At 73.7% G+C, this 55,971-nt stretch carries 48 protein-coding genes and 6 pseudogenes (1 of these 54 running past the window's edge); 25 read left to right on the forward strand and 29 right to left on the reverse strand.

Features of this window, described 5'->3' with window-relative positions; translation table 11 throughout:
* The coding region (locus IE257_RS37875; RefSeq protein ID WP_229920135.1) for a D-alanyl-D-alanine carboxypeptidase at window positions 1-2,359 on the forward strand (2,359 nt) is incomplete at its 5' end.
* A gap of 54 nt (window positions 2,360-2,413) precedes the next feature.
* On the opposite strand, the gene IE257_RS05235 is transcribed toward IE257_RS37875, so the two are convergent.
* Together IE257_RS05235 and IE257_RS05240 are read right to left on the reverse strand one after the other, a co-directional pair.
* Complete coding sequence (locus tag IE257_RS05235) at window positions 2,414-3,211, reverse strand: hypothetical protein (protein ID WP_189965178.1); 798 nt, start codon at window positions 3,209-3,211, stop codon at window positions 2,414-2,416.
* Window positions 3,211-4,488 (reverse strand): VWA domain-containing protein, encoded by a 1,278-nt coding sequence (locus tag IE257_RS05240; protein ID WP_189965180.1) that lies wholly within the window; start codon window positions 4,486-4,488, stop codon window positions 3,211-3,213. Before IE257_RS05240 ends, IE257_RS05235 begins: the two co-directional genes overlap by 1 nt.
* A gap of 250 nt (window positions 4,489-4,738) precedes the next feature.
* Between IE257_RS05240 and IE257_RS05245 the strand changes: the two genes are divergently transcribed.
* A complete protein-coding gene (locus IE257_RS05245; RefSeq protein ID WP_189965181.1) occupies window positions 4,739-5,095 on the forward strand; it encodes a DUF6204 family protein in 357 nt (118 codons plus the stop codon).
* A gap of 4 nt (window positions 5,096-5,099) precedes the next feature.
* Here the strand turns inward: IE257_RS05245 and IE257_RS05250 are convergent, their stop codons facing one another.
* Together IE257_RS05250 and IE257_RS05255 are read right to left on the reverse strand one after the other, a co-directional pair.
* Window positions 5,100-6,770 (reverse strand): FAD-dependent monooxygenase, encoded by a 1,671-nt coding sequence (locus tag IE257_RS05250; protein WP_189965183.1) that lies wholly within the window; start codon window positions 6,768-6,770, stop codon window positions 5,100-5,102.
* Window positions 6,771-6,845: 75 nt separating this feature from the next.
* Complete coding sequence (locus IE257_RS05255; RefSeq protein WP_189965185.1) at window positions 6,846-7,256, reverse strand: organic hydroperoxide resistance protein; 411 nt, start codon at window positions 7,254-7,256, stop codon at window positions 6,846-6,848.
* A 128-nt stretch (window positions 7,257-7,384) separates the two neighbouring features.
* On the opposite strand from IE257_RS05255, the gene IE257_RS05260 reads away from it, so the two are divergent.
* On the forward strand, window positions 7,385-7,870 hold the full coding sequence (locus IE257_RS05260; RefSeq protein WP_194517283.1) for a MarR family winged helix-turn-helix transcriptional regulator: 486 nt from the start codon (window positions 7,385-7,387) through the stop codon (window positions 7,868-7,870).
* Window positions 7,871-7,929: 59 nt separating this feature from the next.
* Window positions 7,930-8,964 (forward strand): PHP domain-containing protein, encoded by a 1,035-nt coding sequence (locus IE257_RS05265; RefSeq protein WP_189965187.1) that lies wholly within the window; start codon window positions 7,930-7,932, stop codon window positions 8,962-8,964.
* A gap of 30 nt (window positions 8,965-8,994) precedes the next feature.
* Here the strand turns inward: IE257_RS05265 and IE257_RS05270 are convergent, their stop codons facing one another.
* Window positions 8,995-9,891 (reverse strand): UbiA family prenyltransferase, encoded by an 897-nt coding sequence (locus tag IE257_RS05270; protein ID WP_229920136.1) that lies wholly within the window; start codon window positions 9,889-9,891, stop codon window positions 8,995-8,997.
* Window positions 9,892-9,967: 76 nt separating this feature from the next.
* Between IE257_RS05270 and IE257_RS05275 the strand changes: the two genes are divergently transcribed.
* The 3 genes from IE257_RS05275 to IE257_RS05285 are packed head-to-tail and all read left to right on the forward strand — an operon-like array spanning window position 9,968 to window position 12,632.
* Window positions 9,968-11,029 (forward strand): type III polyketide synthase, encoded by a 1,062-nt coding sequence (locus tag IE257_RS05275; protein ID WP_189965189.1) that lies wholly within the window; start codon window positions 9,968-9,970, stop codon window positions 11,027-11,029.
* 14 nt (window positions 11,030-11,043) lie between these two features.
* Window positions 11,044-11,598 (forward strand): isoprenylcysteine carboxyl methyltransferase family protein, encoded by a 555-nt coding sequence (locus IE257_RS05280; protein ID WP_189966166.1) that lies wholly within the window; start codon window positions 11,044-11,046, stop codon window positions 11,596-11,598.
* The gene (locus tag IE257_RS05285) at window positions 11,595-12,632 is read left to right on the forward strand and encodes an NAD(P)/FAD-dependent oxidoreductase (RefSeq protein WP_189965191.1); all 1,038 of its coding nucleotides are present in this window, start codon (window positions 11,595-11,597) and stop codon (window positions 12,630-12,632) included. Before IE257_RS05280 ends, IE257_RS05285 begins: the two co-directional genes overlap by 4 nt.
* Before the next feature lie 76 nt (window positions 12,633-12,708).
* Here IE257_RS05285 and IE257_RS05290 read toward each other — a convergent pair whose 3' ends face one another.
* Window positions 12,709-13,665 carry a hypothetical protein gene (locus IE257_RS05290; RefSeq protein WP_189965193.1) on the reverse strand — a complete coding sequence of 319 codons (957 nt, stop codon included), beginning with the start codon at window positions 13,663-13,665 and terminating at the stop codon, window positions 12,709-12,711.
* Window positions 13,666-13,832: 167 nt separating this feature from the next.
* On the opposite strand from IE257_RS05290, the gene IE257_RS05295 reads away from it, so the two are divergent.
* Window positions 13,833-15,443 carry a carboxylesterase/lipase family protein gene (locus tag IE257_RS05295; RefSeq protein ID WP_229920137.1) on the forward strand — a complete coding sequence of 537 codons (1,611 nt, stop codon included), beginning with the start codon at window positions 13,833-13,835 and terminating at the stop codon, window positions 15,441-15,443.
* Here the strand turns inward: IE257_RS05295 and IE257_RS05300 are convergent.
* Complete coding sequence (locus tag IE257_RS05300; RefSeq protein ID WP_189965196.1) at window positions 15,427-16,104, reverse strand: hypothetical protein; 678 nt, start codon at window positions 16,102-16,104, stop codon at window positions 15,427-15,429. The two genes, IE257_RS05295 and IE257_RS05300, sit on opposite strands and share 17 nt — an antisense overlap.
* A 68-nt stretch (window positions 16,105-16,172) precedes the next feature.
* The gene (locus IE257_RS37880) at window positions 16,173-16,385 is read right to left on the reverse strand and encodes a hypothetical protein (RefSeq protein ID WP_229920138.1); all 213 of its coding nucleotides are present in this window, start codon (window positions 16,383-16,385) and stop codon (window positions 16,173-16,175) included.
* A gap of 85 nt (window positions 16,386-16,470) precedes the next feature.
* Here IE257_RS37880 and IE257_RS05310 point away from each other — a divergent pair, with 85 nt between their 5' ends.
* Complete coding sequence (locus tag IE257_RS05310; protein ID WP_189965198.1) at window positions 16,471-16,947, forward strand: HAD domain-containing protein; 477 nt, start codon at window positions 16,471-16,473, stop codon at window positions 16,945-16,947.
* A gap of 119 nt (window positions 16,948-17,066) precedes the next feature.
* Here the strand turns inward: IE257_RS05310 and IE257_RS05315 are convergent, their stop codons facing one another.
* From IE257_RS05315 to IE257_RS05335, 5 genes are all read right to left on the reverse strand, one after another.
* Window positions 17,067-18,962 (reverse strand): SWIM zinc finger family protein, encoded by a 1,896-nt coding sequence (locus tag IE257_RS05315; RefSeq protein ID WP_189965200.1) that lies wholly within the window; start codon window positions 18,960-18,962, stop codon window positions 17,067-17,069.
* On the reverse strand, window positions 18,959-22,786 hold the full coding sequence (locus IE257_RS05320) for a vWA domain-containing protein (protein ID WP_189965203.1): 3,828 nt from the start codon (window positions 22,784-22,786) through the stop codon (window positions 18,959-18,961). Before IE257_RS05320 ends, IE257_RS05315 begins: the two co-directional genes overlap by 4 nt.
* Window positions 22,783-23,940 (reverse strand): ATP-binding protein, encoded by a 1,158-nt coding sequence (locus tag IE257_RS05325; protein WP_189965205.1) that lies wholly within the window; start codon window positions 23,938-23,940, stop codon window positions 22,783-22,785. The genes IE257_RS05320 and IE257_RS05325 overlap by 4 nt, the downstream gene beginning before the upstream one ends.
* Before the next feature lie 132 nt (window positions 23,941-24,072).
* On the reverse strand, window positions 24,073-28,971 hold the full coding sequence (locus IE257_RS05330) for an ATP-binding protein (protein WP_189966168.1): 4,899 nt from the start codon (window positions 28,969-28,971) through the stop codon (window positions 24,073-24,075).
* A gap of 23 nt (window positions 28,972-28,994) precedes the next feature.
* A complete protein-coding gene (locus tag IE257_RS05335; protein WP_189965207.1) occupies window positions 28,995-29,861 on the reverse strand; it encodes a DUF4132 domain-containing protein in 867 nt (288 codons plus the stop codon).
* A 220-nt stretch (window positions 29,862-30,081) separates the two neighbouring features.
* Between IE257_RS05335 and IE257_RS05340 the strand changes: the two genes are divergently transcribed.
* Together IE257_RS05340 and IE257_RS05345 are read left to right on the forward strand one after the other, a co-directional pair.
* Window positions 30,082-30,810 carry an HNH endonuclease family protein gene (locus IE257_RS05340; protein WP_229920139.1) on the forward strand — a complete coding sequence of 243 codons (729 nt, stop codon included), beginning with the start codon at window positions 30,082-30,084 and terminating at the stop codon, window positions 30,808-30,810.
* A complete protein-coding gene (locus IE257_RS05345; protein WP_189965209.1) occupies window positions 30,807-31,076 on the forward strand; it encodes a hypothetical protein in 270 nt (89 codons plus the stop codon). Before IE257_RS05340 ends, IE257_RS05345 begins: the two co-directional genes overlap by 4 nt.
* Window positions 31,077-31,249: 173 nt before the next feature.
* Here the strand turns inward: IE257_RS05345 and IE257_RS37885 are convergent, their stop codons facing one another.
* The gene (locus IE257_RS37885) at window positions 31,250-32,194 is read right to left on the reverse strand and encodes a YncE family protein (RefSeq protein WP_229920140.1); all 945 of its coding nucleotides are present in this window, start codon (window positions 32,192-32,194) and stop codon (window positions 31,250-31,252) included.
* A 164-nt stretch (window positions 32,195-32,358) separates the two neighbouring features.
* Entirely contained in the window at window positions 32,359-32,892 is a 534-nt protein-coding gene (locus IE257_RS05355) for a GNAT family N-acetyltransferase (protein ID WP_189965211.1), read from the reverse strand.
* A 149-nt stretch (window positions 32,893-33,041) separates the two neighbouring features.
* Here IE257_RS05355 and IE257_RS05360 point away from each other — a divergent pair, with 149 nt between their 5' ends.
* Complete coding sequence (locus tag IE257_RS05360; protein WP_189965213.1) at window positions 33,042-34,340, forward strand: sulfite oxidase; 1,299 nt, start codon at window positions 33,042-33,044, stop codon at window positions 34,338-34,340.
* Window positions 34,341-34,427: 87 nt separating this feature from the next.
* On the opposite strand, the gene IE257_RS05365 is transcribed toward IE257_RS05360, so the two are convergent.
* Together IE257_RS05365 and IE257_RS05370 are read right to left on the reverse strand one after the other, a co-directional pair.
* A complete protein-coding gene (locus IE257_RS05365) occupies window positions 34,428-35,606 on the reverse strand; it encodes an alpha/beta hydrolase family protein (protein WP_189965215.1) in 1,179 nt (392 codons plus the stop codon).
* Window positions 35,607-35,696: 90 nt separating this feature from the next.
* The gene (locus IE257_RS05370) at window positions 35,697-36,674 is read right to left on the reverse strand and encodes an isopenicillin N synthase family dioxygenase (protein WP_189965217.1); all 978 of its coding nucleotides are present in this window, start codon (window positions 36,672-36,674) and stop codon (window positions 35,697-35,699) included.
* 243 nt (window positions 36,675-36,917) lie between these two features.
* Between IE257_RS05370 and IE257_RS05375 the strand changes: the two genes are divergently transcribed.
* Both IE257_RS05375 and IE257_RS05380 read left to right on the forward strand, forming a co-directional pair.
* Window positions 36,918-37,664 (forward strand): VOC family protein, encoded by a 747-nt coding sequence (locus IE257_RS05375; RefSeq protein WP_189966172.1) that lies wholly within the window; start codon window positions 36,918-36,920, stop codon window positions 37,662-37,664.
* Window positions 37,665-37,786: 122 nt separating this feature from the next.
* On the forward strand, window positions 37,787-37,975 hold the full coding sequence (locus IE257_RS05380; RefSeq protein WP_189965219.1) for a DUF6381 family protein: 189 nt from the start codon (window positions 37,787-37,789) through the stop codon (window positions 37,973-37,975).
* Between the two features lie 123 nt (window positions 37,976-38,098).
* Here the strand turns inward: IE257_RS05380 and IE257_RS05385 are convergent, their stop codons facing one another.
* On the reverse strand, window positions 38,099-39,463 hold the full coding sequence (locus tag IE257_RS05385; RefSeq protein ID WP_189965221.1) for a M64 family metallopeptidase: 1,365 nt from the start codon (window positions 39,461-39,463) through the stop codon (window positions 38,099-38,101).
* A 138-nt stretch (window positions 39,464-39,601) separates the two neighbouring features.
* Between IE257_RS05385 and IE257_RS05390 the strand changes: the two genes are divergently transcribed.
* Window positions 39,602-40,981, forward strand: a complete 1,380-nt coding sequence (locus tag IE257_RS05390) for a helix-turn-helix transcriptional regulator (protein ID WP_189965224.1) — start codon at window positions 39,602-39,604, stop codon at window positions 40,979-40,981.
* On the opposite strand, the gene IE257_RS05395 is transcribed toward IE257_RS05390, so the two are convergent.
* Window positions 40,944-42,491 (reverse strand): MFS transporter, encoded by a 1,548-nt coding sequence (locus tag IE257_RS05395; RefSeq protein ID WP_229920141.1) that lies wholly within the window; start codon window positions 42,489-42,491, stop codon window positions 40,944-40,946. The genes IE257_RS05390 and IE257_RS05395 overlap by 38 nt on opposite strands.
* A gap of 23 nt (window positions 42,492-42,514) precedes the next feature.
* Entirely contained in the window at window positions 42,515-43,096 is a 582-nt protein-coding gene (locus IE257_RS05400) for a TetR/AcrR family transcriptional regulator (RefSeq protein ID WP_189965226.1), read from the reverse strand.
* Window positions 43,097-43,217: 121 nt separating this feature from the next.
* Between IE257_RS05400 and rpmG the strand changes: the two genes are divergently transcribed.
* The 3 genes and pseudogenes from rpmG (at window position 43,218) to IE257_RS05415 (ending at window position 44,691) form a co-directional block, all read left to right on the forward strand.
* Window positions 43,218-43,382 (forward strand): 50S ribosomal protein L33, encoded by a 165-nt coding sequence (gene rpmG, locus IE257_RS05405; RefSeq protein WP_189965228.1) that lies wholly within the window; start codon window positions 43,218-43,220, stop codon window positions 43,380-43,382.
* Window positions 43,383-43,426: 44 nt separating this feature from the next.
* Complete coding sequence (locus IE257_RS05410; RefSeq protein ID WP_189965230.1) at window positions 43,427-43,675, forward strand: type B 50S ribosomal protein L31; 249 nt, start codon at window positions 43,427-43,429, stop codon at window positions 43,673-43,675.
* Window positions 43,672-44,691: pseudogene (locus tag IE257_RS05415) on the forward strand (CobW family GTP-binding protein). The gene IE257_RS05410 and the pseudogene IE257_RS05415 overlap by 4 nt, the downstream one beginning before the upstream one ends.
* A 64-nt stretch (window positions 44,692-44,755) precedes the next feature.
* Here the strand turns inward: IE257_RS05415 and IE257_RS05420 are convergent.
* A complete protein-coding gene (locus tag IE257_RS05420; protein WP_189965232.1) occupies window positions 44,756-45,001 on the reverse strand; it encodes a DUF6158 family protein in 246 nt (81 codons plus the stop codon).
* A 117-nt stretch (window positions 45,002-45,118) separates the two neighbouring features.
* Here IE257_RS05420 and IE257_RS05425 point away from each other — a divergent pair, with 117 nt between their 5' ends.
* Together IE257_RS05425 and IE257_RS05430 are read left to right on the forward strand one after the other, a co-directional pair.
* Window positions 45,119-45,724, forward strand: coding sequence for a TetR/AcrR family transcriptional regulator (locus tag IE257_RS05425; RefSeq protein ID WP_189965234.1), 606 nt, complete (start codon window positions 45,119-45,121; stop codon window positions 45,722-45,724).
* Window positions 45,721-47,004: pseudogene (locus IE257_RS05430) on the forward strand (MFS transporter); the annotation flags it as partial. The gene IE257_RS05425 and the pseudogene IE257_RS05430, both read left to right, overlap by 4 nt.
* Here IE257_RS05430 and IE257_RS05435 read toward each other — a convergent pair.
* On the reverse strand, window positions 46,987-47,895 hold the full coding sequence (locus IE257_RS05435; protein ID WP_189965236.1) for a LysR family transcriptional regulator: 909 nt from the start codon (window positions 47,893-47,895) through the stop codon (window positions 46,987-46,989). The pseudogene IE257_RS05430 and the gene IE257_RS05435 sit on opposite strands and share 18 nt — an antisense overlap.
* Before the next feature lie 245 nt (window positions 47,896-48,140).
* Between IE257_RS05435 and IE257_RS05440 the strand changes: the two genes are divergently transcribed.
* Window positions 48,141-48,671 carry a DUF6817 domain-containing protein gene (locus tag IE257_RS05440; protein ID WP_189965238.1) on the forward strand — a complete coding sequence of 177 codons (531 nt, stop codon included), beginning with the start codon at window positions 48,141-48,143 and terminating at the stop codon, window positions 48,669-48,671.
* A 12-nt stretch (window positions 48,672-48,683) separates the two neighbouring features.
* On the opposite strand, the gene IE257_RS05445 is transcribed toward IE257_RS05440, so the two are convergent.
* Complete coding sequence (locus IE257_RS05445; protein WP_189965240.1) at window positions 48,684-51,563, reverse strand: TIM-barrel domain-containing protein; 2,880 nt, start codon at window positions 51,561-51,563, stop codon at window positions 48,684-48,686.
* A 435-nt stretch (window positions 51,564-51,998) separates the two neighbouring features.
* Between IE257_RS05445 and IE257_RS39305 the strand changes: the two are divergent.
* A pseudogene (locus IE257_RS39305) lies at window positions 51,999-52,148 on the forward strand (transposase); the annotation flags it as partial.
* The gene (locus IE257_RS05455; protein WP_189966264.1) at window positions 52,145-52,285 is read left to right on the forward strand and encodes a hypothetical protein; all 141 of its coding nucleotides are present in this window, start codon (window positions 52,145-52,147) and stop codon (window positions 52,283-52,285) included. The pseudogene IE257_RS39305 and the gene IE257_RS05455, both read left to right, overlap by 4 nt.
* Window positions 52,286-52,341: 56 nt before the next feature.
* Here the strand turns inward: IE257_RS05455 and IE257_RS05460 are convergent, their stop codons facing one another.
* On the reverse strand, window positions 52,342-52,752 hold the full coding sequence (locus tag IE257_RS05460; protein ID WP_189965242.1) for a RidA family protein: 411 nt from the start codon (window positions 52,750-52,752) through the stop codon (window positions 52,342-52,344).
* A 195-nt stretch (window positions 52,753-52,947) separates the two neighbouring features.
* Between IE257_RS05460 and IE257_RS39310 the strand changes: the two genes are divergently transcribed.
* On the forward strand, window positions 52,948-53,400 hold the full coding sequence (locus IE257_RS39310) for a transposase (RefSeq protein WP_372452963.1): 453 nt from the start codon (window positions 52,948-52,950) through the stop codon (window positions 53,398-53,400).
* Here IE257_RS39310 and IE257_RS05470 read toward each other — a convergent pair.
* The 5 genes and pseudogenes from IE257_RS05470 to IE257_RS05485 all read right to left on the reverse strand — a co-directional run.
* Window positions 53,378-53,548: pseudogene (locus IE257_RS05470) on the reverse strand (IS5/IS1182 family transposase); the annotation flags it as partial. The gene IE257_RS39310 and the pseudogene IE257_RS05470 sit on opposite strands and share 23 nt — an antisense overlap.
* Window positions 53,476-53,735: pseudogene (locus IE257_RS37895) on the reverse strand (transposase); the annotation flags it as partial. The pseudogenes IE257_RS37895 and IE257_RS05470, both read right to left, overlap by 73 nt.
* Window positions 53,736-53,782: 47 nt before the next feature.
* A complete protein-coding gene (locus tag IE257_RS05475) occupies window positions 53,783-54,097 on the reverse strand; it encodes a hypothetical protein (RefSeq protein ID WP_189965244.1) in 315 nt (104 codons plus the stop codon).
* Between the two features lie 321 nt (window positions 54,098-54,418).
* Window positions 54,419-55,168 (reverse strand): annotated as a pseudogene (locus IE257_RS05480) (transposase).
* 159 nt (window positions 55,169-55,327) lie between these two features.
* On the reverse strand, window positions 55,328-55,789 hold the full coding sequence (locus IE257_RS05485; RefSeq protein WP_189965246.1) for a DUF8243 domain-containing protein: 462 nt from the start codon (window positions 55,787-55,789) through the stop codon (window positions 55,328-55,330).
* Between the two features lie 107 nt (window positions 55,790-55,896).
* On the opposite strand from IE257_RS05485, the gene IE257_RS05490 reads away from it, so the two are divergent.
* Window positions 55,897-55,971, forward strand: partial view of a hypothetical protein gene (locus IE257_RS05490; protein ID WP_189965248.1) — the 5' portion only. Its footprint extends 381 nt past the window's final position; 75 of the gene's 456 nt are visible here — the first part of the coding sequence; its start codon is at window positions 55,897-55,899; the stop codon falls past the right edge of the window.

Raw genomic sequence — 55,971 nt, forward strand, 5'->3', positions numbered from 1 at the left:
GGAGGCCGCTCCCACCGCGCCGAAGCCCAAGGCCGACCCCCGAGCCGCGGCCGTGCACGAGGCGAAGGCCGGAATCGGGGCCGGTCGACCCCGGGCCGAGCCCGAGGCGGAGACCGGCCCGGACGCCGAGCCGGAGGCACAGCCCGCGGTCCGAGCCGGCGTTGAGCGCGCACGCGAAACCGAGCCGGAACCCCGCGGCGAAGCCGAGCTTCAGAGCGAGGCAGGCCCCGACGCCGAGGCGCAGTCCGCTCCCGGCGCCGGGACGACGGCCCACGCCCGCCCGCGACCCGACGTCGAGCAGGAGGCAGGGGCCGGCGGCGAAGCACGCCCCCAGGCCAACGGCCGCCCCGGGGCGAAGGCCGGGGATGAGGCCCGGCCCGGAGCCGAAAAGCGGCCCGGGGGCAAGGCCGCGCACGCGAACGGGCCCGCGGACGAAGCGCGCTCCGGCGCCGAGGTGGAGGCCGCTCCCACCGCGCCGAAGCCCAAGGCCGACCCCCGAGCCGCGGCCGTGCACGAGGCGAAGGCCGGAATCGGGGCCGGTCGACCCAAGGCCGAGCCCGAGGCAGAGACCGAGGCAGAGACCCACCCCGACGCCGACGTCCCGAAGGCCCGCCCGGAGCCCCGACCCGACGCCGGGCCGAAGGCCCAGACCCCCGCCGGGGCCACGGACACGCGCGAGCCGAAGGCCGGTCGGCCCGAGGCGGACACAGGTCCCGACGCCGGGCCGAAAGCCCAGAACCCGTCCGGGGCCGGGGCCACGGACACGCAGGCGAAGGCCGGTCGGCCCGAGGCGGACACAGGTCCCGACGCCGGGTCGAAGGCCGAGCAGCACGGGCAGGGCGGCGGGGACGAGACGCAGGTCATCCCTCGGCCCGGGGCCGCTCCGCGGACCGGGCCGTCCTGGGCGCGGGACGTGGAGCCCGACGCCGAGCGGACGAGCCAGTTCGTCGCGCTCAAGGACCTCGACACGCCCGCACCCGCACCCGTCGCGGCCCGCCCGGCCCCGCCCGCGGCCACGGCCACGGCCAATCCGCAGCCGCAGCCGCAACCGCAGCCGCCGCTGGACCTGCTGGCCGACCTCACCAACACCCCTCCCCCGGCGGAGACCCCGCGCCGGACCGCGGTGCGCCGCGTCAAGATATGGACGCCGATCCTGCTCCTCCTCGTGGGTGCGGGCGCCGGAGCCCAGTTGCTGCGCCCGCTGCCCGCCCCGCAGCTCGTCGCCGCCGAGACCGACCGCTCCGTCGCCGGGCAGTTCTCCGTCCCCTGGCCCGCCAAGGGCCAGGGCGCCGTCCGTGTCTCCGGCTCGGGCGACATCGGCACCTTCGGCGAGCAGAGGCCGGTCCCGACGGCCAGCGTGGCCAAGGTGATGACGGCCTACGTGATCCTCAAGGGCCACCCGCTGCGCAAGACCGAGCCGGGTCCCGACATCACGGTCGACGCGAAGACCGTCGCGGACGGCAACTCCGCTCACGAGTCCCGCATCTCCGGGCTGGCCGCCGGGACGAAGTTCAGCCAGCAGGACATGCTGAAGATGCTCATGATCCCCTCGGGGAACAACGTCGCCCGACTGCTGGCGCGCTGGGACTCCGGCACCGACTCCGAGGCCCCGTTCGTCGAGAAGATGAACGCCGCAGCCAAGGAGCTCGGGATGACCAACACCACGTACACGGACCCCAGCGGTCTGGACGCGAGCACCGTCAGCACCGCCGCCGATCAGCTGAAGCTCGCCGAAGCCGTCATGAAGGACGATTCGTTCCGTGCGATCGTCGCGATGCCGAACGCCACCATCAAGGGGTTGTCCCAGCGGCTCGACAACAACAACGAACTGCTCACCGCCCAGGGTCTCAGCATCCGGGGCATCAAGACGGGTTCCAGCACACCCGCCGGCGGGACCCTGATGTGGGCGGCGTACAAGTCGGTCGGTGACGAGACACCGTTGATCCTCGGCACGTTGATGGACCAGCACGTGGACGGGCCGGACGAGGACGGCGCGAACAGCCTGAAGCTGGTGCTGGCGAACAGCAAGACGATCATCGAGGCGGTACGGACGGCACTCGCGTCGGCCCCGGTGGTCCGCAAGGGCGACGTCGTCGGTCACGTGGACGACGGGCTCGGCGGCCGTACGCCGCTGGTGGCGACCAAGGACCTGAACGTGATCGGCGTACCGGGCCAGCGGTTGAAGCTGTCCCTCGCCCCCACCGCCGGTGCCGGACCGCTGCCGCACACCGCGAAGGACGGCTCCGAGGTGGCCGTGCTGACGGTCGGCAGCGGGGAGGGCGCCAAGAGCGTGCCCGTCGCGGTCAAGGGGGCGCTGGCCGAGCCCTCGTTCGGGACCCGGCTGACCCGCGGCCGCTGATCGGCGGACGGATGAGGGGAGGTCACGGCCCGCGGGCCGCGACCTCCCCTTCGTTCAGGCCCGGGACGGACGACCGGAGCCGCGCGTCAGCGAGTACCCGAAGACGCCCGCGAGGGCCGCGAGCACGCCGCCGGCGGCGGTCCAGACCCAGCGGTCCGACCACCAGCCACCGGACCAGCCGTCCTCCGGCTCGCGCAGGGTGGCCGTCACGGTGCCCGCGACCAGCGGGGTGGAGAGGGTGCCGTCCACGGCCTGGATGCCGCCGGTCTCCTTCACCTCGGCCTCGACGGCCGCGCGTACCGGGAGGCCCAGGTCCTCCTCCGGCAGGTCGACGACCGTCAGGCGCACGTAGTAGCTGCCCGGTAGCGGGTCGTTGGCCCACTGGTCGGCGCCTGCGCGTACGGTGCGCAGGGTGCAGGACAGTTCGACCGTGGCGGCGTCCTTGGCCGCGGCCGCGGTCTGCGTGCCGTAGGTGCACGCCTGCCGGCGGCGCAGCCCGTCGTACACGTCGAGCTGCCAGGTCGAGGCACCGTGGCGGGCCTTCGCCTCGGGCAGCGTGACGGCGGCCTTCACCGTGGCGCGCTGCTGCGCGTCGATCGGCAGCACCCAGTAGAGGTAGTCGCCGCTGGACGCGCCGGCCGTGGCCTTCTGGCCGGGGCGGAACGCCGCGGCGGTACGGAAGCTGGTGCCCGCCTCGGTCGGGGCGGACTCGGCGGCCTTGGCCCCGCCCGGGCTCGCGGTGGCGCTCGGCGAGGGCGTGTCCGCGACGGCCGTGCCCACGGCCGTGCCCGCCACCGTGAGTGCGGCGGCCGCGGCCAGCAGGGACGCGGTCAGTGTGCCTACTCTACGCATCAGTTGGTCCTCCAGACGGAGATGCGCCAGCGGGAGATCCATCCCCACACCAGACCGGCCAGCAGCCCGGCGAGCGCCAGCACGGCCAGCAGCCACCAACCCCGCCCGAGGCCGAAGGCCGCGACGTCGGAGGCCTCGTCGGGTCCGTCCACCAGGTCGATGGTCAGCTCGACGGGCATGCCCGGGGTCGTCTTGACGGAGGCGGGAGCGGAGAAGGAGTTGCTGACCTGGAGGCAGACGGTCTCGGGCACGGGCTTGTCGTCCGAGTCCACGTCGTCGATCTCGGCCTTCGGGTAGCGCAGGCCGGTGGAGAGGACGTCGGTACGCCCGTCACCCGCCTCCGAGCCGCGTACGATCTCGCGCCCGTGGGCGGTGGTGGCGCGCAGCAGGACGCCGTAGTCGTTGTTGACGGCGCGGTCGGCGCCGATGCTGACCGAGGCGCGCAGTTCCTGGCCGGGCAGGACGTCGACCCGGTACCAGCGGTGTTCGCCGAAGGTCTCGCGGTCGCTGTAGAGGCCGGCCTTCAGCTGCGGGGCGCCCTCGCACTGCTTGGCGCCCTCGGTGGCCATCGGGTTGACGACCGGGTCCGCGGCCCGGTCGACGAGTTGGCGGACCCTGCTGGACAGTTCCGCCTTGTGCTGCACCGAGGTGTAGGTACCGCCGGTGGCCTCGGCGATGCAGGTCAGCTGGGCCCGGGTCTTTGCGTCCGGGACCAGGCCGAGGGTGTCGATGACCAGGTGGATGCCCTTGGCGGCGATGTCGCGTGCCACTTCGCACGGGTCGAGCGGGGCGCAGGTGTCCTCGCCGTCCGTGATGAGCACGATCCGTTTGGTGGCGTTGCCGCCCTCGAGGTCCTGGGCCGCGCCGAGCAGGGCCGGTCCGATGGGTGTCCAACCGGTGGGGGCCAGGGTCGCCACGGCCGTCTTCGCCTCGGTCCGGTCGAGCGGTCCGACCGGATAGAGCTGCTTGGTGTCCTTGCAGCCGAGCGCCCTGTCCTCGCCCGGGTAGGTCGCGCCCAGGGTCCGTATACCGAGGCGTACCTCGGCGGGGACCGCGTCGATGACCTCGTTGAAGGCCTGCTTGGCCGCGGCCATGCGTGACTGTCCGTCGATGTCGTTGGCCCGCATGGAGCCGCTGACGTCGAGGACGAGGTCGACCTTGGGGGGTTCCTTCGCCGTCGGTCCGTCGGCGGCGGTGGCGCTCGCCGGGAAGAGCCCGACGGCCAGGGCGGCGAGCAGGCCGCACGCCCCGACCGCAAGCCGTTTTCTAGTGATCATCGCCGGATCGTATTGAGGATCGTCCGGCAATCCAAAACGGGCTGCCGGGGCGGTCTTTCGGGGTGTGCGTCCTGAGTGATCGGCTCTGTACCGGGCGGCTGCGGGGTGCCGAGGAAGTGGCCGGACCGCCGGACCGGGGTCGGACGCGGGCGGACGCGGGCGGACGTGGGCGGACGACGTGGGCGGACGACGTGGGCGGACCGGCGGATATCCGGGTGCATGGGGCGGGCACCCGATCTAGGCTCCGGGGATGAGTTCTACCCGTACCTTCCGTATCACCGTCCGCGGCTCCTTCGACGGTCTGACCGACGACCAGCGCGCCGAGCTGCTCGCCGCCGCGCCCGAGCACGACATGCTGCGCGCGGAGTTCACCGCCGAGGGGCATCTCACGTACGACGTGGCGGCCCGCCCCTTCTTCACCTTCCGTTTCCTGGACTCGGGTGAGGCCGAGGAGGACATCCTCGATGCGACGGCCCGCGCGGAGCTGGCGGCGGAGAGCTGGCTGACCGAGCGCGGGTACGGCTTCAAGCAGCTGAAGTCCCAGGCCCAGGACATGTCACTGGCTCCGCTGGGCAAGCGGCAGCGCCGGGAGGCCGCCCGCGGCTGACGGATCAGTCCCCGGAGCCGGTGGCGAAGACGGCCGCGAGGTGGGCCGCCAGCGCCTGGGGGTCGGGCGGGGAGAGCCGGGCTCCGAGGTATCCGTCCGGGCGGATCACGAAGGCCGTCGGCTCCCCGGCCCCGTACAGGCGGGCGAACTCGCCGCGGCTGTCGACGTACACCGGGAGCATTGTCCCGTCGGCCTCCGTACCGGCGTCCGCGCCCGCCTCCGCGTCGGCATCGGGCGCGAGCACCACGCAGACCTCCAGTCGGCTGCCGGAGGATTCTCGTGCCGTCCGGACGAGTCGGTCGAGGCCGGCTCCGGCTCCGGCTCCGTAGAGCAGCAGTACGTGTTCCCGCTCGCGCAGGACGTCGTACAGGCGCAGCGGATAGCCGGCGATGGGCCCGGTGAGGCCTTCGCAGTCGGGTGCCCGGTCGCCCGGCCGCGGGCCGCGGCCCTCGCCGGCCGGGTCGACGATCGGGCTTCCCCGGTAGCCGACGAGGAGCTGGGCCTCGCGCAGCATCAGCGTCGCCGGGTCGTCCGGGTCGTTCTCCATCCCCTCGACGGCGTGCCGTACGGTGCGGCCGACGACCTCCTCGCCGACGGGCCGCCGCTCGGCGTCGTAGCTGGCGAGCAGGCCCGGGTGCGCGGCGCCGTCCTCGACCGCGAGGGCGATCTTCCAAGCCAGGTTCCAGGCGTCCTGGATACCGGTGTTCATGCCTTGGGCGCCGGTCGGCGGGTGGATGTGGGCCGCGTCCCCGGCGACGAAGACCCGTCCGTCGCCGTAGCGGTCCACGATCCGGTGACTGATACGGAACACCGAGGTCCAGCGGATGCCGAAGGCGGTGGTGGGTTTCGGTGAGAGCCGGTCCAGGACGGCCTGGATGTCGGCCTGTTCGGGGCCCCGGCCGCTCTGCAGGCCGTGGGCGACACCGTCGGAGGCGGCCTCGGTCCGTCCTGCCGTGGAGAGTTCGGGCGGCACCATCATCGACATGCGGTACCGGCCCCGGCCGGGCAGGGGAATGCAGACCAGTACGTCGTCCACCGCACCGGCACTGTCCGTGTGCATGGCGCGCATGGCGTACCCGGGCGGCAGGTCCCAGTCGACGCGCACGTCGGCGAGCATGTACTCCTCGGCGAAGGCACCGCCCTCGAAGGTGAGGCCGAGTCCCTTGCGCACGATGCTGTGGGCGCCGTCGCAGCCCATCAGGAAGCGGGTCCGTACCTCTTCCTCCGCCCCGGAAGGGTTGCGCAGCCGGCAGGTCACGCCGTCGGCGTCCTGGCTGAACGACACCAGCTCGGTGCCTCGTTCGACCGCGGTGCCGAAGCGGCCCAGGTGCTCGTCGAGGATGCGCTCGGTCTCGTACTGCGGCAGCGCCGCGAATCCGTAGGGCACTTCGGGTGGCACGGAGAGGTCGATGCGGGGCTGCTCGGCGCCGTTGACGTAGAGGTACTGGCCCCGCATCGGGACGGCCGCCTCCATTGCGGCGCGGGCCAGCCCCATGCGGTCCCAGACCTCCAGGGTGCGCGGCTGGATGCCCACGGCCTTCGCGAACGGCAGCCTGGCGGGCAGCCGGTCGACGATCCGGCAGGAGACGCCCCGTCGGCGCAGTTCGGCCGCGGCCGTCAGCCCGACCGGGCCCGCGCCGGCCACCAGTACGTCTGTTGCGTAGGTGTGCGCCACTGGCGCCTCCTGGCGTGCGGCCCCCGGGGAGTGGATGCCCCTTCATGGTGGCCGCCCGCCGGGCGTCCGGCATCTTTACTCGATGACGAGGTCCACGTCGATGTTGCCGCGGGTGGCGCGGGAGTACGGGCAGACCTCGTGGGCCTGCTTGACCAGCAGCGCGCCCGTCTCACCGGCCAGGGACTCCGGGAGCTCGACGCGCAGGGTGACGGCGAGGCCGAAACCGGCGCCGTCCTTGCCGATGGAGACCTCGGCGGTGACCGAGGCCTCGCTGGTGTCGGCCTTGGCCTGGCGGCCGACGAGGCCGAGAGCGCTGGCGAAGCAGGCCGCGTAGCCGGCCGCGAAGAGCTGCTCCGGGTTGGTGCCCTGCCCGTTGCCGCCGAGCGCCGGGGGCATCGCGAGGGCGAGGTCGATCTGACCGTCGGAGCTGACGGTGCGGCCCTCGCGGCCGTTGGCGGTGGCGACAGCGGTGTAGAGCGCGTCCATGAGAGGTCCTCTCGCAGAAATGAACCGTGGTGGCGGCCGGTGGTCGACCGCGCTCCACTACTAGAACACACAATTCAGTTGTGCACAATTCAATGCCCTGCAAGTCCGCCCCGGGTACACTGGACGCCATGACCGAGCAGCCCACCGTGACCCACCCCGACCAGGACTTCCTGCGCCTCGACGGCCAGATCTGCTTCGCGCTGAACGCCGCGAGCCGCGCTTTCGGAGGGCTCTACCGGGTCGTCCTCAAGGACCTGGGGCTCACCTACCCCCAGTACCTGGTGATGCTGGTGCTGTGGGAGCACGGCGAGATGCCCGTCAAGGAGATCGGCCGGCACCTGCGGCTGGACTCCGGAACGCTGTCGCCGCTGCTCAAGCGGCTGGAGGCGGCCGGCCTGATCCACCGCGAGCGCAGCGCCGAGGACGAGCGGTCCGTACGCGCCCGGCTGACGGAGGAGGGTGCCGCACTGCGCGCCCGCGCGGTGGAGGTGCCCCGCCGGATCGCGGCCGCGACCGGCTTCGAGCTCACCGAGGTCCTCGACCTCCAGGCCCGGCTGAACCGCCTCACCGCCGCCCTCGACGCCGCCGTGCCCCGGGAGGCCGAAGAGGCGTAGCCGCCTCCCGCACCGGACACTGGGTCCGGTACGCAGGAGTGCAGGGCAGGAGGTGCGCGATGGACCCGGTTGCGGCGCTGGACCGGATCGCCTTCCTGCTGGAGCGCGCACAGGCCCCCACCTACCGCGTCCGGGCCTTCCGGTCCGCGGCGGCCGCGGTCACGCGGATGGGCGAGCGCGAGGTGGCCGAGCGGAACGCGGCAGGCTCCCTGGAGGCCGTGAAGGGCCTCGGCCCGAAGACGGCCCAGGTCGTACGGGAAGCGCTCGGCGGGGCCGTCCCGGCCTACCTGCAGGCGCTGGAGGACGAGATCGCCGCGCTCCCCGAGGGCCCGCCCGCCACGCCCGCCGCCACCGCCCTGCGGGCGGCGCTCCGCGGGGACTGCCACGTGCACTCGGACTGGTCCGACGGCGGCAGCCCGATCGAGGCGATGGGCCGGGCGGCGGCGTCGCTGGGCCACGAGTGGGCGGTACTGACCGACCACTCACCGCGACTGACCGTCGCCCGCGGGCTCTCCCCGGAGCGGCTGCGGGAGCAGCTGCGGGTGGTGGACGGGCTCAACGCCACCTGGGCGCCCTTCCGGCTGCTCACCGGAATCGAGTGCGACATCCTCGACGACGGGTCCCTCGACCAGGAGCCGGAGCTGCTGGAACGGCTCGACCTGGTCGTCGGCTCGGTGCACTCGAAGCTGCGGATGGACGCGCCCGCGATGACGCGGCGGCTGCTGGCGGCCGTGGGCAACCCGCTGATGGACGTACTCGGCCACTGCACGGGGCGGCTGGTGACCGGCCGGACCCGGCCGGAGTCGCAGTTCGACGCCGAGGCGGTCTTCGCGGCCTGCGCCGAGAGCGGTACCGCCGTGGAGATCAACAGCCGGCCCGAACGGCTGGACCCGCCCCGGCGGCTGCTGCGCCTGGCCGTGGCCGCCGGGACCTTCTTCGCGATCGACACGGACGCGCACGCGCCGGGCCAGCTGGACTGGCAGATCGTCGGCTGCGAACGGGCCGTGGAGTGCGAGGTCCCCACCGGGCGCGTCATCAACACCTGGCCGGCGGACCGGCTCCTGACCTGGACCCGCACCCGGGAAGCGGCTTAGGCCCAACCGTGCGGGCCTCGCTCCGGCGGTTCAGGGGCGCAGTTCGACGACCAGCAGGATCACGTCGGCTCCGGCCACCGCCATCGTGGTCAGGAACGGGAGCCGTCCGGTGGGTCGGCGGGCCGCGAGGAGCAGCGCCGCCGTGGTCATGACCAGCAGCAGCCGGCCGTACGCCGTCACCGGCCCCGGTGGCCCCACGACGAGCGTGGCGGTCGAGCCGAGGACGAGCAGTCCGGCCGCTGCCGCGGAGGCCCGTGCGCCGAGCCGCTGCGGCAGCCCCACCACCCCGGTGGCCAGGTCGTCCTCGATGTCGGGCAGTACGTTGGCGAAGTGCGCGCCCGCGCCGAGGAGAGCCGCGGCCGCCGTGAGCCACGGGGGCGGCCAGGAGGTGCCGGGCAGGCCGAGGGTGACGAAGGCGGGCAGCAGGCCGAAGGCGAGGGCGTACGGGAGCCAGGAGGCGGCCGTGCGCTTGAGCCGGAGGTTGTAGGCCCAGGCGGCCGCCACTCCGAGGAGGTGCACGCTGCCGGCGAGCAGCCCGCAGGCCAGCGAGAGCGGGACGCAGATCAGCAGCGCCAGACCGGCCGCCCACGTCACGGCCACGGCCGACGCCGTACCGGCGACCAGTGGTTTGTCCCGTCGGCCCGCTGCCAGGTCGCGTCGCAGATCGGCCCGGTCGTTGCACCAGCCCACCGACAGCTGCCCGGCGGCCACCGCGCCCACGGTGACGGCCGTGCCTGCCGGGCCGTGGCCGGCGGCGGCCGTCAGGGCGGCGGCGAAGAGGGTCACGGCCGCGGCGGGCAGCGGGTGGCATGCCGCCACCAGAGCGCCTGCGACGGCGACGGCACCGGGCACCGCCGTACTCCCGACGATCGGAGAACTCTCGTGGGCTTGCGCGGTCTGCGTGGTCTGCGTGGTTCGTGCGGGCACGACGCCACGCTATGCGGCGCCGCGCCCGGTTCGCCTGATTCATAGCGATGTGTCAGTTGTTTTCTATGGTGAACGAATGACACGTGTTCTGGCAGTGCGCAGCGTGTTCCCGCCCCATCGTCACGCCCAGTCCGAGATCACGGAGGCGCTCGCCCGCTTCCTGCCGCCGGGCTCCGACACCGCCCTGCTGCACCGCGTCCACCGGTCGGTGCGCGTGGACAGCCGGCATCTGGCGCTCCCGCTGGAGCGGTACGGTCCGGCGAACGACTTCGGTGCGACGAACGCCCTCTTCATCGAAACGGCCCTGGAGCTCGGCGCCCGGGCCCTCGAACTCGCCCTCGCCGATGCCGCTCTGACGGCCCCGGAGCTCGACCTGGTCATGTCGACCACGGTGACCGGGCTCGCGACGCCCTCGCTGGAGGCCCGCCTCGCCACCCGTACGGGTCTGCGCCCCGACGTGCGTCGGGTGCCGCTCTTCGGCCTGGGCTGCGCGGCCGGCGCCGCCGGAGTGGGCCACGTCCACGACCATCTGACGGGCCACTCCGGGCACGCGGCCCTCCTGCTGTCCACCGAGCTCTGCTCGCTCACCCTCCAGTCGACGGACGCCTCGATGGCGAACCTGGTGGCCGGGGCCCTGTTCGGCGACGGCGCGGGCGCTCTGGTGGCGGTGGGCCGCGACCATCCCCTGCACGCCACCGGGGCCGGACCCGAGGTGGTGGCCGCCCGCAGCCGCCTGTACCCGGGCACCGAGCACCTGCTGGGCTGGGACATCGGCCACTGGGGGATGCGCATGGTGCTCGGCCGCGAACTCCCCGACCTGGTCAGGCTGCACGTGGCCGAGGAGGTGGAATCCTTCCTCGCCGCGCACGACCTCAAGCCGGCGGACGTCGGCGCGTGGATCTGCCATCCCGGCGGACCGAAGATCCTCGACGCGCTCTCGGACGCGCTCGGGCTGCCTGAGTCGGCCTTCGCCGCGAGCCGGCGTTCGCTCGCGGCCGTCGGAAACCTCTCCTCCGCCTCGGTCCTGCACATCCTGGACGGCGTTCAGAGCGCGGGACCGCCCCCGCCCGGATCGGTCGGGCTGATGCTCGCCTTCGGTCCGGGCTTCGCCTCCGAACTCGCCCTCCTGCGCTGGTGACCCCGATGACCTCCATGACCCTTTACCTGCTGCTCATCGGCCTCGTCGCCGCCGAACGGCTCGCCGAGCTGATCACGGCCCGCCGCCACACCGCCTGGAGCCTGGCCCGCGGCGGCCGCGAGTACGGGCGCGGCCACTACCCGGTGATGGTCGCCCTGCACACCGCGTTGCTGGTGGGCTGTGCGGTGGAACCCTGGGCGGCCGGGCGGCCGTTCGTCCCGCTGCTCGGCTGGTCCGCCCTCGCCGTCGTCGTGGCCGCCCAGGGCCTGCGCTGGTGGTGCATCGCCACGCTGGGGCCGCGCTGGAACACCCGGGTGCTCGTCGTTCCCGGATTGCCGCTGGTGGCGGCGGGACCGTACCGGCTGCTGCGCCACCCCAACTACGTGGCGGTGGTCGCGGAGGGCGTCGCGCTGCCGCTGGTGCACAGTGCCTGGCTGACCGCGCTCGGCTTCACCGTGCTCAACCTGATGCTGCTGCGCGTACGGATCGGCTGCGAGGACGCCGCCCTGACCGACGGCGGCCGGCTGCGGGCACCGACCTCCGTCCACTCGGCCGGCGCCGCCTCGTGATCGACCTGCTGATCGCGGGCGGCGGTCCGGCCGGACTGGCCACCGCCATCCACGGCGCGCTCGCCGGCCTGGAGGTGGTCGTCGTCGAGCCGCGGCCCACTCCCATCGACAAGGCCTGCGGGGAGGGCCTGATGCCGGGGGGCGTACGCCATCTCCGCGACCTCGGGGTCCCCGTGGCCGGGCAGCCGTTCCGCGGCATCCGCTACGTCGACGGGGAGACCGGCCGCCACGCGGAGGGGCTCTTCCGCTCCGGCCCGGGCCTCGGCGCCCGGCGTACGGAGCTGCAGGCCGCGCTGGCCGAACGCGCCTCCCGGCTCGGCGTACGGGTGCTCCCGGGGCGCGTCGACCAGGTACGCCAGGACGGCGACCGGGTCACGGCCGCCGGGCTCACCGCCCGCTACCTCGTCGCGGCGGACGGGCTGCACTCCCCCGTCCGGCGCGGACTCGGCCTGTCGGCACCGCTCGCGCCCCGCCGCCGGGCCCGCTACGGGCTGCGCCGCCACTACGCCGTCGAGCCGTGGAGCGACCTCGTCGAGGTGCACTGGTCGGCGCGGTGCGAGGCCTATGTCACCCCGCTGGCGCCCGACCGGATCGGCGTGGCCGTACTGACCTGCGACCAGGCGCCCTTCGACGTGCAACTGGCCCGCTTCCCGCTGCTGTCGGCGCGTCTGGCCGCGGCGGGGACGACGGGCGCGCCGGCCGCGGTGCGCGGCGCCGGGCCGCTGCGCCAGGGGGCCCGCGTACGGGTGGCGGGGCGCGTGCTGTTCGTGGGGGACGCGGCCGGGTACGTGGACGCGCTGACCGGTGAGGGACTCACCCTCGCCGTGACGGCCGCGGGCGAGCTGGTGCGCTGCGTACGGGCAGGGCGTCCTCAGGCCTACGAGCAGGCCTGGCGGGACCTGACGCGCAGCTACCGCACCCTCACCGCGTCGCTCCTGTGGGCCCGTCACCAGCCGCGGCTCGCACCACGGATCGTCCCGGCGGCCGCCCGGCTCCCCCGCCTGTTCACGGGGGCGGTGAACCTGCTCGCGTGAGCACGGGTGAGCGCGCACGCGACGGCACCCCGCGCGCGGGGCGCGGGGTGCCGCTCGGGTGGGGCCGGACGGTCGGTCAGGCCGAGCTCTCCCGGTGGTTCCTCAGGGCCAGGCCCGCGAGCACCGCGCCGCCCGCCGCGCACAGCATGACGGTGACACCCGCCCAGGCGAGGGTGCCGCCCAGCGCACCCGCCAGCGGGTCGTACTGCAGCGATCCGCCGAGCACGTGCAGGGCGACGACGCCGAGCGCCGTGGCCGCGCCCGCCCGCCACACCGCGGCGGTGTCCCGGAGTGCGACCAGTGCACCGCTCACCAGGCAGAGCACGGTGACGAGGAGGGGCAGGTAGTCCAGGGGCACCGCGGACTGCAGGGCCGTCAGGTCGTTCGGCAGGTGCAGCGCGCCGCTCACCAGCAGGGCGACCGCCACGGGCCAGCGCAGGACGTGCCGCAGCGCCCGGTCGCGGGAGGGGGCAGCGGCGGGCGGGTCGACTGCGGCGGTGCGCCGGGGAGGCTCCTGGTACGGGGCGTCGTACAGCACCGCGTACGGGGGCACGTACGGCTCCTCGCGGGGCTCCTCGGGCGGCTCGGGGTTCCCGGCGGCGTGCCGGGCGACCGGACCGGCGGGCTCGGCGACCCGCTGCCGTTCGGCCGGGGCCTCGTCCTCCTTGCCGAGGATCGTCACGAGCAGGGCGACGTCCTCGATGGACCGCCCGACGGCGGCGGCTCGCAGCGTGAGGTCCGCCTCGGCCACCTCCTGCGGCGATTCGCCCAGCAGGGCGACCATGCGTCGTACGTCCTGTACGGGCCGGGTCACCGCGGCCGCGCGCAGGGCGTCGTGCCCGGCGTCGGGCAGCGGGCCGCCCTCCTTGAGGAGGCTCACGAGTGCGGTGACCTCCTCGACCGGACGACAGGTGGCCGCCGTCTCCAGCAGGGTCCGCATCGGCGGCGTGGTCGGCTCGTCCGGGACTATGGGGTCGGGGGTCCCCCGGCGGTCGTCTTCGTGTTTCGCCGCGAGGGTGATGGGGTCATTCATGGAAAGCTCCGTTCGCCGACGCGCGGGTCTACGCAATCGCGCGCCGGTCATCGTGCGTCATGGGAAGCGCACGCTTTGTTACATTGAGTGCCAATTCCGTTCACTGCGCCATTCGGGGCGGGCAAACGGGGGTCGCCGCCCGTGCCCCAGGGGAAAGGGCGTCGGCCGTGCCCGACTTTCGCCAGGTCCGCCGCCGCTGCGCGCTCCTGCTGCCCGTGGTGTTGCTGCTGCTGGGCGCCGCGCCCGGGCCTGCCGGGCCGGTCGTGGACACCGACCGCGGTCCGGTACGGGGCCTCGCGCACGGCGCGTACGACACCTTCGAGGGCATCCCCTTCGCCGCTCCCCCGACCGGCCCGCTGCGGTGGCGGCTGCCGGAGCCGGCGGCCCGGTGGGAGGGCGTGCGCGACGCCGGAGCCGCCGGTGCGCGCTGCGTGCAGCTGCCCGCGGTGGGGCCGGGCGGGCCGACCGGCTCCGAGGACTGCCTGTACCTCAACGTCACCGCTCCGGCGGGCCGCGCCGCCGGAGGCCGGCAGCGGCCCGTCATGGTCTGGTTCCACGGCGGCGGCTTCTTCAGCGGCGCGGGCGACGCCTACCGGCCCGACCGGCTCGCCGTGCGGGGTGACGCCGTGGTCGTCACGGTGAACTACCGGCTGGGCGTCTTCGGCCTCTTCGGCCATCCGGAGCTCGGCGGCGCCCCCGGCTTCGCCCTGGCGGACCAGCGGGCGGCGCTGCGCTGGGTCCGCGCGAACGCGCGGAGCTTCGGCGCGGACCCGGGCAACGTGACCGTCTTCGGAGAATCGGCCGGCGCCCTCAGCGTGTGCGCGCACCTCACCTCACCGGCCTCGGCGGGCCTGTTCCAACGGGCGATCGTGCAGAGCGGATCGTGCTCCACCACGACACCCCCGCGGGCCCTGCTCCCCGGCCTCGGCAGGTACGAGCCCTTCGTGCCGCAGGCGCGCACCGTGGCGGACGGCGCCCTGGCGGCGGCCCGGCTCGGCTGCGACCGGCCGGGCGGGGCCCTGGACTGCCTGCGCCGGCTGGACACGGGCACGCTGGCCACCGCCGAGCTGATGCAGCGCTTCTCGCTGGTCTCCTACGGCAACGACGTGCTGCCGATGGAGCCGCGGCGGGCGCTGGAGGCGGGCCGGTTCCACCGGGTGCCGGTGATCCAGGGGACCACCCGGGACGAGGTGCGCCTCTTCCTCGCGCAGACCCTGGCGGCGTATCCGATTCCCGACCGGGCCGCCTACCGGGCCCGGACGGAGCAGTCCTTCGACGCGCCGACCGCCCGCGCGGTGGAGGCGGCCTATCCGGTGTCGGCCTTCCCGACCCCGGCGGTGGCGTGGGCCGCCGTACTGACCGACGCGTCGTTCATCTGCCCCACGTTGCGGGACGGCGCCGCACTCGGGCAGTACGTGCCGGTGTACACGTACCGGTTCAGCGACCGGGGCGCGCCCGACTTCACCGGGCAGCCGGAGCCGCCCGACCTGCCGTTCGGTGCGGCCCACGGCTTCGAACTGCCCTATCTGTTCACGATCGCGGCACTGACCGAGCCGCAGCTCCGGCTCGCGGACCGGATGACGGGCTACTGGACCTCCTTCGCCCGCACCGGTGTTCCGCAGGCGCCGGGAGCCCCCGTGTGGCCGCGCGACCCGAGCTCCGCGTCGGCGCTCTCGCTGGCGCCTGGGGCGGACGGGATCCGGACGGTGGACGCACGGGCCGAGCACCACTGCGCGCTCTGGGACGCTCGGTGGCCCGGGGTCACCAGGACTCGGTGATGATCACCCCGTCGTCCGGCATCTGGAGCGTCACCGTGCCCGTGTCCCCGTAGACCTCGTGCCGCCAGGCGGTGAACACCGCGGCGATCCGGCGGGCGGCATCGCCGCGGCCCTTGCCCACTTCTCGGGTGGTGAAGGTGATCCGCGCCTCGCCGACCGTGCGCACCTTGCGGACGCGGGCCTCCTTGACCACCTCGGAGGGCGCGTACCCGCTCTCGGACTTCTTGCGATGCCGCAGGTAGTACGCGGTGAAGTCCCGGGTCATGTCGAACCAGTCCGCCGGACCGCAGGGGCCTCCGCCGTTGGCCATCTCGCCGTCGGTCGGCGGGCCCACGTAGGCACCGGTGTCCTCGTCGGTGGGCGGCCCTGCGTACCCGCCCGTCTCCTCGTCGGTCGGCGGACCCGCGTACCCGCCCGTCTCCTCATCGGTGGGTGGCCCCGCGTACCCGCCCGTCTCCTGGTCCGTCGGCGGCCCGGCGTTCCCGCCCGTGCCCTCGTCCGTCGGCACGTCGCGACCGCAGTCGGCCGGGGCGACGGCGGGCAGGCCCGCGGGCGGCGCGGCCAGCCGGGCCGCCTGGGTGGTCCCGCACGCCGCCAGGGCGGCGCACAGGAGCCCCGCCACCGTCACCCGCCCGGTCAGGGACCTTGCTGTCTTCATCATGTACGTCCCCCTCGACCATCAAGAGGCGATGACGGCGTCCGGGGTTCCACCTCCCGGCCGGTCGGACCTCAGGCGAGTCGCAGGACGTCCCCGACCCGGGCGGTACCCGGTGTGACGATCCCGGCGAGCACGTCGAGCCGGTTGTCGTGGGCCGTGGCGATGGCCCTCAGGGAGCGCCGGGTGTTCTTGCCGGAGCCGAGTTTGCCGTCCGCGTCGCGCACGGGGTACAGCCGGTCACCCACGAGGCCTCGCTCGTCGACCTCCACGGCGCAGCCGTTCACCGCCGGTCGACTTGATCGGGTACCGCCAGAGCCGCTCTATCGCACCAAGATCTTTCTCCATTCCTTGGAGGACTACGGTGGCCTCATGACCGGTTCCCGCCCTCTGCCCCTGCTCTACCTCGATGTCGACGGTCCGCTGATCCCCTTCGGCGCCGGGCCGTATCCCTGTGGCGACGACGCCAATCCCCTGCTCGCCCGGATCGATCCCGCCCTCGGACCCCTGCTGGCGGCGCTGCCGTGCGAGCCGGTGTGGGCCACGACGTGGATGGCGGAGGCCAACGAGTGCGTGGCGCCCCGGCTCGGTCTGCCGGAGCTGCCCGTGGTGGCCTGGCCGGAACCGTCCGACGAGGACGGGCGGGGCGGCATTCACTGGAAGACCCCCGCCCTCGTCGACCACGCGGCCGGGCGGCCCTTCGTCTGGGTCGACGACGAGATCACCGGTGCCGACCGGGCCTGGGTGGCCGACCGGCACCCGGGCCGGGCGCTCCTGCACCGCGTCGATCCCGGACGGGGGCTGACCGGGGCCGATCTCGATGTACTGCGGGCGTGGCTCCGGGTGTGACTCCGCTCGGGGCGGCCCCCACCGGGTTCACCGCCTCGTGTGCGACCGGCGTGCGCAGCACACCCGGTGGCGCCCGGCCGTCGGGCCCCGCGGTCGCCGCCCGCCGACCGGGCCTGGGCTCAACGGGCCGCGGGCGTCGCCGCGCTCGGATCGGCCGCCCAGGACGCGGCGATCAGGGAACGTTCCGCCGCCGCCAGGTGGGTGGCCGCGGCCAGCCAGGCCCAGGCGTAACCGTCCGGCGAGGGATCGGCCAGGCGGCCGAACACGTCACGGGGACGGCGGTCGGCCTCGGTCGCCAGGGCGGCGGCCAGGTCCGCCGCCGCCGTGAGTCCGGCCCGGCGCAGCGGGCCGTACGAGGCGGCCGCCAGGGACGACGTGCCCCGTGCGGTCTCGGCGAGGGCGCGGCGGCCCCCCGCCACCCCGGTCTCCAGGAGGCGGCGCACCCGCCACAGCGGGGAGTCGGCCAGCGGGTCCGGGACCTCGGCCACCGGGAGCGGTACGGAGGCGGCAGCTCCCGCCGGGAAGTGCATGCCCTGGAGGCGGTCGTAGCCGAGGTCGGCCCGGCCCAGCCATTCCTCGGGCAGCCGCAGCGTGTACTCCGCTCCCGGCACCGGGCCGACCGCCAGGGGGCGGAGCGTCGCGGTGCGGTCCAGGTCGGGACGGCCCAGGACGCGCAGCTGGACTCCGGGGTGGGCGGCGATGCGGCGCAGGTTCTCCGTGTGCGCGAGCTCCGGGTGCGGATGTGCGGGCAGCAGCCGCAGCAGCGGCCCGTCCGGGCGCGCCTCGCGGACCAGAAGGTGCTCGCCGGCCGCGCCGACCACCGTGACGTCGCAACCGAGCAGCGCGGTCTCGGCTCCTTCCGGGTCGGCCGACAGCTCGGCGACGGCCTCGGCCGCAAGACGGCCGAAGAGTGCCGCTGCGGGCGGCTCGGTCCAGGCGATACCGGGCAGCGGGGTCGCCCTGACGCCCCGTCCGGCACCGAGTCTGCCCTCGGCGGAGACCGTCGCACCGACGATGCGCAGGCCCCCGCGGGCGAGGCCGGCATGGTCGAGGGTGGCACCGCCGAGGGCGACGGAGGCGGAACCGGCGCCGCGGGCGCGGGCCAGGCCGCCGGGGCGGACGTCCGAGACCGAGTAGCGGGTGCCGTCCGGGGCCAGCAGGTGGGTGACCACGCCGCCGTACCCGGTGGCGGAGAGCACCGGTTCCCGGCACAGGCCGTGCACCTGGAGGCTGCCGCCCGGCGCGTAGGCGCGGCGGGCGGTCCCGGTCAGCGCGGGGTCGGTCGAGCCGGAAGCCAGCATCCCGGCGGTGTAAAGAAGTTCGCGGAAGGCTCCGGTGAGCTCGCCGAGCCGCTGGCCGGCCCGGCGTTCGCGGGCGGCGCGCAGGCCGCGTACGACCCGTAGGGCGGCCGCTTCGGCGCGCTGGAGCCCGGCGAGGCGGGCGGTGTGCGCGGCACGCAGCAGCTCGGCCTGGACGACCGCTCCCCCGGCGGTGACTCCGGCGGCGAGGGCTTCGGCGGCCACCTGCCAGAGGGCGCCGGCAGCGCGCAGCTGGGCCGCGGTGAGGGCCGGAGCGGGCTCGACGGGAGCCGCGGCCTCGACGGGTCCGGCCGGCTGCGCGGACCCGCTGGATCCGGTGGGCCCGCCGGATCCACTGGGTCCGGCGGGCTCGCCGGGCCCGGCCGCCGCGACCGGCTCCGGCGGGGCGTCCGCGAGCGGGGCCGCGCCCAGCGCTGCGGCCCGGTGCAGGCATCGCGGGGCCAGCAGGCAGCTGCATGTGGCCTGTTCGGCCGTAGTGATCGTGCCCGCCGGGCCGGGGTTCAGGGTGACCAGCGCGTCCTCGCCGAAGCGGAGGGTGACGGTGCCGTCGGCCGCGAGGGTGGCTCCCGCCGCGCAGCCCTCGGTGGCGGCGTCGAGCTTCTTGCGCAGGCGGGGGGTGAGGTTCTCGACGGCTTCGGCGAGCACCTCGGGGGCGACGGGCGGCAGTTCGGTGCTCTCGGTGCTCTCGGTACTCAACGGGACTCTCCACGGAGGCGGTCGCCCACCCAGCGGGCGAGGGCGAGGGGACTGAGGGCGGCCACGGGCATGCCGGCCGCCACGAGTTGCCGCGCGACCGGGACCGAGTACCGGGGCGTCCCCTCGTCGTCGAGCGCGGCACAGCCCAGCAGGTGGGCGCCGGATGCGGCCAGCGCGCGGACCTCGCCGAGGAGCCCGCCGATCGGCGCGCCCTCCTCGAAGTCGCTGACCACGACGACCAGGGTGCGGCTCGGGACGGTGATCAGGGAACGGGCGTGCGCGAGGCCGGCGGCGATGTGCGTGCCGCCGCCGACGCGGACCTCCAGCAGCAGGGAGAGCGGGTCCTCGACCCGGTCGGTGAGGTCCACGACCTGGGTGGAGAAGGCGAGGAAGTGGGTGGACAGGGTCGGTACGCCGCCCAACACGGCCGCGGTCAGGGCCGACCAGATGACGGAGGCCTCCATGGAACCGGAGACGTCGACGACCAGGATCAGCCGCCAGTCGGCCTCGCGGCTCGCCCGGGTGCTGAAGACGGGCCGCTCCGGGACCACGACCACGGTGCCGTCGGCCCGGCGCCGGGTGTGCGCGAGGTTGGCGCGCAGGGTGCGGGCCAGGTCGAGCCTGCCGCCGGGGCGGCGGGTGGGGCGCGGGGTGGCGAGTCCGGACAGGGCCGGTCGCAGCCGGGTGGCGAGTTCCTTGGCGAGTTCGTCCACGAGCCTGCGCACCAGGGGACGCAGACGGGCGAGTTGGGCCTCCGGCATGCCGCCGGCCAGGGAGAGGACGGAGCTCAGCAGTTCCACCGAGGGCCGTACGGCCGCCGGATCGAGCTGGGTGAGCACGTCGGTACGGCCCGCTTCGGCCGCTCCCGCCAGCACCTCCTCCCGTACGTCCGCGCCGAACAGCGCCTCGAGCTCCTGCGACCACTCCCGGGCAGTGGGGAAGGAGGCCTCCTGGCCGCCGCCCTGGCCCCCGCCCCGGCCGAGGTCGGAGGCGCCTTCGCCGCGCCCGGCGCCGTACAGCTCGTCCAGTGCGTGGGCGTAGCGGCGGGCGCCCGCGGGGAGCCGGTCGCGTTCGCGGCCGAGCAGCAGGCGCCAGCGGTCGGCCGGGGCGAGCCGCGGGCCGTCGGCCCGGGGAGCCCGCCCGTTCGGGACGGTGGGTGCTTCCGGGGCCTCGGCCGGGGTAGCGGCCCGGACCGGGACCGCGGTCGCGGTCCGGGTCGGCGTGTCCGGCCCGGGCGGGCTCCCCGGCAGCGGGAGGGCCTTGAGGGCGTTGAGCCCGGCGGCGTCGGCGGCGGCCCAGAGGGCGAGCAGGGCCGGTGACGCGTCGAGCGCGAGGTCGACGGGGTCGCCGAGCCGTTCGGTGACGGTGTCCAGCAGCCGGTCGCGGGCGGCGGGCGAGAGGGCGTCGAAGCCCCCGCGCAGAGCGGGGAGCCGGTCGAGGAAGTCCTGGTCGGCGAGGTGCTCGACGCGGTCGAGCAGCAGGGTGAGAGCGGCCGGGGAGGACTGCAGGAGGGGGCCGGCGGCGGTCAGGAGTCCCCCGAGCCGCCGGGTCAGGGTGCGCCGGCTGTCGGCGGTGCCCGCACTGTCGATCCATCCGGCGGCGCGGCCACCGAGCTCGGCTGCCGGGTCGAGGTCGAGCAAAACCCGGACGGCCAGGGCCGCGCCCTGCATCATCGGGGACGCGGTGGCGGCCAGGTCGGCGAGGGCGTCGTCGGTGCGCAGGCCCAGGTGGTGGGCGGCGGCCCGGTCGGCGAGGGCCACGAGGGCGGCCGCGTCGGCGGGGTCCTCGCTCCCGGCGAGACCGGGCAGGCAGCGCACGGCCGCTTCGAGGAGGTCGCCGGCGAGGGCGGCGGCGGCCGCCCGGGACGCGGCGGAGGTGCCGGGCAGGTGGCCGCGGTGGAGGGCCTCCAGGAGGTCGAGGGCGTCGAGCAGTTCGGGCAGGGTCGCCGTCTGCGGCAGGGCGGTGGCCGCCTCGTGGAGGCGTACGTCGACCAGCTCGGGCAGATCGCACCGCGCGGCGGCGGCCAGCCCGGCGAGGATCTGCGCCGGGGTCGGCCCGCCCTCGGCGGCGGCCCGGCGGGCGGTCTCGCGCAGCGTTCCGGCGGCCGCCTGCGCGGCGGTGACTCCGCGCACCCCGGCGAGATCCAGCCGGGCCGGGACGGAGGGCGTCCAGGACAGCCGCCACTTGGTGCCGAGGGCGGTGCCGTCGCCGGTGGCAGCCACGGTGAGGGGCTCGCCGTAGGAGGCGCCGCACACGAGGAGCCGTTGCAGCACGACCTCGCGGCGGCCGTCGAGGGCGGAGCGGAGCGGGTCGAGGCGGATCTCGCGGGGCGCGGGATCCTCGGGGGACGGCAGCCGCAGCGCGGCGAGTTCGGCCTCTACGGAGGGGCCGAGGCCTGAGCGGGGGGCGTGCGGGGTGATCCGCCCGCGGGCGGTGCCGACGAGCACGGCCTCGAGGGCGCGGGCCAGCGCCCGGCCCCGGCCGAGCGGTTCGCCCTGGCCGAGGACGGTGGTGACGGCTTCGAGGAGTTCACCGCGGCCGGGCGCGGGCAGCTCCCGCAGGGCGGCGAGGTCGCAGGCGAGCCGCAGGGTCTCGGCGGCCTCGCCGGTGCCCGCGGTGTGCCCGGCGCGGCGCAGCTCCCGGCAGACTCCGGTGACGGCCACGGAGGCGGCCTCACGCACCCGGCCGGGGTCGCCGCCGGCTTCGAGGACGGCCTGCTGCCAGCGGGGATCGCGAATACCGGCGGGATATCCGGAGCGGGAGTCGAGCAGGTCGAAGGAGTACGGCACGAAGGAGGTGACGGCCGGCGCCACATCCCCGGTGGTACCCCCGGACCCGCCCTTCTCGCCGTCCCGCGGCCCCGGCACGCTCCTCGGCGCGACGGCGTCCGGCCCGACGGACACGCCTGACCGGGAGCCGGAGTCGGAGCCGGAGCCGAGGTCGAGGGAGGGGGCGGGGCCGGACCCGAGGCCGCAGCCAGCGTCCGGGCCGGACCGATGGCCGGAGTCGTCGGCGGCAGGAGAAGTGCCGGCATGGCTGCCCGGGAGGACCGGGGCGTGGAACGCGCCGATCACCGCGGCCACACGGTGACCGGCGGTGACCGCGCCTGCGATCACGCTCCTCATGTGCGCCTCGCGGGCCAGGTCCGTCGCCGGGACGGCGCTCGTGTCCGCGCGCAGCGCCCAGCCGACGCCGAGCGCCGCGCGCCGTACGGCTTCCGGTGAGCACCCCGGTGCCAGGACCTCGACGGCCCGGTCCCAGAGGTCGTCGCCGTCCCGGCCCGTGCCGGCGGCGGTGAGTGCGTCCGCGAAGGACCCGCCGGGCCGCGGCCCGGTGAACGGCCCACCAGCAGGATCCGTAGCGGCCTGCGGGTCCGAGGCCCGGGTCGGGGACGCCGCGCCGTCCGGGGGCTGCGCAGCGGCATGCCCCTGGGGCGGCGTTGCGGTCGGCTCGGTCCAGCCGCGGTCCGCCAGGGGGAGGTCGCAGCAGATGACGGACGCGCCGGACCGGCGGGCCCAGCGGATCGCGGCAAGCTCCGGGGAGAAGTCCGCGAACGGGTAGAACGCGAGGCGGCCGTCCTCCCCGGTGCCCGCGAGGGCCACCGGGGCCTGCGTCTCCGGGTCGGCGAGGTGCTCCAGCCAGGGCTGGAACTCCGCCGGGAGCTCGACGCACACCACGTCGGCGCCCGAGGCGTCCAGCAGATCCGGTACCACCGCGGCCAGCGCGGGGCTGTGGTGGCGCACGCCGATGAGGTATGGCTCGCGGGTCGCGGCGAGGAGGTCGACCGCAGCGCGCGGGTCGGTGTGCGGCTCGGTGTGCGTCAACGCAGGCTCCCGCGCAGGTCCCAGAGGCGGCGCCACATCGCCGAACCGTCCTCGGCGCGGCGCCGGACCGGGCCGTCCCAGTACCCCAGCAGCCGTCCGTGGTCGGCCGGGTCGTCCTTGCGCACGACGCCCAGCAGGTGCCCCGGCAGCAGGTCCAGTACGTCCCCGCCCGGCAGGTACGCGGCGGCGACCCCGAGCGAGGCCGCCACCTGAACGGCTTCGGCCGTGGACATGACCGTACCGGGGCGCTCCACGTCCCAGCCCTCGGCGGAACGTCCGGAGCGCAGGTCGCGGAAGACGGTGACGAGGGCGTCGAGCACGGCGTCGTCCACCCCGAAGGCGGCTCCGGCCCGCTGGACGGCGGCGACCGCCTGGCGGCGGATCAGCGTGGCCTCGGCGTCCGCGTCGGCGATCGGGGCGACCGTCTCGAAGTTGAAGCGCCGCTTGAGGGCGGCGGACATCTCGGAAACGCCGCGGTCGCGCAGGTTGGCGGTGGCGATGACGGTGAAACCGGGGGCCGCGGCGACCACCGCGTCCTCGGTGGCGGTCAGTTCGGGCACGCTGATCCGGCGGTCGGACAGGATCGACACGAGCGCGTCCTGCACCTCGGGGAGGCAGCGGGTGATCTCCTCGACACGGACGACGCGTCCGGTGCGCATGGCGGAGAGCACCGGGGAGTCGACCAGGGCCTGCGAGGTGGGCCCCTGGGCGAGCAGCAGCGCGTAGTTCCAGCCGTAGCGGAAGGCATCCTCGGTGGTCCCGGCCGTGCCCTGAACCGTGAGGGCGCTGGTACCGCTGACGGCGGCCGCCAGCAGCTCGGACAGCATCGACTTGGCGGTACCGGGCTCGCCGGTGAGGAGCAGGCCGCGCTCGCCGGCCAGGGTGACGACGCAGCGCTCCACGAGGGCGCGTTCACCGACGAACTTGGGGGCGATGGCCAGCTTGGTCGGGAGTCCGGCGCGGCGCTTGGGCAGGGCCAGCTCGGCCCCGTCGCTGCCGCAGACGAAGGTGACGACGGCGCGCGGGGTCAGCGCCCAGCCGGGCGGGCGGGGGCCGGGGTCCTGGGCGGCGAGGAAGGCGAGCTCGGCGGCGTGGCGTTCCTCTGCGGGCAGTACCTGCCGGGCGGCGGGAGCGGTTTCTTCGGTGACGGTCATCGGGGTCGTCCTCTGGAACGTGTACGGAAGGTCGGTCGGGGGGTACGGGGCTGGTACAGGAGGTCGGTCCGGCGGGGCGCGGCGCACCTGCGGGCAGGTGCGCCGCGCCCTTCGAACGTGCCGGGGCCGCTCTCAGCGGCGGCGGCCGCGGGTGCGCTTCACCTTGAGTTCCTCGAAGCGCGGCAGGTCGCCCTCCCGGACGCGCTGCCAGGCCCGGCGGAAGAGCTCCGCAGCCGGTTCGGCCGGGACCAGCACGCCCAGCGACGGCCGGTCACCGGCGCCCAGGCCGTACAGGGGGAGCTTCCACTGCTCCACCGGCAGCGTCGGGGAGGGCATGTCCGCCCAGCCGCCCGGCAGGAACAGCGAGCGCCCGGCCCGGCTGCGGCCGGCCGTGACCACCAGGTCGGTGGCGGCCAGTTCGGCGCGGGCGGCCTTGAGGCGGGCCGGCTTCCAGCCCGTCCACCGCGCGGTGTTGCGGTCGGTGGGGTCGGGCATGGCGAGCAGCGTCAGGTACAGGGTGGCCGCGTCGGCGCCCAGGCCGTGCCGCTCGCTCACCTCCTCCACCAGGTCGGGGACGGAGCGGCTCGGGTCTTGCGGCCACCAGGTGCCGTCCGCGCCCGCCGACCCGGCCGCCGGGGCGCCCGGGTCGGCGAGCAGCGCGGCGAAGCGCGGGTCGTGGGCGGTGCGCAGTGCGGTCTCGGCGGCGGAGGGCCGCTGGTCGTCCCCGCGCAGCGCCGGCAGGTACGGGTCGGAGCCGGTGGAGTCGAGCAGGGCCGGGCGCAGGGCGGGCTTGGGCTGGTCGTCGTGGGTGGCCATGACGACGGCTCCGTACCGCTCGTAGCCCTCGCCGGTCTCGGTCGGCGTGCCGGCCGCAGAGCGGAAGGCGGGCAGGCTGGTGTAGTGCCCGATCTCCAGGAGCAGTTCGGGCGCGGCCAGCCGCTGCCGTACTGCGGTCAGTACGGGCGGCAGGGCCGCTCGTACGGCATCGCCCGCGGGCAGCCGGTGGGCCAGCCAGGCCGCCATGGCCAGGGTTCCGGTCAGGACGGACGCGGTGAACGGGCTGGTGGCCGGTTCGGCGGGCTCCACGTGGTCGCCCTTCACGGTCCAGGCCACGTCGACGGACAGCTCGCGGGAGGCGGCCGGGTCGAGCAGTGCGGCCAGGGCGCGGTGCGCGGGCCAGCTGCCGCCCACGGCGCGCGCGGCTTCCGTGGCCAGCCAGTCGGGCACGGGGGTGCGCCGGCCCACGCGCCGGTTCCAGACCTCCGCGGCGGCAGCGACGTCGGGTCCCTCGCTCCACAGCTTCGCCGGATCGGCGGGGAGCAGGGCTCCGACGACGGCGCGCCGCAGCTCGGCGTCGAGGGTCTTGAGCTCGTCGCGGGCGTGGGCGGCGTCGGCGGCCTTGACCCCGAGGGCGGTGCGCAGTTCGGGTTCCAGGAAGTTGCGTTCGTAGCTGTCGACGGCCGGGAGTCCGGCGAGCACCAGGCGGGCGAGGGCGCCGGAGACTCCGGTGAGCCGGGAGAACTCCTCCGCCGCTTCGGGACGGAAGGGCGCGGGGCCGTGCTCGGCGGCCGCGCCGAGGAAGGCGGTCAGCCAGCCGGCGCCGCGTTCGCGGTCGCCGAGCGGGGCGTCGCCGCGCACGGAGTAGGGGCCGGGGACGGTGAAGCGGCCGGTCGGGTCGTACAGCAGGGCGCCGAACTCGTGGCCCTCGGGCACGGATTCGCTGTGCTCGGTCAGCGCGAGGACGGCTCCGCCGCCCAGCGGCAGCAGGCTGCGGTGGTGGACGTTGCGTTCGCCGTCCGGGGTGAGCAGGTGCTGCCGGTCGAGGCGGAGCAGGACCCGGCGCCAGTGGTCGGCGGAGCCTTCGGCCGAGGCCAGGCCGAGGGCGTCGACGGTGCCGAGCAGGGTGAGCAGTCCCTCCCGTTGCTCGTCGGTAGGCGCGACGGTGACGGCGCGGTAGGCGACGGCCGCGGGCTGGTCCAGCAGCGGCGTCCACGTGAAGGACCAGTACGGCAGTGCGGGGGTGTCGAAGTGCAGCAGCCCGGGCACCGGGGCGGCTTCGGTCCGCGTGCGGGCCGCGCCGATTTCGGTCAGCGTGTAGTGGGCCGCGTCGCTCTCGCCGTTCCAGCGGTAGTAGCCGGGGCCGATGAGGCCGCTGAGCCCGTCGGCGATCAGCCGGTCGCCGGGGCCCTGCTCGCGCTCCTCGGCGGGGGTGGTGTCCGGGTGGAGCCGGGCGGCGATCGCGTCCAGGGACTTCTGCTGGGTGAGGGTGAAGCGCAGGACCTCGACGATCCCCCCGATGATCTCGGGGGCGGTGATCCGCGGCAGGGCGGCGCTCACCAGGTCGGGCAGGTCGGCGGCCTTCTCTGCCGCGGCGGCGGACTTGAGCAGGGCGGCCACGGTCTCCCGGTCGGCGGCGCGCAGGGCGGTCGAGCCCTCGGTGTCACGGGGCCGCAGGGCGTACCAGTGCGACAGCGGCGGAAGGTCCACGCTGCCCGTGCCGAAGACGGAACGGCGGCGGTGGCCGTCGCGCGACCGGGCGGTGACCACGCCGTCCGGGTCGGTGATGCTCAGCTCCTGCCAGTGCTGGGACAGGACTCGGGGCCGGTCGTCGCCGGGGAGGACGAGGGCGGCGACGGGCATGTCGCGGCCCTCGGGCACGGTGACGGTACGGCCGCCGGTGTCGGTGCCCTCCCACCCGTTGTCGGGGACGCGTACGGTGCGCCAGCCGAGCAGGCCGTCGGTGGGCTCGCCGAGGACCGAGCCGGCCACGGTGGGCGTCGGCCGCAGCCGGTTTCCGTGCGTGGCACGGCGGACGTTCTCCGGGTGCGCGCGCTCGGCGTCGGCGAGGAAGGCGGGCAGGGAGAACCTGCCGTAGGCCGCTCCGACGGGGTCGTACTCGAGCCAGCCGCTGTCGTTGTTCTGGTCGCGCTGCTGCCACACCCAGTACGAGGTGCCGTCGGAGAGCAGGGGCCGCTCGTCCGGCAGCTTCGTGTCGCCGCGGTGCAGGACTCCGCCGCCGGTGGCGCGCCCGCCGCCCGGGAGCGGCAGGGAGAGGTGGTCGCTGCGCAGCGACCAGTGGCTGCGGTTTGTCTCCAGGGTGAAGACGGTGCCGGGCGAGTGGTGCCAGTAGCCCTGGGTCCCGTTGGTGTTCCAGGAGGACCAGAAGACGAGCAGTTCACCGTCGACGTAGTGGAAACCGTGGTTGTACGAGGTCCCGGTCGGCACTCGCAGGTCGTGCGTGAGGAGGGTGGAGTCGGCGTCGATGACCCGGACCTGGGTCTGGTTGGCGACGATCAGGTACGGCCAGGCCTCCACCACGTTCAGGGCATCCCGTCCCCGGGCGGGGGCCAGTTCGGCCAGGGCCTCCTCCCAGGAGGGCCAGGCCAGCTCCTCGAAGAGTCCGCCGCGCAGGGTACGGGCGAGGGTTTCGGCGAGGTCGGCCGCGGCGGCGGCGGCCACTTCCTCGGGGGCGAGTTCCAGGGCTTCGGTGGGCAGCCAGCTCAGGCGCGCGATGGCCTCGGGGACCCCGGGCAGGCCGGCGGCGGTGGAGTCGAGGGCGACGTCGCGCATCCACGTGGCCAGCAGCGGGCGGCCTCCGGGCGAGGCGGCCACGCACCGGACGACGTCGGCGCAGCCGTCGCCGAGGCTGCTCAGCGCACGGCGGAAGGCGGGGTGGAAGCGCTGGTCCGCGGCGAGGGCGAGCAGGTCGCGGCGGTGTTCGCCGTCGGCCCACTCGGACAGGTTCAGGTGGTCGTACCGGCGGCGGCGGTTCTCGGTCTCGGCCTCGGGGTCGGCGACCGGGACATCCAGGGCGAGCAGCAGGTCGAGGAGGTCGGTGTCCTCGACGCCGACCCGCAGGCGCGCCTCCCGTTCGGGCCGGTCGAGTTCGGTGCGCAGCTGTCCGGCGCTCCGTTCGACGAGGTCGAGGAGGAGCGGGAGGGTGGGGCGCCGGCCCCAGCCCGAGTGGCGGGCGGCGTGGAAGCGCTCCAGCCAGCCGGCCGTGCCGTCGGTGCACCGCTGCTCGGCGGGGAGGTCACCGTCGGCGAGCCCGGCGGTGGCGCCGCACTCCTCCAGGATCTCCAGCCACAGGGCGGTGAACTCGCCGTCGCCGCTGGGCGGCGTCAGCCCGAGGAGGGTGCCGCGGACGGCGGGAACGCGGCGGGCCAGCGCGACGAGAGCGCCGCGGTGGGCCTTCCACCAGCCGAGCGCGGCGCGCAGGGTGGCGGGCAGGGGCAGCAGTTCGGCGAGGTAGTCCTGCTCGGGTTCGGTGCCGGTCAGGCCCGCGGCGCGGGCGAGGCGGCGCAGTTCGGCGGCGGCCTGGGCGGAGGGCGGCAGGCCGCCCGCGGTGCGGCGTACGCACAGCCGGCGGAAGCGCTCGTAGGCCTCGGCGGGGGTGACGCGGCCGGCCAGGGCCTTGCCGTAGCCGGTGAGCACCTTCACCGGCAGGGCGCCGACGAGGGCGAATTCGAGGAACACGGCGTCGAGGCGGTCCTCGTCGACGGCCAGCCCGTACTGGGCCTCGGCGGCGCGGGCCCGCCCGAACAGCTGGGCGGCGTAGGTGGTGTTCTCGACGGCGAGGAAGAGGCGCGCGGCCTGCTCGTGGAAGAGCGGCAGGAAGTGCGGGACGGCCGCGGCGAGGCGGCCGGCGAGTTCGACGCAGGCGTCGAGGGCGGCCTTGGGCTTGGTCTTGGCCTGCCGGGCGATGCGGTCGAGTTCGGGGACGACGGCGAGGGCGTGGTGGCCGTCCTCGGGGTGGTGGACCAGGACCCATTCGGGGAAGCCGAGTGCCTGGCGCTTGCTCAGCCCGACGACGGGCGGCTCGCCCTCGTCCCGTACGAGTCCCAGGAAGCCGGCGGCGAGGTCCTCGGCCGCGCCCAGTTCGGCGGGAGCGAGCCGGACCACGACGCGGTCGTCACCGAGACCGGGGTGGCGGTAGGAGCGCGCGGTCAGGTCCACGGCGCCGGGCCCGGCGCCGGTGGTGCCCGGCGGCAGTACGGCACCGGCCCTGAGCAGCAGTTCGGCCTTGTTCATGTCGATGTCTTCCTGGTGCGTGCTCACGCGTCCCCGCCCTCCTCGATCTTGCGCCCGGCGTACAGTGCCGCGGCCATCCGCATGCCTTCGGACCAGGCCACCGGTCCGACCTCGGTCAGGCGTACCGCCCGGCCGTCCTCGTCGTGCCAGCTCAGTGCGCCGGTGGTGGTCTCTTCGTCGTAATAGGGTTCGCCGATCCACACGTTGGCCTCGGCGGCGGATCCGGAGTCCCGGACCTTGCAGGTGGCGTAGCCGCCGGAGACCCGGTAGCCGAGGCTCGTGGCCCGGGCGGCGAGGCTGAAGCGGGTGGGGAAGACCCCGCCCGCGTAGTCGCGGACCTCGGTGGCGGTGGCGGCGGTCTCGGCCGGCTTGTGCCAGGTCGCCCGGTGGATCTGCTCGACCCGCTGCACGATGCCCAGCTCGGCCGCGAAGTCCCGTACGTCGTCCAGGTCGGGCAGCAGCACCGGGTGCGGGAGGGTCACCGTGCGCGGGGAGAGCCGTACGGTCTCGCCGTCGAGGTTGACCACCTTCAGCTCGCCGGAGGCGGTGGCGTCCCGCAGGAAGCCCACCTCGTCCGGATCGTCACCGAGGACGGCCACATCGCGCAGGGCGCCCTGCCAGGCCTCGTCCGGCCAGACCCGGGCGAGCAGTTCGGTCGGCACCGGCAGCGAGGACACCATCCAGCTGTCGACCTGTGCGATGCAGGCCGCCTCGTGCCGGTCGAGCCATTCGGCCAGCCTGCGCAGCCGGTCCACCTCAGGATGGTCCTTCAGTGCCTTGGGCAGTGTCTTCAACTGCCGTCCCGCTGTCCGCCCGGTGGCGGACCTCGCCGCCACCCGTCCCTCCACCAGGGCGATCTCGTACCCCTCGCCCGCTGCCAGCCAAGCCATCAGACCGTGCCCCTCCGCCTGTCCCGTCCGGTTCCGCGCAGCCCTGACAGGGGGGAGCCGACCCCCCTGAGCTGCGGTATGCCGGGAGACTAGCGAGGGCCACTGACAACGCCCACGCGAGGGCCCTCGGTAGGTTGAATGTCCGGTTCTGGGTAGTGTTTCCGGGACAGCGCGCACAGCGGCACCGGCTCGGGGTGGGGTTATGGGACGTCAGATACGTGTGTCCGGTGCAGTACTGGTGGCGCTGCTGCTGGCGGCCGCGGCCGGTTGCTCCGATCCGGTCGCGCCGGGCGGCGGGGACCCGAAGGCGTCCGCACCCGCGGGCTCGCCCTCCTCCGAAGCGCCGAAGCCCCCGAATTCACCGGGCGACGACGCCAAACCGGCCGGCGGGGACGTACTGCCGGGTTTGGTCAACGCCGCCGAGGCGCGGACCCGGCTGGCGGCGCTCAAGGTGGCCCCGGTCGGCACGATGGCCGGCTACAGCAGGGACAAGTTCACGCACTGGGCGCAACAGGGCAACAAGTGCGACACCCGCGAGGTCGTCCTCAAGCGCGACGGCACCGGGGTCACTCAGGATGCCGAGTGCAAGGCGGTGTCCGGCAACTGGAAGAGCCTCTACGACGGGGTGGTCGTCACCGAGGCGGGGAAGATGGACATCGACCACATGGTGCCGCTCGCCGAGGGCTGGCGCTCCGGCGCGGCCGGCTGGGACTCCGCCCGGCGCAAGGCCTTCGCCAACGACCTGACCCGTCCTCAGCTGCTGGCCGTGACCGCGGCCTCGAACCGCTCCAAGGGCGACCAGAGCCCGGACCTGTGGCAGCCGCCGGACAAGGCGAGCTGGTGCCAGTACGGGCGGGCCTGGACCACCGTGAAATCGACGTACGAACTGACCGTCACCGAACCGGAGAAGAAAATGCTCACCACGATGCTGGACACCTGCGCCTCATGACGCAGCCGCACCAGTGGCAGGACGAGGTGCTCGCCGGGCCGGGCGGCGCCATGACCGACGAGGTCGGTGTGATCACCGGCCCGCTGACGCTGCGCAGCACCGAGGTGGCCGGGGGGCTGCTCCGGTTCGACGTCCAGTACAAGGACGCCGACGAGTGGTACACGCTCACAGGCAGCCCCCGGCCCCACCACGGCGACCCGGCCGCCGTGCACGCCGCCGCCCTCGCGGCGATCCGCACGGGCGGCGGAGCGCAGGCCCCGACCTGAGAGGACGGCTCGGCGGACGGCCCGGCGACAGCCTTCGGCGTCGTGCGGGATCCACGTGCCTCCATGTCGGTGACCGGGCATCTCGCGGAACTCCGGTCAGAGCCTCGAACGTTCCCACCGACGCCGTCATGCTCCCGCCTCGTGCGGTCCTCACCGGCGCGGCACGACCGCGGTCAACCGGGCCGGCAACGGTGAGGGGTGGGAACGCGTGGCGATTCGGCTCGCGAAGCCGACGTACGGGCATACCCGACGAGCGCGCGCTCCTGGGTGCGGCTGCCGATCCTTGCCCACGGCCCGTCGGCCACCACCGGGTCGGTCCCCCGGCGGGGTGTGCCTGACCTGCACGGCAGCTCGGCCCCGTCGGCCCTCTCAGCGCTCGGGTGCAGCGGAGACGGCGATGCCCAGCGGCCTGGCGCCCGCCGCGAGGCGGCGGGTCGCTCCGCTGTCCAGGTCGACGACCGTGATGCCGTTCCAGTAGCCGCCACGACGGTGACATCGAAGGAGTCGTGGCCGGTGACGTAGACCTCGGCGCCGTCCCGCGACACGTCCACGTCGAAGGGTCTGCGGCCCACCGGCACCACGGCGGTGACCTCGCGCCGCGCCGTGTCGAGGACCTCAAGGACGCCGGTGGTGCCGGGCACGTTGACCCCGACGTAGGCGTGCGCGCCGTCGGGCGAGAGGGTGCCCATGCCGCCGACGCGGTACTCGCCGTCGGTGACGGGGCCGGTGCCCGTTCGGTGCGGGATCAGGGCCACCCGTACCCGGGTGCGGGTGTCGACGACGGCGACACCCTCGGCGGTGGCCACCCAGGCACGGCCGTCCGCGCCCACGGCCAGTCCGTACGGGGCCCTGCCCACGGCGACCGAGGCGACGGCGCCGTGCCGGGGGTCCACGAACGTCACGGTGTCGGCCCCGAAGTCGGCGGTCAGGAGCAGCCCCTGCGGGGTGGGCGCGGTGGCGGGCAACGGGTCGGCGGCGGAGGGCGCCGGAGCCGGCGGCGCGGACGCCGCGTTCGGACTGCAGGCGCCGAGCAGCAGGACCGCGGCGAGCGCCGTGCCCACGGCCGCCGCGTCGCCGCGGCGGGCCCCGTCGAGGAGGAGTCGGTCGTGCGCGTTCATGGTGTCCCTCTCGGCTCCGGGCGGGGAGGGCCGGGTACGTCCTCCCGCTCCGCCGTCCATGCTCGCCGCGCCGGAGCCCCCGGCGGGTCCGACCGGCGGACGGAGCGTGCGGGCGGTCCGGAGGACACCGGGGTCGACCGATCGGCTGATGCGGGACGGCTCGATCAGGCCTCGTACTCGGTGAGGTCGATGCCGTGGACCCGCACGGAGGTCCCGTACCGGGGGTCGGTGGTGTCGCGTTCCATCACCATGCCCAGTTTGCGGATCACGTTCTCGGAATCGGTGTTGCTCATCCGGTTGATCGCGACGACCCGGTCCAGGCCGCGGTCCTGGAGCGCGAACTCCAAGGTGGCGTGGGCGGCCTCGGAGGCATAGCCCTGGCCCCAGTACTGGCGGCCGAGGCGCCAGCTGATCTGCACGTCCGCCCGGGCGTCCGGCAGGTTCTCCAGGACCGAGAGGCCGACGGCGCCGATGAGCTCGCCGGAGCCGAGCAGCTCGACGGCGAAGAGCCCGAAGCCCTCGTCGTCCCACTCCTCCTCCCAGCGCTCGATCTCCTCGGCCGTCTCGTCCAGGCCGAGGGTGGAGCCCTCGCCGATCCAGCGCATCACCTCCGGGTCGGCGTTGATCTCCGACAGGGGGACGAGGTCGTCGTCGGTCCAGCGGCGGAGGAGGAGTCGGGGGGTACGGATCTCGGTCATGCCCACATCCTGCCGAAATTCCGCCGACCAGCGGTAATCGGCCGTTGCGGTGGTGTTGCGGGTTCGTGGCAGGCACCGCGGGAAGGTTCCCGCGGCTCGCCGCGGACCTCTACGGTCCGTGGGAACCGCGACCAAGGAGTGCTCCTGCCATGTCCTTCGATCTGTCGGACGAGAACCGGTACGACCGCACGCGCCTGCGGCAGTGGGCGCGCGGCCGCGCCCGCTCCGCCGGGGTGGACCGCCGTGACCTGCTGAGGCTGTTCGCGGTGGGCGCCGCCGCCGGATCGCTGGGCGTGGCGGCCGGCGGCGCCTCGGCCTCGGCGGCGCCGACCGCGGCGGGCGCGCCGGGCGTACCCCTCGCCGACCCGGTACCCCGTACGGTCAAGGCGCTGCCGCCCGAGCTGTTCACCCTTCGCGGTACGAACGCGGAGACGAACTTCGCGGCGCTGCGCGGCACGGGCCCGCTCACCCCGATCGACCGGTTCTTCGTCCGCAACCACACCTCGACCCCGCGGATCGACGCCCGCGGGTGGCGGCTGAAGGTGTGGGGCGACGGGCTCGCGGGCGGCCCGCTGGAGCTGTCGTACGAGCGGCTGCGCGCCCTGCGTCCGGTGGAGCGGACGCTGTTCATCGAGTGCGCGGGCAACGGCCGGAGCTTCTACACCGCACAGCAGGGTCAGCCGGTCACCGGCACCGCGTGGACCCTGGGCGCGATCGGCGTCGCACGCTGGCGCGGCGCACGGCTGTCGGACGTCCTGCGCCTGGCGGGCGTGACCCGCGGCGCCGTGGACGTGCTGCCGAGCGGGCTGGACGACGAGGTGGTGGCGAACGGTGTGAACCTGGGCCGGGTGCGGCGCCCGCTGCCGGTCGCCAAGGCGCTGGACGACGTACTGCTGGCCTACGAGATGAACGGGCAGCCGCTGCCGCCGGACCACGGCGGGCCGGTCCGCCTGGTCGTACCGGACTGGGTCGGGATCTCCTCGATCAAGTGGGTCGGGGACATCGAGGTGAGCGACGAGCCGCTGTACTCCCCGTGGAACACCGACATGTACCGGCTGTTCGGGCCCGAGCATCCGGCGCAGGGCGGTGAGCCGCTGACCCGGCAGACCCTCAAGAGCGCCTTCGAGCTGGAGCTGGGTGCCACCGTCCCGGTGGACCGGACCCGGCTGCTGACCGGCCGTTCCTGGTCGGGAGCGGCCCCGGTCACCCGGATCGACGTCAGCACGGACGGCGGCGGCCACTGGCGGCGCGCCCGGCTGCACGACACTCCGCGCCGGGGCGGCTGGGTGCGCTGGTCGGTGCCGTGGACCCCCCGGGCCAGGGGTGCGACGTCGCTGCTGGCGCGGGCGACCGACGCGACCGGGCGGACGCAGCCCGATCGGTCGGTCCACAACACGCAGGGCTACCTCTTCGACGCGGTGGTCCGCCATCCGGTGACGGTGGTCTGACCGGGGCCGGGGCCGGCGACCGGGGCCGGGGCAGGGCAGGAGCCGGGCCGGCGACCGGGCCCCGGGCCCGGGGTGGGGCCTTCGCGCTCAGGGGGCGTGGAAGGCGACCTCGGGAGCGTCCGGGGAGGGGCCGTCGAGCACGGGCTGCGGGCGGCCGCCCAGGTGCTGGTCGAAGAAGGCCGCGACGTAGCGCCGGGTCAGTTCGACGGAGCGGGCGCCGGGCAGTGGAGCCTCCTCGTCGGGCAGGCCCAGCTGTTCGCCGATCGCCGGGAAGTCGGTGAAGGTGAAGTGGCCCGAGTCGGCGAAGGTGATCCAGCGCTTCCAGCCGTCGAGCAGCGGCCAGTCGCGGTCCCAGCTCGCGTTGCCGCCGGGACCGCGCTGCTGCGCGCCGAGCAGCATGAAGGGGCGTCCGCCGAGTCCGGCCGCGGGGACCGGTGTGGAGAATCCGCCGTCCATGTTAATCCCGGCGCGGATCCTCGGGTCGGCGGCCATCGCGGCCGCGGCCGCGGAACCGCCGATGGAGTGACCGGCCATCGCGATGCGGCCCTTGTCGATGATTCCGGCATGGCGCCACACGGGGTTGCGTCCGGTGAGGCGGTCCAGGAGGAAGGAAACGTCGCGGGCCCGAGTGTCGCCGACGGTCCGGTAGCCCGCCTCGTCCTGGACCTTCTCGCAGGCCAGGCACGTGAGCACGCGTCCGCCGGGGAAGGCGGTCCCCACGCTCTCGTACGCGTGGTCCACGGAGGCGACGACGTAGCCGCGGGAGGCGAGGTCCTCGGCGAGCGCGGTGAGCGTGGACCGGTGGACGGTGAAGCCCGGGGAGAGCACGATCAGCGGGTACCGGCCGGCGACGGGGCGGGCGCCCGTCCGGTCGTGGTTCAGTGTGCCGGTCAGGGTCTCGACCGGGATCACCTGGTCCAGCCCCCGGTCGACCAGCAGCAGCCGGGCCTCCTCGGGGGTGAGGTAGCGGGTGGTCCGGCCGCTGTCGTGGCGCGCCGGGTAGCGCATGCTGACCATCAGCTCGCGCGGCCCGGATCCGGCCCAGGGGTCGGTGCGGCTGCGGTCCACCAGGTGCAGGTCCTCCCGGCCGACGCCGAAACGGCCGGTGGGGCGCGGAAGTTCCACCGTGGTGCGGCGGTTGCCGGTCGCCGCCGTCCCGGCGCTGACGGAGGTGTCCGCGGCGAACGAGGCCGCAGCGGTGGCGAGCGGGAGGGGCAGGAGGATCGCGGCCAGGGTCAGGGCGGCAGTGGTTCTGCGGATCTTCATGAACTTCACGCTATGCATGCGCCTCTGGCGGATCGTCAGCCTAAGAGGCGGATCCGCCGTCAGCCCCCGGTGTGAGGCGAGGGCGCCGGGTCACTCCTGAGTCGTAGGCACACTGATGGCGTCGAGCTTGGCCCGCAGATAGGTGTGCGAGTCGACGGGTTCGTGCACGATCCGGCCGACCGGGGCGGGCAGCGACTCCACCCGGGTGTGCGGGTCGCATTCGTAGAAGTAGACGAGGGAGATCAGTTCCTCGGACGGGGTGTCGGCGGGCGGTGGCAGTACGCGGTGGCGGCCCGCGCGCCAGCGGTCTCCGGTCCAGCGGGCCATCAGGTCGCCGATGTTGACGGTGAGCGCCGCAGGGTCGTAGGGCGCGTCCTGCCAGCCGTCCGCGTCGGTGTGGATCTGGAGCCCGCCCGCGCCCGGCTGCCGGTCCAGGACCGTGACGGTGCCGAAGTCCGTGTGGGCCCCGATGCGGAACTGGCCGGGCAGCGGAGCGCCGACGACCTCGGTGCCCGGGTACCAGTTGAGGTTGAACCCCCAGGTGGGGTGTGAGGTGTGGCGGGTGAAGTGGTCTTCGGCCAGGCCCAGGGCGACGGCGAGGAGTTCCAGCAGTTCGTCGGAGAGGGACCTCATCCGGCGCAGGTACTCCGTCACCAGCGGGCGGAGCTGTGGCGCTTCGGCCGGCCACACGTTGGGCACGAACCATTCGGCGTCCACGGAGGGGATTCCGGTGGGGTCCTCGGCGGCGAAGGACCAGGACTCCTTGAGGTCGGGCGGCGAGGCCGCCCCCTCCGCGTAGCTGTTGGCCTCCGCCCCGGGGCCGAGCCAGCCGCGGCCGCCGACCCGGACGGCGTACGGGGCTTTCGCGCTCGCGGGCAGCCGGAAGAACCGGCCCGCCGCCTCGCGGATCCGCGCGGGCAGTGCGGGGTCCACGCCGTGCCCGGCCACCAGCAGGAAGCCGGCCGCGCGCAGGGCCTCGTCGACGCGGGCGGCCGTACGGGCGCGGGCCTCGGGCCCGCCGGACCGCCACGGTCCGAGGTCGATCACGGGAATCTGGGACGGGGCCATGGAGACCTGCCTTCCGGGGCTGCGGGCGCGTCCGGGACCGAGGCTATCGCCGCGCGCCGCCGGAGGGGATCGCCACGGAGCGTGATTCTCGGAGACCTTCTGTGCGCATTTGCCGCCGTGGATCGCGAGGATCGTCACAAGAAGCACCAGAATGGGAGGAGCAGTGGCGGCTCACCAGGGACGGAGCGAACGGTGGAGATTTCGACGAAGGAAGTCTTCGGGGCCCCGTGCTGGGTGAGCCTGATGACGCGCGACCTCGGCACGGCCCAGCATTTTTACGGTGCGGTCGTGGGCTGGAAGTTCCGCCCGACCCGTCTCGGCGAGGCGTTCTCGGTGGCGTTCCAGGGCCGGGTGCCGGTCGCGGGCATCGGGGCGCTGGCCGCGGACCTGGGGGTCGCCGCGGCATGGACCCCCTACTTCGCCGTCGACGACGCCGATGTGGCGGTGGACCGGATCCGGGAGCGGACGGGCACGATCGCGGTCGGCCCGGTCTCCTTCGCGTCCGGCGGCCGCGCCGCGCTGGTCGCCGACCCGGACGGCGCCGTCTTCGGGATCTGGGAGGGCAATGTGGAGGCGGACTGGCGGGTGGGCCGGGGCCCCTCGCCCGCCTGGCTGGAACTGCGCACCAGAAACGCCTTCGACGCGGCGATCTTCTACGGCGCGGTGCTGGAGTGGGCCACCGGCCGCGCCGGCTGCTGCGAGGTCTCGTACGAGGAGGACCAGGTCGTACTGCGGCAGGACGGTGAACCCGTCGCCCGCCTGAACAGCGGACCCGTGGAGATCGCCGCGTACTCCCCGCACACCAGGCCCCGCTGGCACGTCCACTTCCGCGTGCCGAAGCTCCGGCCGGCGGTGGAGGCCGCCCTCTCGCTGGGCGGGAGGCCCGTCTCGGACGTCATCTCCAACGCGACGGAGCGGTGGGTGACGCTCCGGGACCCGGACGGGGCCCTGTTCACCCTCACCACGGCGCTCGCGTCGGACCCGGACTGACCGGCCGGCCCCCCGCGTCGTCCGCGGGGGCGGCCTCACCCTCGGTGACGCTTCGAGATGCGGGCGCACGGCAGTCCTGGTTCGCTGAATCCGCCCGCTCTCCCCAGATCCAAGGAGCGATCATGAGCGTTTCAGGCGAGTCCCGTGGCCGGTCCCAGCAGATGCGCGCCAAGGCCCAGGAGCTGAATGCCGCGGCCGAGCGTTCGACCGACCCGGAGGAGCGCCGTCGGCTGAAGGAGAAGGCCCGCCGCCTCCAGGAGCAGAGCGAGCAGGAGGGCCGTATGGACGACCGGGGCATGGACCCGATGTAGTCCGTACGCCTACGCCTCTCCTCCCCCACCGCATCGGCCGGTGCCCGCTGCGATGGCCATCGCAGCGGGCACCGGCCGATGCGCGGTCACGGTGCCGGGGCCGGTGCCGGGGCCGGACACCCGCTAGAGCCGGACGTTCCAGTCGACCGTGGAGCGCAGGGTGCGGACGACCTTCGGGTCGCGTACCGACGGGGTGCGGTCCTCGGCCGTGACCGACAGGCGGTGCGTGCGGAGGTCGAAGAGCCACAGCTCCGCCACCGACACCTCGGTGCGGCCCTGGAATCGCTTCAGCTCCCGGCCGTCGAGGTACCAGCGGACGACGAGTTGGCGGCCGTCCGCACCGGCCAGCCTCGGTACGGACGCCTTCGCCGTGTGGCGCAGTCGCAGGGTGCGGTCGGTCGGGGTGAGCGGGGTGACGATCCGTGCGTGCTGGTAGAAGCCGCCGATCATCGACTCGACCCCGGGCAGGTTGAAGGGCTTGCCGAGAACCCGCATGAGCGAGTTGTCGGTGGGCCGGTTCAGCCCGGTCACGAAGTAGTTGCCGCCCTCGTACGCGCCGACCGTGCCGCCGTCCGGTGATTCCTCGCCGAGCCAGCGGTACCACTTGGCCCGCTGCGCGGCCATCCGGTCGGCGGACAGGACCGAGCTGTTGGATTCGGCGGGCTCGGGGCCCGTGTACTTCTCGTAATCCGGCACGCCCGGGTAGAAGTATTCGTCGGCGAGTTTGCCGAGGGAGTGGCCGGTCTCGTGGATGGCGACCTGGCCGGACTTCGGGTGGCCCGCGGAGGCCGTCGATATGCCCTCGTAACCGAGGGTGGCGCTGGGCTCGTTGTAGCCCGCTCCGCCGTACTTGGCGCTGTTGGAGAGGACGATGACGAGGTCCGCGGCGGGCGCCTTGGACACGTACGCGTCGACCTTGGGCTGGTCGATGCAGAGCAGCCGCTCGATGTTCTCGCACCAGAAGTACGAGCCGAGCGCGGTGTCGCGGACGGCGGCCGGGTCGGGGTCGCCGGAGACTCCGGATTCCCGAGAGACCGCGTCCACCGTCCAGACGTTGAAGAGGTTCCGGTAGGTGGTGTACGGCTCGACGGCGGTGACCTCGGCCCACTTCTGCTCGGCGTCGGTGTGGAACCGCCCCAGCTCGGCGGCGGTGTATCCGTCTCCGATGACCACGACGTCGAGGCGGTCGGCGGTGGAGCCGTTGTCGATCATCTTGGTGACTTCGCCGTCGGCCTGCCGCTCGGCCGGTGAGAGCCGGCCAGAGGCCTTGGCGGGGCTGCCGGCGGCCGGTACGCGGGCGTGGCCCGATCCGGCGGCGCCGCCGTGCTCCGGCCCCGGTATCTCGACCTCGACCCGGGACCCCGCGGTGTCGGCGGCGGCATCGGCGGCGCCCACGGGGCCGGCGGCCACCAGCGCGGTGGTCGCGCAGAGCGCCGCGAGGGCGCCGCGCCACACCGAACGTCCGGCCGCACGTCTGACTGGATCCATGAAGTCCTCCCCGGGGAACGGAAGTTAAGCAGTTTGTTAAGTCGAGTGAATCGGTTGCTTAAACTAGGTGGCGCGCGAGAGGTGCGCAATGCCTGCTCCCCCTGAATACTGGGGAGTTCGAGCAACCAGGGGGATTCCATGGACGAACCAGCACGGATCGGTCGCAGGGTTCAGCGCATGCGCAGTGAACTCGGTCTGACTCAGCGGCAGTTGGCGGAGCCCTCCTACACCTCGGCCTATATCTCCACGCTGGAGTCGGGCAAGGTCCGGCCGTCCGAGACCGCCCTGCGCTTTCTCGCCGCCCGCCTGGGCACCTCGTACGAGGAGCTGACCACCGGCCGCCCCGCCCACCTGGCGACCGAGCTGCGGCTCGCCCTCACCGACGCCCAGCAGACGCTGGCCACCGGCGCGGCCGACGAGGCCGCGGTGCGCTACCGGCGGCTGCTCTCCGAGGCGGAGCAGCTGGGACTGGTGCGCGAGCAGGCGGAGGCGCGGCTCGGCCTCGGGGACTGCGCGCTGGAGTCCGGGGAACTGCCTGACGCCATCGGGCATTTCGAGGCGGCCGAGCGCCTCCTGGCGGACGAGCCGCTGCCCCGCCGGGCCCGGCCGATCCGCGGCCGCGCCATCGCGCACCTGCTCGCCGGTGAGCTGCGCTACGCCTGCTACCTGCTCGAATCCACCATCGACGAGCTGGGCGCGAGCGGACTGTCCGACCCCGAGGCGCTGGTGCTGCTCAATGCCGCGATCATCGGGCCGTACCTCGACATGGGCGCCCACGCCCGGGCCGCCCGCGCCGCCGAGCTCGCGCTCGCACTGGCTCCGCAGGTCAGCGACCCGGCGCTGGTGGCCGGCATGCACCGGCAGGTGGCCCGGACCTTCCTCGCCGGGGGGCGGGTGGCCGAGGCCGACGCCTCCCTGGCCAAGGCCCAGGAGATCTACGGGCAGCTGCGACTGCGGACCGATCTGGCGCACTGCCACTGGATGCGCGGCTACGTCCAGGCACAGAACGGCGAACTCGCTTCAGCCGAACGCGAGTTGAGGATGGCCCGGGACATGCTGTCGGCCCGCCGCGCCGGGCTCTACACGGCGCAGGTGGAGGTCGAGCTGGCCGACGTACTGCGCCAGCTCGGGCGGTACGAGGAGGCCGCCGGGCTGCTCTCGGCGCTGCTGGAGCTCGGGGACAGTCACGGCGCCGTGCACGCGGGCGGAGCACACCGGCTCCTCGGCCTGATGGCCGAGGAGCGCGGGGAGGCGGAGTCCGCCGAGGAGCACTACGTACAGGCGCTGGCGCTGCTGGAGCGCAGCGGGGCGACGGGCGATCTCGCGGACCTGTGCCGGCTGCTGGGCGACCTGCTGCGGCGCACGGGCCGGGTCGAGGCCGCCATGGACGCGTACCGCACGGGCCTGGGGCACCGGGCGGCGCCCGGCACCACCACGCTGGGCCCGGCGCCCGCCGCGCCGGCGCTGCGGCCCGCCCGGGTCAGTGGTTCTCGGTGGGTCGCAGGTCCCGCGGAATGAGGGTCCAGGTCGTGGCCGCCGCGGCGACCGCGAGTACGCCGGCCAGCAGGAACGCCGGAGTGATCGCCAGGGTGTAGGCGTGCGAGGCCGTGTCGAGCAGCGCCTGGCCCACGGCGCCGCCGAGGCGTTCTGCGGTGTGCGCGGCCTCACCGACGGAATCCCGTACGGCTGCGGCGCTCGGGCCGTCCAGCTCCAGGGCGGGCAGGTTGCCCCGGTAGAGCACGGCCGCGGTGGAACCGAGGACGGCGACGCCCATGGCCGAACCGAGTTCGTAGCAGGTCTCCTCGATGGCCGCGGCGCTGGAGACCTCGGCCGCGGGTGCGGCGGAGACCAGCGTCACCGAGGCCACGGTGGTGGCGAGACCGGCACCGAGGCCCATCACGGTCAGGGCGGCCGCGAAGGCCGGGTAGCCGAGGTCGGTGAACTGCTGGAAGGTCCAGGGCAGCGCCATGCCGACGGCCAGGACGACCAGCCCGGCGCCGAGCACGTGGCGGATCGCGAAGCGCTGCATCAGCGAGGGCGCCACCATCGAGGCGGCGATCAGCGCGAGCGGGGCCGGCAGCAGGCGCACTCCGGCCTCCAGGGGCGTGTAGCCCTCGCCGTACTGGAACCACTGGGTCACCAGGAACAGGATCGCGCCCATCCCCACCATCGGCAGGAAGATCGCGGTGGCGGCGACGCTGAACGCAGGCTTGGCGAACAGCCGTACCTGCAGCAGCGGGTTGTCCAGGCGCAGCTGGCGGCGTACGAAGACGGTCAGCGCGACCGCGGCGAGCAGGAGCAGGGCCCAGGGCATCGGGTCGGCCACGCCGCTCTTGCCGAGCTGCTTGATTCCGCCGGCGAGGGCGAGCATGCCGACGATCGACTGGCCGACGCCCGACCAGTCCCAGCGGCCGGTGCTGCGGGGGGAGCGTGATTCGGGCAGGTAGCGCAGGCCTGCCGCGACGATGACGGCGGCGACGGGCAGGTTGAGGAGGAAGGCGGAGTGCCAGCCGTAGTCCTGGACGAGCAGCCCGCCGACGACCGGCCCGAAGGCCATGCCGCCGCCGAAGACGGCTGCCCAGACGGCGAGCGCGAAGGCGCGCTCCTTGGCGTCGGTGAAGACGGTCCGCAGGATCGAGACGGTGGACGGCATGATGGCCGCGCCGCCGACGCCGAGCAGGGCACGGGCCGCGATCACGTGCCAGGCCTCGGTGGAGAACACGGCTATGAGCGAGGCGAGCGAGAAGATGCCGAAGCCCGCCATGAGCAGCCGCTTGCGCCCCCAGCGGTCGCCGAGCGCACCCGCGGTGACGAGCAGTCCGGACAGGGCGAGCGCGTAGACGTCGATGATCCACAGCTGCTGTACGGCGCCCGGCCGGAGGTCACCGACCAGCGAGGGGAAGGCCACGTTGAGGATCGTGGTGTCCATGGAGATGAGCAGGAGGCTGCCGGAGAGGATCGCCAGGACGATCCACCTGCGGGGGTCCAGCGCGGGGGTGTGCATGAAGTTCCGTTCAGAGGTGCGCACGGCGCGCACGGCGGCGGGGTGTTTCAGGGCGCGGGAGCGCCGGCGGGGGGCTGCGCGACCGGCCGCGTCCCGCTGAGGAAGGAGGTCAGGACCAAGTGGCCGATCTGGCGGGGGGCGAGGTGCCCGTCGCGCACGCCCTCGGCGGCCGCGTCGAGCAGGCCCCAGAGCGAGTACCAGATCCAGTACGGCGGCAGGTCGGCGCGCAGTCGCCCCAGCCGCTGGCCGAGGGCGAGGAAGGCCAGGGCCCGCTGGTCCTGCCGGTCGACACCGGCCCGGAATTCCGGGTCCGCGAGGACGGTGGCGTCCCGCGAGGTGAAGCCGTAGAGGTGCGCGGCGGGCATCAGCGCGATGACCAGTTCCTCCAGAGCGGCGTCGAAGGCGGCCGCGTCGGCGCTCTGCGCGAGGTCGAGCGGGGCCAGGCACCCGTCGACCACCTCGATCGCCCGGACGGCGACGGCCTTGAGCAGGGCCTCACGGGTCGCGTAGCGGCGGCTCAGGGTGGCGCGGCTGGTACCGATGCCTGCGGCGATCTGCACCATCGAGGCGCTGTGATCGCCGGCGAGGACGCGGGCGGCGCCGTCCAGCAGTTCTTCTTCGTTCACCACGACTGAGCCTCCTTCGCGTCGAACGATACAAGATTGTCTCATGCGAGGCAAAGACTGCTCCCGTAAGGCCCCACGCCCTCGCCGTTATCGAAAATGGGATTCATTTCCGTATACTGCTCGCATGGCACGCAACGAAGTACGCCCGATCGTCAAGCTCCGCTCCACCGCGGGTACCGGCTACACCTACGTGACCCGCAAGAACCGGCGCAACGACCCCGACCGCATCGTGCTGCGCAAGTTCGACCCGGTCGTCCGCCGGCACGTCGACTTCCGCGAAGAGCGCTGACCCACCCCCGACACCTCTCCCCCCTCCCCCGCAAGGAGCGCACCGTGAAGCCCGGAATCCACCCCGCCTACGGCCCCGTCGTCTTCCGCGACAAGGCCGCCGACTTCGCCTTCCTCACCCGGTCGACCGCGACCGGCGACAGGACCGTCGAGTGGGAGGACGGCCGCACCTACCCCGTCATCGACGTCGAGATCTCCTCGCAGAGCCATCCCTTCCACACCGGCACCGCCCGCGTCATGGACACCGCCGGCCGCGTCGAGCGCTTCCGGCGCCGCTACGGGAGCCAGGCGTGACCCTGCGCGTCGTCATCGTCGGCGGGCTCCACGGCGAAGCCCGCCGCAGCGCGGTGCGGGATCTGCTGACCGCCGTGCCCCGCAGTGTCGCCCTGCACCACGACCTGGCCACGGCGGCCGAGGGGACCGTACGGCGCCTGGTGCACGACGCCTCGGGCGAGCTGTCCCGGGGCGAGGCCCCGCTGGTGGGCGACTGCGCGTGCTGCGCGCTGCGCGAGGATCTCCTCCCGGAACTGTGGCGGCTCGCCTCGGACGGGCGGACCCGGCTCGCCGTCGTCGAGCTGTGGGACTCCGTCGACCCGCGCGCCATGGCCGAGGTCGTGACCGGGCACGGCGGTGAGGCACTGGCCCTCACGAACGTGATCACCGCAGTCGACCCCGCCCTCGTCCTGCCGTACCTCGCCAACGGGGACGACCTGGCGGATGTGGGGCTCGCCGCGGCCCCCACCGCCCGGCGGGTGCACACCGGCTCCGGGGAACTGGCGCGGCTGGCCTTCGCCGGCTTCGACACCGAGGCAGCGGCCGCCGCCCAGCACCCGGCCTGCGCGCTGCTGCCCCAGGAGGCGGACGAGGCCGGCGTCGCCACGCTCGTCTGGCGCCGCCACCGCCCCTTCCACCCGGAGCGGCTCCACCAGGCCCTGGAGGACCTCGCGGCCGCAGCCACCCGCAGCCGCGGCCGTTTCTGGCTCGCCGACCGGCCCGACACCCTGCTGGCCTGGGACTGCGCGGGCGGCGCGCTGTGCGTGCAGAGCAACGGCCCGTGGCTCGCCTCGCTGCCGGACGCCGCGTGGGAGCTGGTGCCGCCCGTACGCAGGGCGGCCGCCGCCCTCGGCTGGCATCCCGAGCACGGGGACCGCTGCCAGCACCTGGTCTTCACCGCGCCGGACCTGGACCGCTAAGGCCTGGCCCGGCTCCTGGACGCATGCCTGCTGACCGACGCCGAGTTCGCCGCCGGCCGGCAGGCATGGAAACGCCTCCCGACCGCCTTCGACGCCTTCCTCGACCCCATCTCCTGACGGGTGGGGGTCGGTGGCCCGCGCCCGAGAATGCGTTCGGGCGACGGGGTCCGAGCCGCGTCGGTCAGTCGTCGCCCGTGGCGCGGGCGCGGGCGCCCGAGCGGGTGCGGCCCGGGGTCTGGGCCCGTTGGGGGTGGCGGCGGACGTACTCGTGCTCCAGCTCGTTCATCCGCTTCGTGTGAGTGACCAGGGCGTCGTCGGACCCGTGCAGCAGGGTCTCGTGGCGCGTGCGGTGAATGGCCTCCAGCTCCTTGAGCAGCCGGCCCTCCTCCAGTTTCCGCGCCGCCGGGCCGCCGTCGTGCTCCGTCATGGCACGTACACCTCCTCCACCGGGCCGCGGGGTCACACTCCCCATCATCCCCCGCAGCCCGGGGCGGGGCCTCCGGACGAAGTAGACACTGTCTACCCACCCTGGTAGACAGTGTCCATGGACCAGGAGAGACCGCTTCGGGAGCGGCTGATCGATGTGGGTGTCGAGCTCGTCATGAGCGAGGGCGCCGGTGCAGTCGGGCTGCGGGAGATCGCCCGCCGGGCGGGCGTCTCGCACGGGGCGCCGCGCCGGTACTTCCCCACCCACCAGTCCCTGCTGTCGGCGATCGCCCGGCGCGGGTTCGAGGATCTCGGCGAGCGCTTCGCGGCCGCGACGGCCGGCGCGCGGGAGTCCTCCCCGCGCGAGCGGGTGCGGGCGATCGGGCGCGCGTACGTCGGCTACGCGCTGCAGCATCCGGGCATGTTCGACCTGATGTTCCGCCACGACCTGCTGGACAGCACCGGCCAGCCTCCCTCCGAGAGGCCTCGGCTGCGGGAGTCGACGCTCTCGATGTTCGATCTGCTCGTCGCGCTCGTCTGCCGCTGCGGGGCCGCCGAACCCCGCGTCGCCGCCGCCGCGCTGTGGGCCAACCTGCACGGCGTGGCGCAGCTGTGGCGCTGGGGCAGTCTGCCGCTGGCGCTCGGCGGCGCCCCGCCCGCCGACGGCGTCGAACGTCTCGTCGACGCCGCCGTCGACGCGCACCTCGGTCCGGAGCCCGTATGAGGCAGCGGATCTCACTCCTCGTCAGCGTGGCGGGGGCCATGCTCGTCGCCCTGGACGGCACCGTGCTGACCGTGGCCCAGCCGAGCCTTCGGCGCGACCTCGGGGCCAGTGTGGCGCAGGTCCAGTGGACCAGTACCGCCTACCTGCTCGCGGTGGCCGCGTTCCTGGTCGTCGCCGGGCGGCTGGGCGACCGGTACGGGCACCCGCGGCTGCTCCTGGTCGGTGTGCTCGGCTTCGCCGCCGCCTCGGCCGGCATCGTGTACGCGCCCGGCGTGGGCTGGGTGATCGCCCTGCGCGGCGCACAAGGGGTGTTCGGTGCGCTGCTGCAGCCCGCGACGCTGGCGCTGCTGCGGCTCGCGTACCCGCCCGACCGACTCGCCACTGCGGTGGCCGTGCGGACGAGCGCGATCGGGGCGGCCGCGGCCGCCGGACCGCTGCTCGGTGGCCTCCTGGTGGCCCACTGGGACTGGCGGGCCGTGTTCGTGATCAATGTGCCGGCGGCTCTGGTGATCGCCGCGCTGACGCTCGCCGTGCGGGCCCCCGCGCCGCCGCGCGCGGAGCGCGGGCGGCTGGAGCTGGCCGGTGCGGCCCTGCTCGCCGCCTCCCTCGCGGTCTTCGTGCACGCGCTGGTCGGCGTGCCCGAGTACGGGTGGACCGCCGGGTCCACCGTCGTCGGGTTCGCAGCGGCCACCGGGCTCGCGGCCCTGTTCGTACGCCGCGAGCGGCGGGCCGCGCAGCCGTTCGTCCCGCACGCCGTGGCCCGGTCCACTGCGGTGACGGCCGCGATGGGGCTGCTGCTGGTCGTCTCCGCGGGCATGTTCGGGGCGCTGTTCACGGCCACGTTCCACCTCCAGGACGTCGAGGGGCTGGATCCGCTCGCCACCGGCGTGCGGGTGCTGCCGCTGACCGCGCTGATGGTCGTGGGGGCGCCGGTGGCGGGCCTGGCCCTGCGCCGGTTCGGGCCGCGCCTGACCGCGCTGGCCGGTACGGGGCTGGTCGTCGCGGGGATCGCCGGGCTGGGCTCCGCGTCCCCGGTGGCCTTCGGGGTGCTCGGCGCCGGGTTCACCACCGTCATGGTCACCGCCACCGGGGCGGTGGTGGGCGAGGCTCCCGCCGGGTACGCCGGAGTGGTCGGTGGGCTCAAGCAGACGGCCATGAACGTCGGCCCGGCCCTCGGGATCGCGGTCGCCGCGGGCTCCGGGCTGCACGGCTCGTCGCTGATGGCGCTGGCCGCGCTGGCCGCCGTAGGTCTGGTGGCGGCATCACTGCTGCCCGGCGGCACGCGCCCGGCAACTGCGGGCTACCTCGTCGGCGAAGACGAGGGCGGGCGGGGCCAGCGCGGCCCAACGGCGCACGGCCCAGCCGACCGCGAGGGGCGGCAGGGCGGGGATCGGCACGAGGCGCAGCGGGCCGTCGGAGCCGGGGACCTGCCAGCCGGGCAACGCGGGCACGACGGCGTGTCCGAGGCCTAGTTCGGCGAGCAGCAGGGCGGTGTCCCAGTCGGCCACGCTGGTGTCGGAGCTCACCCGGATGCCGGCTTCGGCGAGGGCGGCATCGAGGTGGGCACGGGAGGCGGAGTTCTCGGGCAGCCTGATGTGCCGGATGCCGGCGAGGTCTGCGGGGTCGAGGCGGGCTCGGGCGGCGAGGGGGTCGTCGGCGCCGACGGCGAGTACCCAGGGCAGTCGCATGACGGGGCGTTGCTCGATGCCGCGGACCGGGCCGCCGATGGTGATCCAGGCGAGGTCGAGGTCGTCGGCGGCGAGGGCGTCGAAGCAGCTGCGGCTGGAGTTCTCGGTCTGGAACTCCAGGCTCACCTCGGGGTGGCGGCGGCGGAAGGTGACGACTGCCTCGGACATGAAGTGCCGGACCGTCGTCGCACCGGTGGTGACGCGGACGGTGCCGCCGTCGCCCCGGACCAGGTCGTCCACGCGGCGCAGGGCGCCGTCGAGTCCGGCGATGCCGTCGGCGGCGGCTGCCTGGAGGATGCGGCCGGCCTCGGTGGGTACGACGCCACGGGCGTGGCGCTCCAGGAGGCCGGTGCCGGTCCGCTTCTCCAGGCGGCGTACGTGCTGGCTGACGGCCGATTGGGTGCAGCCGAGGTCGCGGGCCACGGCGCTGAGGCTGCCGGCGCGGCAGACGGCCACGAACACACGAAGATCATCGAGGGTCACGAGATCCAAGGTATCGCTTGGAGCCGGGGAGTAAATCCGAGGATTGACTTGGGTTTTGGATGGGATCAAGATCGATGCAGGGCCCGGGCGGCAACCCGTCCCCGTCTGCGCCCCGGGGTCCGGAACCCGGGGCGCGGGCGGGGCTGGGTGTCGACCCACCCGGCCCCCTCCTGTCCGGCACATCCGATTTCATCTCGCCCACGCGTCCCACCCCGCCCCGCGCCACCGATCGGAGGGAAACGCCGGTGCCCGATCACGCCGTCGCATGGTTGCGCGAGCTCGGTGCGCAGGAAGTCGCCCACCCGGGCGGCACGCTCCTCGCCCATCTGGAGCGCGTACGGGAACTCCTCGCGTCCTGGGGCGCGCGGCCCGCGCTCCAACGGGCGGGGCTGTGCCACGCGTTCTACGGTACGGACGGGTTCCCCACCGCCCTGCTGCCGCTCGACCGGCGGGCCGAGCTGGCCGCAGTGATCGGAGAGGAGGCGGAAGAGATCGTGTACATGTACGCCGCCTGCGACCGGGCGGCCTCGTACCCGACGCTCGCCTGTGAGGAGCCGGCCTTCCGCGACCGGTTCACGGGTCGCGTGCACTCCCCCGCCGGACAGCTGCGGCGGGACTTCGCCGAGCTGTCGGCGGCCAACGAACTCGATCTGGCGCGGATCGATCCGACGTTCCGCGAGGCGTACGGAACCGGACTCCTCGCCATGTTCACGAAGTGGCGCGGACTCCTGGGCGAGCCGGCCCGGCGGGAGTGCCGGGCCGTGCTCGGCGGCTGAGACGACGGCCGGTCAGGGTGCGGGGCGGCCGGTGAGGGTGATCTCGGCGGCGCTGGTCCAGGGGCCCCGGCCGCCGGCCTCGGTCAGCGCTCTCAGGCGCAGGTAGCGACCCTTCTTCGGGGGAAGGGCGACGGCCTTGGCGGCCGCGGTGTCGGCGAAGGTGCCAGTCGCCACCGGTGGGCCCCAGTCGGCGGTGGTGTCGGACACGTAGACCTCGTAGCCGCCGATCCTCCCGTTGACGCCGCCGTCCTGGCGCGGCAGGTGGCCGAGGCCGTCCACCGCATAGCGGGCGCCGAGGTCGATCTGGATCTCGTGCGGGAGCGCGGCGGGGGTGCCGGAGGACCAGGCGGTGTGCCACTGGGTGGCCGGGTTCCCGTCGAAGGCGCGTGCGGCGGCGCCGTTCTCCGCGGCGGTCTCCTCGCTGTCGGCGTGGACCAGGGACCAGGCGGACCGGTCGATGGGGGACGCGGCGGGCAGGGACTCGGCGGCGGGGAGGCTGGTGCCGGTGGCCGCGACGGTGAAGGCGCCCGCCTTGGTACCGGTTTTGATCCAGAGCACTCCGGAGCGGTCCGCCGGGTCGAAGAACCAGCCGGACGCGGCGGAGTCGTACGCGGCCTTGGAGGCCAGGCCCGCCACGGGGGAGCCGTCCACCGTGACGGTGGCGGGCGCGCTGGCCACGTGCAGGGTGAACTCGTAGCCGCGGGAGGCCGGTTTGCCGGTGTAGCTGCCGATGGGGGCGCCGACGGAGACGGTGACCGCACCGGAGCCGCCGGCCGGGGCGGTGACGCCGACCTGCTGGCGGGCGTAGGCGCCGGATGCGTGGGCGCGGGTGCGGCCGTCGTCCTCGTAGAGGCTGAAGGAGGAGCTGCCGCGCGGGTGGATGTCGTAGGTGAGGGTGGAGACGGGCTTCTCGCCCGTGTAGTTCATCTGCGGCCACATCGGCACGACGGCGCCGCCCTTGACGAAGAGGGGCAGGGTGTCGAGGGGCGCCCGGTATCCGTTCAGCCACCCGGGGCCCGCGTACGTCCGGCCCGTCCAGTAGTCGGTCCAGGTCCCCGCGGGGAGGTAGATGCCGTCGCGGACGGAGGTGTCGGAGACGACGGGCGCGACGAGGAAGGAGTCACCGGCCATGAACTGGCCGCTGGTGAGGTTGCCGCGGGCCACCGGGTCGTCGGGGTACTCCAGGACCATGGCGCGGGTGCTGGGGACGCCGCTCTCGTGGGCGACGCGACTCATCGTGTACAGGTACGGCATCAGCCGCATCTTGAGCTGGAGGTATTTGCGGTTCACGGAGAGGTAGGGTTCGGCGAAGCGCCAGGGCTGCTTGTCCTGGTAGCCGGCGGACGGGTTGGTCGCGCCCCAGCCGGACATGGTCATGAAGGCCGGGGTGAAGGCCTTCCACTGGAGGTCGCGGGTGTAGGTCTGCGGGCTGCCGCCGAAGATGCCGTCGATGTCGCCGGCGGCGTAGTTGAGGCCGGAGAGACCCGCTCCGGTGATCGCGGGGACGTGCCAGCGCATGTCGTCCCAGGTGCCGTGGGTGTCGCCGGTCCAGACGACGGCATTGCGCTGGGTGCCCGCCCAGCCGTCGACGGTCCAGACGAAGCGGCGGGCGTCGGAGTTCTTCTCGATCCCGTCCACGGCCCGCTGCACGCCGTTGAAGGCGTACTTGTAGCCGCTGCCGATCCACGCCACGTCGGTCTTCACCCCGCGGCTGCCGGCCGTGCCCACCTCGTCGGCGATGGAACCGAGGCCGGTGGAGGTCCACAGGCCCGTCTGAAAGCCCTTGGCCTTCAGTGCGTCCACCGTGGACTTCAGGGGTGCGGTGTATCCGCAGCCGTAGCCGTCGTTGGGCAGGAACCAGCCCGAGGGCATGTCGGCGGCCCGGGCGTCGGCCGCGTAGCCGACGACGTCGGGCGTGGTCAGGTGCCGCAGCCGGTTGTGATCGCCCTGGTAGTCGGGGTTGGAGGCGTTGAAACAGTCGGCGTTGCCGAGCTCGAAGCCCCACATCGGCGCCATGAAGGGCTTGCCGCTGACGTCGGTGTACGCGTCGAGCACGGACTTGAGCGAGTCGCCGGTGAAGTACCAGGCGTCGAACCGCTTCTCGTCGTGCGTGAGGGTGGTGGGCGCGTTGAAGCCGTAGGAGCCCGGGGCCCAGGTGTTGCGCATGACGCCGTAGCCGTTGGTCGACATGTAGAAGGGGGCCGGACTGGCATTGTCGTTCTCGCGCCACCTGTTGTCGACGGCGATCGGGACGGTCCTGCCACGCAGGGCCCATTCGCCCAGCCGCAGGCCGGTGCCGTAGAACTGCTCGTCCGCGCCGCGGGCCAGGTACTGGGTGGTCCGGTTGCCGGTCCAGCTGGTGGGCTGGGTCTCCTGCCAGACGGGGGTGGCGTTGTCGGCGCGGTAGACGGAGAACTGGAGGGGCTTCTTGTTGACCCGGATGGAGAGGGATCCGGTGGTGATCCGGTAGTAGGCACCTGCGTCCGAGTGACTCGCGGTCACGGGACCGAAGTCGGTGGTCGGGGCGAGGTCGGAGCCGGCCGGGTCGTTGGCGAAGGAGCCGTCGGGCGAGAGCCAGAGGCGGAAGATGTCGGCGCGGGCGAGGACCACGCGGGCCTTGGCTCCTCCGGAGGCTGTGATGGTGAAGGTGTTCCCGGAGCGGGTGAACCCGGTGACGTTGCCCGCGGTGGCCGTGACGCCGGAGGGGGCGGCGGACGCGGGGGCGACGAGAGGGCCGGCGGAGGCCAGGCCCGTGACGGTGAGGGCGGCGGCGAGCAGGGCGGCGGCCGGGGTGCGCCACCTGCGCCGCCGCCTCGCCGGGTGGACCCGGCTGCCTAACGGGCCTTGCGGGCCTTGCCGACCCTGGCTCCTGCGGATGCTTGGCAGTCTCATGGGGCAGCTCCTCGTGCGGTCCTGAACGCGGACACGGCTCCTTGGCATGCTCCGGGCAAGATAGCGCTCCGACGGCTCCGGATGAAAGATGATGCTCGAAATCAACTGTCACCACGCACATTTGAGCATCCGGCAGATCCCGATACCCCGCGGATCGGCGGGTGGGGCGGGATCGGTCGGGCCGAGCGCCGCGCCGCTGCCCACCCGGGCCGGGCCCGGTGCGGTGGTACCGGCACGCCGTCCCGGTCCGGTCACCGAAATCCCGCGCGACGACCTGCACGCACGGACCCTGGAGACGCCGACCCCCGGCCGGAACAGACCGGGTCCGGCAAGGACGGTGTCCGACTGAATGATCTCCGGACTGGGCCGTGTCTCTTCGATCAGGTGGTTCGTCGTCCTGGGCCTGCTCAGCAGGAGGGATCTGACCGACGACGAGTGGGCGGTGCGGAGCCGCTGGTGCTGCTGCCGGTGAGCAATAACCGCTGCGGCCGGTGGCGGGATCACCGCCAAGTGATCAACGGAATCATTCACCGGCTCAGCGCTGGGCTGCAGTGGCGTGAACTGCCCGAACGCTTCGGCCCGTGGTAGACGGCAACACGGTGGAGCGGGCCATCGGAAAGCTCAAGCGGTTCAGAGCCGTCGCCACCCGCCACGACAAGCGCGGGTACGTCCATCCCGGCACCGTCACCGCTGCCGCCCTCCTCGTTCGGCTCCGATCGTGACCGGAGCCGAAACCCAGGCGGGGCGGTTGGTCCTCGGCAGGGACGGGCCCGTCGGCTCAGGCATCAAGCACGGCGGCGACGGCTTCGATCTCTACGAGCTGGCCGTCATAGCCGAGCACGGTGACACCCATCAATGTGCTGGGCACGTCGTGGTCACCGAACGCGTCCCGGACAACCCCCCACGCGGTCACCAGGTCCTCCCGCCGGTGAGAGGCAACGAGAACACGGGTGCTGATGACATCGTGCAGTGACGCACCCGAGTCCGTCAGAGCGGTCCGCATGTTCTCCACAGCCCTGGCCGCCTGCCCCGCGACGTCCCCGATCGCCGCAGTGGAGCCATCCTCATTCAGAGGACACGCTCCGGCCAGGAAGATCAGCCGCGACTCGGCCGGGGCCGTGGCCGCGTAGGCGTACTCCGCAACATCGGACAGGGAGGCAGAGCGAATCAATGTGACAGCACGCGGCACGGGCTTCCTTTCGCAGCAGTTCCGGGACACTCAGGACCTTCTCAAAGGTCGACTCCGCGTTCGACACATTTTCCTGACCCGTCGACTCCTGTGATGGGGCCACTGCCGTCAGCCGCCCAATGGATCTCACGTGATCGAAGCATGGTGCGTCGGCATGAACTGACGAATGCTCAGTAGGAGTGCACAGCCCCGCTGCTGCCCGCGATCGGCAGGCCGGGCGGACAGTGGGCTGACCATCGCACCGTGGTCAATGCCGTGCTCTACCGGACACGGACCGGCATTCCCTGGCGTGACCTGCCCGAACGCCACGGATCCTGGCAGACCGTGTACGAACGCCACCGCCGCTGGTCGGCCGACGGCACCTGGTCGAAGATTCTGCGTGCGTTGCAGGCCGGTGCCGACGCCACCGCCCTGGACCAGGACGGCTCGTGGGCGGTCACCGCAGACTCCACCACCTGCCGGGCCCACCAACTACATCTTCCACGGCACCCTGGCCACCGCAGCCATCGTGATCTGGTTCCGCAACCTCATCAAAAGAGCCATCAGACACGGCCTGGGCCGGGCAGGCGTGGTACGTCCGCCGGCAGGCTGGCCACCAGGCGGCTGTTGAAAACAGTGAGCCTTTTCAGCGTTGCCTCTCCAGGGTGAGGATGGCTTTGGTGATGACGCTCATGCGGTTGGGGCTGATGCGGGCTCGGCGGAAGAGCTGCCAGGACTTCGGCCGCGCCATGCCGCGTTCGAGGGGAGCGCAGGATGGTGCAAGTGCGCCGAGGTCGCACTCTCCGGCGGCAGGTCGTGCGGGAGGTAGGCCCACTGACGGCCGGTTCGGCCCTGGTAGAGGATCGCGTTCACGACCCCATCGCATGGGCGCCTTGGTGGTTGCTGACCGAGCGGTGCCGGTCCTTCCATCCCGTGATCACCGGCTCGATCAACGACCACTGTCCATCCGATAAGTCGCTTGGGTACGGCTTCCGTTCGCTCACCCCGCCACCCCAACGGACCACCGGCTACAGGCCAGCGGAGACCCAGTTCAGCTCCCTTGTACGCGGCTGGCGGCGTGGGCGTTGTCGTCCTTTGTCTGGGTGCGGGTGCCGGGGGTGACGCAGACGAGGTCGTTGGCGGTTGCCTCGCGCCATACATACCCGGAGATGCAGGTGGGGTCACTGGGGCTGACCCGTCGAGCTGCGGCGTGGGCGTTGTCGTCCTTGGCCTGGGCGCGGACGCCGGGCGTGACGCAGACGTGATCCCCGGGGCCAGTTGCTTCACGCCACACATACCCCGACTTGCACGTGTCCGGCTGCGAGAGCAGGTTCGGGACTGCGACTGCGGTGGCTGGTAGCACCATGCTCCCAGCGACGGTAATGACCGCCGCCGAAGCAGCGGCGACAGCAGGAAGGCGTTTGCGGATACTGGCCATGCCTCTCACGCTCCATTTCAAAGGATCTTCCCGCTCAATGAGAGGTCCGTCCGGTGCAAAGGGGATCCCGCACTGGCTCGAAACGCGGCGATCCTGTCACCCCATCACCGCGCGAGTCGTACGTAAGGTAGACCTTCGACCTCGTCCCCGAGCGGGAGGTATTGGTCGGCTTTCCACACATGTCCTTCTTTAGCTTCGCTCTGCACCTTCTAGGGCGCATCTTGAGCCCGAACACTCCAGCGAGCGTTTTCAGCGTTGCCTCTCCAGGGTGAGGACGGCTTTGGTGATGACGGTCATGCGGTTGGGGCTGATGCGGGATCTGCGGAAGATCTGCCATGACTTCAGCCGTGCCATGCCGCGTTCGACCGGTGCCCTCGCCGCGGCCAGGGCCCGGTTGACGGTGCGCTGGGTGAGGGTGAGTTCACCGCCCGGTGGCCGTTTGAGTCCGGTGGTGACCCAGGGGCCGGCGCCCTGGTAGGCGCGGTCGGCGAGGATCTGGACGCCCTGGCGTTCGCAGATCCGGATGATGCGGTGGGTGCGGGCCGCGGTCAGGTCGTGGGTGCGGCCCGGCAGTGCGGGCGAGATCCACAGCGCCTCGCCAGCGGGGTCGGTGACGACCTGGACGTTCACGCCGTGCCGGCGGTGCTTGGCCGAGTAGTCCGCCCGGCTGTCGCCGACGCGGTCGCACTCGGCGAGAGTGCCGTCCAGCAGGACGAACTCGGGATCATGCTCGCGCAGAGTCTTGAGCAGGCCCGGGGACCGTTCGGCGAGCAGGCCGATCACGGCGGTGACGTAGGCGTGGGCGGTACCGACGGATATCCCGAAGCCGGTCGCGATCCGGGTGAGGGTGTCGTGGCGGCGTAGTTACACCAGAGCGACGAGCACGCGCTGGTGCGGCGGGAGCTTGCACCGCCGGCCACCCTCACGGGTGACGATGAGCATGGTGACCCACTCGACCAGAGCGTGAGGGAGGTCGAGTGCGGCAGGATAGGGAACCAACAGGGCTCCTGTGCGGATGGGTTGAGACGTCGAACACCTCCCCCAACGGCGCGGGGGCGCTTGTGTGTTGCGGTCCTCAACTCGATCTCGCCAGCCTCACCCGATCAGTGGCCTCGTTGAAAACGCTCAGTGTCCGCATACGGCAACAGGCTGAAGAGGTCAGGCGTATGCGTAGTCGGACGACGAGTACTCCGAATAGCAGCCGGCCATCGGGCGCGGAACGTCGTTGCCGCACTGCGCGCAGCTCACCGGGCGGCCACCGTCCCGGCCGCGAATGGTGATCCACTCACCATTCTTGCCGGTTAGCACCTGACGTAGGTCTTCCTTCCCGTGTGCTCCGAATTCCACCGCTGTTTTGGCAAAATCGAGGAAGGACAGCCGGTGCGTGCAGGAGGCGCACCGGACGTCAACGACCTTCAGGGGGCCCCTGAGGTCCTTGGCGGATACGTCCAGATAGTCGGCCAGCTTCAAAGTCTCGGCCTCGTCCATCTCTCGCATACCCGCCGCCTCGTCGCACGCGAGCCTGGCGATAGACCCCCTCGGCACCTGGTACGTCCGGGTCACGTCGGGCCTGTCTTTGAGGTATTCGAGAATCTCGTCGAATGTGAGTTGTGGTTGCACTTCCGAACCCCTTCTCTGTGCAGCCGCCTCAGGCAGACGGACCTGGCCGGGGAGGAGCCAGTCACGAATCTTCAAATCCTGTGCCGAGAAAAAGGCTCCTACCGGTCATGCAGGACGATTCGCGACTTGAGCACACCGTGGTGTCGGCAACCACCGGCCGCCCTGTTCACCAGTTTTCAACA

Source organism: Streptomyces avidinii, from assembly GCF_014650695.1.
Lineage (GTDB): Bacteria > Actinomycetota > Actinomycetes > Streptomycetales > Streptomycetaceae > Streptomyces > Streptomyces avidinii.

What these genes read in the sequence shown, in the direction of transcription:
- IE257_RS05240 (WP_189965180.1), bottom strand. Translation starts at nt 4,488, where the DNA reads ATGATCACTAGAAAACGGCTTGCGGTCGGGGCGTGCGGCCTGCTCGCC.
- IE257_RS05265 (WP_189965187.1), top strand. Translation starts at nt 7,930, where the DNA reads ATGGACCCGGTTGCGGCGCTGGACCGGATCGCCTTCCTGCTGGAGCGC.
- IE257_RS05475 (WP_189965244.1), bottom strand. Translation starts at nt 54,097, where the DNA reads ATGGTGCTACCAGCCACCGCAGTCGCAGTCCCGAACCTGCTCTCGCAG.
- IE257_RS05370 (WP_189965217.1), bottom strand. Translation starts at nt 36,674, where the DNA reads ATGGCCCCGTCCCAGATTCCCGTGATCGACCTCGGACCGTGGCGGTCC.
- IE257_RS05345 (WP_189965209.1), top strand. Translation starts at nt 30,807, where the DNA reads ATGACGCAGCCGCACCAGTGGCAGGACGAGGTGCTCGCCGGGCCGGGC.
- IE257_RS05335 (WP_189965207.1), bottom strand. Translation starts at nt 29,861, where the DNA reads ATGGCTTGGCTGGCAGCGGGCGAGGGGTACGAGATCGCCCTGGTGGAG.
- IE257_RS05310 (WP_189965198.1), top strand. Translation starts at nt 16,471, where the DNA reads ATGACCGGTTCCCGCCCTCTGCCCCTGCTCTACCTCGATGTCGACGGT.
- IE257_RS05360 (WP_189965213.1), top strand. Translation starts at nt 33,042, where the DNA reads ATGTCCTTCGATCTGTCGGACGAGAACCGGTACGACCGCACGCGCCTG.
- IE257_RS37885 (WP_229920140.1), bottom strand. Translation starts at nt 32,194, where the DNA reads ATGAACGCGCACGACCGACTCCTCCTCGACGGGGCCCGCCGCGGCGAC.
- IE257_RS05390 (WP_189965224.1), top strand. Translation starts at nt 39,602, where the DNA reads ATGGACGAACCAGCACGGATCGGTCGCAGGGTTCAGCGCATGCGCAGT.
- IE257_RS05425 (WP_189965234.1), top strand. Translation starts at nt 45,119, where the DNA reads ATGGACCAGGAGAGACCGCTTCGGGAGCGGCTGATCGATGTGGGTGTC.
- IE257_RS05255 (WP_189965185.1), bottom strand. Translation starts at nt 7,256, where the DNA reads ATGGACGCGCTCTACACCGCTGTCGCCACCGCCAACGGCCGCGAGGGC.
- IE257_RS05420 (WP_189965232.1), bottom strand. Translation starts at nt 45,001, where the DNA reads ATGACGGAGCACGACGGCGGCCCGGCGGCGCGGAAACTGGAGGAGGGC.
- IE257_RS05280 (WP_189966166.1), top strand. Translation starts at nt 11,044, where the DNA reads ATGACCCTTTACCTGCTGCTCATCGGCCTCGTCGCCGCCGAACGGCTC.
- IE257_RS05325 (WP_189965205.1), bottom strand. Translation starts at nt 23,940, where the DNA reads ATGACCGTCACCGAAGAAACCGCTCCCGCCGCCCGGCAGGTACTGCCC.
- rpmG (WP_189965228.1), top strand. Translation starts at nt 43,218, where the DNA reads ATGGCACGCAACGAAGTACGCCCGATCGTCAAGCTCCGCTCCACCGCG.
- IE257_RS05365 (WP_189965215.1), bottom strand. Translation starts at nt 35,606, where the DNA reads ATGAAGATCCGCAGAACCACTGCCGCCCTGACCCTGGCCGCGATCCTC.
- IE257_RS05235 (WP_189965178.1), bottom strand. Translation starts at nt 3,211, where the DNA reads ATGCGTAGAGTAGGCACACTGACCGCGTCCCTGCTGGCCGCGGCCGCC.
- IE257_RS05330 (WP_189966168.1), bottom strand. Translation starts at nt 28,971, where the DNA reads ATGAACAAGGCCGAACTGCTGCTCAGGGCCGGTGCCGTACTGCCGCCG.
- IE257_RS05245 (WP_189965181.1), top strand. Translation starts at nt 4,739, where the DNA reads ATGAGTTCTACCCGTACCTTCCGTATCACCGTCCGCGGCTCCTTCGAC.
- IE257_RS05275 (WP_189965189.1), top strand. Translation starts at nt 9,968, where the DNA reads ATGACACGTGTTCTGGCAGTGCGCAGCGTGTTCCCGCCCCATCGTCAC.
- IE257_RS05290 (WP_189965193.1), bottom strand. Translation starts at nt 13,665, where the DNA reads ATGAATGACCCCATCACCCTCGCGGCGAAACACGAAGACGACCGCCGG.
- IE257_RS05355 (WP_189965211.1), bottom strand. Translation starts at nt 32,892, where the DNA reads ATGACCGAGATCCGTACCCCCCGACTCCTCCTCCGCCGCTGGACCGAC.
- IE257_RS05445 (WP_189965240.1), bottom strand. Translation starts at nt 51,563, where the DNA reads ATGAGACTGCCAAGCATCCGCAGGAGCCAGGGTCGGCAAGGCCCGCAA.
- IE257_RS05375 (WP_189966172.1), top strand. Translation starts at nt 36,918, where the DNA reads ATGACGCGCGACCTCGGCACGGCCCAGCATTTTTACGGTGCGGTCGTG.
- IE257_RS05380 (WP_189965219.1), top strand. Translation starts at nt 37,787, where the DNA reads ATGAGCGTTTCAGGCGAGTCCCGTGGCCGGTCCCAGCAGATGCGCGCC.
- IE257_RS05300 (WP_189965196.1), bottom strand. Translation starts at nt 16,104, where the DNA reads ATGATGAAGACAGCAAGGTCCCTGACCGGGCGGGTGACGGTGGCGGGG.
- IE257_RS05260 (WP_194517283.1), top strand. Translation starts at nt 7,385, where the DNA reads ATGACCGAGCAGCCCACCGTGACCCACCCCGACCAGGACTTCCTGCGC.
- IE257_RS05385 (WP_189965221.1), bottom strand. Translation starts at nt 39,463, where the DNA reads ATGGATCCAGTCAGACGTGCGGCCGGACGTTCGGTGTGGCGCGGCGCC.